Genomic DNA, 57,178 nt, shown 5'->3' on the forward strand with positions numbered 1-57,178 from the left:
CTTTGAAACCCATTTCACCGACACGATCCGAGGCTTGCCATGTCCAAAATTGAATTTCGCAACGTCAGCAAACGCTACAACGCCGCTGCCGCTTTGACCATCAACAATGCCAACCTCGTCATCGAAGACGGTGAGTTCTGCGTCTTCGTCGGCCCGTCAGGTTGCGGCAAATCGACTTTGCTGCGCATGGTGGCGGGCTTGGAAGACATCACCGCAGGTGATTTGCTCATCGGCGGTGAACGCGTCAACGACTTGCCGCCCGCCCGCCGTGGGGTGGCCATGGTGTTCCAAAGTTACGCGCTGTACCCGCACATGACGGTGCGCGAGAACATGGCTTTTGGCCTCAAAGTGCTGGGCTCGAATGCGGCAGAGATCGACAAAAAAGTGCGTGCAGCCGCCGAAATTTTGCAGCTCACGCCCTTGCTCGACCGTTTGCCCAAAGCCCTCTCGGGCGGTCAACGTCAGCGTGTGGCCATTGGCCGTGCCATCGTCAAAGAGCCTCGCGTGTTTTTGTTCGATGAGCCGCTGTCCAACTTGGACGCTGCGCTGCGCGTGCAGACCCGCTTGGAGATCGCCAAGCTGCACCACGACATCGGCACGGCGAGCATGATTTACGTCACGCACGACCAAGTGGAGGCCATGACGCTGGCCGACAAGATCGTCTTGCTCAACACCGGTGAGCGCATTGCCACCCACGGCAGCGTGGCGCAAGTGGGCTCGCCCATGGCGCTGTACTACCGACCCAACAGCTTGTTTGTGGCCGAATTCATTGGCTCACCCAAGATGAACATCCTGCCCGCGCAGTGGCTGTCCTCGGACGGCCAGCGCACCGAGGTGTCGGTGTCAGGCCGGGTGTTCAGCGCGGCAGTCGATGCCGCCACGGGCAATGCCGGGCAAGCGGTGCACTTGGGGCTGCGTCCCGAAGACATGCGCTTGGTGTCCAACTGCCAGCAAGCCAACACCTTCGCCGGCACCATCGCGCACATCGAAAAGCTGGGCGAGTCGTCCATGCTCTACATCCAACCCGAAGGGCACACCGAGCTGGTGACCTTGAAGGTGGAGGGCACCACCACAGAGCAAACTGGTGCTGCGGTGTGCGTGCACATTGCGCCCGAGTTGCTGCATCTGTTCAATGCGCAGGGCGATGCCTACGAGCGGACGGTGACGCTGCCAGTTTGAGTTTCTTGCCCCCTTCTCACTTTGGCCTATTCCCTAGCTGCCGAACCCATGCACTTCGCTGCTGAACGCGCCGACTGGCGCAACGCCGTTGTTTACCAAATTTATCCGCGCAGCTTTTGCGACAGCAATGGCGATGGTGTGGGGGATTTGCCTGGCATCACTTCGCGCCTGGATTATTTGCAGGCACTGGGCGTGCAAGTGGTTTGGCTGTCGCCGATTTACGCCTCGCCCAACGACGACAACGGCTACGACATCAGCGACTACCGCCAGATCATGGCCGAGTTCGGCACCATGGCCGACTTCGATGCCATGTTGGCGGGCATGCATGTCAGGGGCATTCGCTTGATGATGGATTTGGTGGTCAACCACACGTCTGACGAACACCCTTGGTTTGTGCAGGCCCGCAGCAGCCGAAGCAATCCCTTTCACGACCACTACATTTGGGCAGACCCTTTGCCCGATGGCTCTCCCCCCACCAATTGGGAAGCCGCTTTTCAAGGCTCGGTCTGGACATGGAATGAGCCCACGGGCGAGTACTACCTGCACATGTTCAGCGCCAAGCAACCCGATCTGAATTGGGAAAACCCCAAAGTGCGCCAAGAAGTTCATGCACTGATGCGTTTTTGGCTGGACAAAGGCGTAGATGGTTTCCGCATGGACGTGATCAACATGATCAGCAAGCCTTGGGATGCGCAAGGCCGTTTGCCGCAGGCCCCGGTGGTGCGTGAAGGGTTTTTGCAACCCTCATTTGCCATGACTTGCAATGGGCCGCGCCTGAATGAGTTTTTGCGTGAAATGCGCAACGAAGTGCTGGACCATTACGACACCATCACCGTGGGCGAGGCCCCGCTGGCCACGGTGCAGCAAGGGCGCGACATCACGCACCCGCAAACCGGTTCGCTCAACATGCTGTTTCAGTTTGAGCACATGGACTTGGACAGCGTGGGGGGCCATGTCAATGGCAAGTGGGCTCGCAAAGCGCTGGATTGGCGCGACATGAAAGCGTGCATGGCCCGTTGGCAAGAGGCTTTGCACGGCACGGGCTGGAACAGCCTTTATTTTTGCAACCACGATCAGCCGCGTTCGGTCTCGCGGTTTGGCACCATGGGGACGCTGCGCGAAAGGTCGGCCAAAGCCTTGGCCACTTGGTTGCATGGCATGCAGGGCACGCCCTACATTTACCAAGGCGAAGAGCTGGGCATGGGCAATGTCGCGTTTGACCGCATCGAAGACTACCGCGACATCGAGACCCTGAATTTCTACCGCGTGGCCACAGCACGCGGCCAAAGCCACGCCGATGTCATGGCCTCCATCCATGCGGTGGGTCGAGACAATGCCCGCACCCCCATGCCCTGGAACAGCGGCCCGCACGCGGGGTTCAGCACCGGCCAGCCCTGGATCGGCTTGAACCCCGACTGTCCGCAGGTGAACGCCGAAGCGGCGCAGGCCGACCCGAATTCTGTTTTTCACCACTACCGGCAATTGATCGCTTTGCGGCGGCAATGGCCGGTGTTGCGCGATGGGCGTTTCCAATTGCTTTGGGCCGAAGACCCGCAGGTGTGCGGCTATGCGCGGCTTGGCGCAGAGCAGACCTTGCTGGTGGTCAGCAATATGAGCGGCCAAAGCGCCACAGCCCCATGGCCCGAGGGCGTGCCTTTCACGCAGGTGCACTGTCTGCTGTCCAACCTAGACCCTGCCGATCACGCGTGGGGCAGGGCGCTGCACTTGCAGCCGTTTGAGGCCTTGATGCTGCTGTGCAGATGAGCCGCTTGGGCCTTTGAGCGGCACACCATGACCGACAACCCAAGCCTGTCTCGGCCCCGTTTGAACACGGTGGCCTTGCCCATCGTGGGCGAGTTTTTGTTGGGCATCAGCGTGGCGATGGCGGGCCTGTATTTGGCCTCGCACACCTCTGATGCGGCGGCGGGGGCCTTTGGCTTGGCGCAGCAGGTGCAAGAGAGTTTGGCGGTTTTGTTCCGCATTTTGGCCATCGGTTTGGGGGTGCTGCTGACCCAGTATCTGGGCGGTCAGCGGCACGACCAAGCCCGTGAAACCGCCTTTGCGGGTTTGGGGGCCAGCACCTGGGTCGGGGCGCTGGCGGCGCTGTGGTTGCTGGCGGGCGCGCAGATCACTCTCGACGGGCTCAATGCCCCCGAAGCGGTTCGGCCCATTGCCACGGTCTACATGATGTTGTTGGCCCCGGCGATGGTGCTGGAGGTCTACAACCTCAGCATGGCGGCCACACTGCGGGCGCACTTTTTGGCCCGCGAATCGCTGATGGTCATGCTCGTTATGCACGGCAGCCATTTGGCGGGGGCGTGGTTGCTGATGCGCGGCTTGGACGATTGGGCCGGTTGGGGCCTCAATGGTTATGCGGTGGCCTGGTTTTTCAGCCGCGCGGTGGGCGTGGCTTTGCATTTGCGGTTTTGGCGCTTGCGCCTGGGGCTCAGGCCGCAGTGGCGGCATTGGTGGCGTGTGCCGGTGCGGGTGATGACGCCGGTGCTGCGCATTGGGTTGCCGGGTGCGGCCTTGGAGTTTTGTTACCGCATGGGCTTCATGGTCTCATTGGCGGCCACAGCGCGTTTGGGGGTTGAGGCCTTGGCCACCCATTCCTATTTGTTGCAGATCCTCAAGTACGTGCTGCTCATCAGTTTGTCGGTGGGTTGGGCCTGCGAAATCATGGTTGGTCGCTTGGTGGGGGCTGGGCAATTGGCGCAGGCCGATGCGGTGGTTCGCAAAGGGGTGCGCGTGGGCTTGTTGGCCAGCGGTGGCTTGGCGGTCTTGGCTGCGGCGAGTGCGCCGTGGTTGATGCGGGTTTTCACACGCGACCCGGTCATCATCGCGATGGCCAGCACCTTGCTGTGGATGTCGGTGGCCCTGGAGTTGGGGCGGGTCTTCAATCTGGTGGTGATTGGCGCTTTGCGGGCCAGCGGCGATGTGCATTACCCGGTGTTGGCCAGCGCATTGTCTTTGCTCTTGATCTTGGGTGGGGGCGCGTATTGGCTGGGGCGGCACTGGGGCCTGAGCGGCATTTGGCTGGCCTACATCGTCGATGAATGTTTGCGCGGCGGTTTGATGTGGTGGCGCTGGCATCGCCGAGGCTGGCTGACACATGCCCGCCAAACCCTGCGCACGATGCGCCCCAAAAAGGCCGACTGAGCCGCCTGCCGTTGCAGCGGCGTCATCTTCAGTTGGCGAACCGTTCGCTGCCCACGATGCCCAGCTTGGTCAAGCCCGCGCGCTGCGCCCCGGCCAACACGGCAGCGGCCGCTTCGTACTTGGCTTTGGCGTGCGAGCGGATGTGCAGCTCGGGTTGGGTTTGCAAGGCGGCGGCCTCGGCGAGCTTGGCTTCCAGCGCTTGCCGATTGGCCAGCGCCTGTCCGTTCCAGAGCACACGGGCGTCGGCTTCGATGTCGATTTTGACGACCATGGGTTCGGTGTTTCTCGCCGCGTTCGTGGCCACCGGCATGTCCAGATTGACCGAGTGCAGTTGGGCCGGAATGGTGATGATCAGCATGATGATCAGCACCAGCATCACGTCGATCAGGGGCGTGGTGTTGATGTCCATCATCACTTCGGGTTCGTCGCTGCTGCCGGTGTTCAGGTGCATGGCCATGTTGGGCTCCTTGACGGTTTCAGCGGGCCGGGTCGGTGATGAACCCGACCTGGGTGATGCCTGCACGTTGCACTGCGTACATGACGCGCCCCACAGACTCGAAAGCGCTTTGCGCATCGCCCCGAATCTGCACATCTGGCTGCGGCTTCATGGCGGCAAACTTCTTCAGCCGTTCGACCAGTTCTGCCGGGGTTTTGACCGGGGTGTCATACAGGTAAATCTGCCCAGCTTGGTTGACCGAGATGACCACGGTCTCGGGCTTGGCTTGGCGCACCACATTCTGTTCTTTGGGCAAGTCCACTTTGATGGAGGTGGTGACCACGGGGATGGTGATCAAGAAAATGATGAGCAGCACCAGCATCACATCCACCAGCGGCGTGGTGTTGATGGTGCCCATCACCTCGTCATCGTCTTGGGTGCCCAGCGTGGGGCCGAGGTTCATGGCCATTATTTGGGGGCCGAAGCCAGCAGCACGGCGTGCAAGTCAGCGCCAAAGGCGTTGACCTCTTCCATCACCGCCTTGTTGCGGCGCACCAGCCAGTTGTAGCCCAACACCGCAGGCACGGCCACGGCCAAACCAATGGCGGTCATGATCAGCGCTTCGCCCACGGGACCTGCCACTTTGTCGATGCTGGCTTGGCCCGACATGCCGATCTTGACCAAGGCATGGTAGATGCCCCACACGGTGCCAAACAAGCCCACAAAAGGCGCGGTCGAACCCACCGTGGCCAGCACCGCCAAGCCGTCTTGCAGCCGACTTTGCACCGTGCCCATGGCCCGTTGAATGCTCATGGTGACCCAGGTGTTGAGGTCCACCGCGCCCAGCAAACCCCCGTGCTTGGACGCGCCCTCTAGGCCCTTCTCGGCAATGAAGCGGAACGGGCTTGCCGGGTCCAGTGCATCGGTGGCTTGGCGCACCGAGCCAGAGTTCCAGAAGTCCGCCTGTGCGGCTTTGGCAAATTGTTGCATCTTGGCTTGCGCTGTGAATTTGCTGAAGATCACGTACCAACTGCCCATGCTCATGAGCACCAAAATCAGCAGGGTGCCTTTGGCCACGGCATCGCCTTGTACCCACAAAGCGCCTAGGCCGTAAGGGTTGCCTTCGGCCGTGGCGGCCGTGGCGGCCGTTGCGGTGGCATCAGGTGCCAATGGTGCGACTTGTGCGACTGGATTGGCCGTTGCCTGGGCGGTCACTGGCGCAGGGGGCGCCTCGTTGGCGGGGGCTGCCAGGCTGTGGCTGCTGAGGGCCAGGCTGATCAGCAAAGCAGCGCCCATCAGGGACTTTTTGAGAACATGAGACATGGGTGAACTTTCTTTGTGTTGGGGCGGCGGGTCATTCCAGACGCCAGACGTATCGGATGGTGGTCCAGGCTTGTTCAGGCTTGCCGTCGACCGTGGCCGGTCTGAATTGGCACTTGGACAAACCGGCCCGTGCCGCTTCGTCAAGACGCTTGAACCCGGAGCTTTTTTCGACTTCGGACTGCAAGACTTTGCCATCGGGTCCGACCAAAAAGCGCAAGGCCACGGTGCCTTCTTCCTCCAGGCCCCGAGAGGCGCGGGGGTATTCGGGCTTGTCGCATTGTGCAATGTTGACACCTGCTGTTGTGCGCACCGGGGCCGATGAACGCGGCACCGTGGCAGGTGCCGCGGTTGCTGTGGGCGCAGGCGAAGTGGTGGCCGTTGAGGGCGGCGCTGTGGCACTGACCGCCGCGATGGCGTTGGGGGCAGAAACGACCGGTGTGTCGGCGGGTGGCACATAGGCCGCAGGCGGCATTTTGGGGGCCGCTGGCGTCGCCGGTGGCCGAGGTGCTGCGGGCGGCAAGGGTGGCAATTCAGGCCGCTTTTCTTCGAGCAACAGGGCTTGCACCACCGGGGGCATTTTTTGCAAGACCGTGCGGGTCAGTCCCGCTTGAATGGCCCAAAACAGCAGGGCATGCAAAACCACCACCCCAGCCAGACCGATGAGCTTTCGCTTCGGTGGTGCTTGAAGATAAGTGGACGCGTTCATCGGTCAAATGGCCTGAAAGTGGAGGTCTGTATTTTGCGTGAGAAAAGCGGTGTTCCCGGCTTGGGCCGGGCAATTCACCCGCGCCAGCGGGGTGCTCAAGGGGTGCGGCTGATCAGGAAGTCGCGGCTGCTCTGGCCCATCAAGGCCCTTTGCCCTTGAATTTGCCGTCCACAACTTGACGCTGTCACGCTGCCCAACCAGGTGGCGGCAATGCGTTGGCCATCGTGTGTTTCTTCCAGCGTGAATTCGCCATCGTCCAAGTCGGCCACCACCGCATGGCGCTGCTGGCCTTGCGTCAATTCACCACGCAGGCTGCCTGCATGTTCTGGGTGTGGCCCCAGGGTCAATGTCCAGGGCGCTTCGCCAGCGATCTGCGCGGTCCATTGGCCGTTCAGCATCTCGGGCGTGAGGTCTTGGCCCGTTGGGCAGGCGTTGCGCGTGGGCAGCTGCTGGCAGGCACTCAGGCCTAAGCTGAGGGCCAAACACAGGGCCACATACCGAGCCACATACATGGCCAGGCCCAAGCTTGGCTGGGCGACAGCGCGATGCGTCAGGGCAGCGATGCGCTGAGAGGGCGGTGAATGCGGTGTGGGTGTCATGGTTTGGCTTCTGCTGCCGCGTCGGCTGCGCGCTTGGCAAATTCGGCCCGCAGTGCTTTGAGTTTTTCGCGCGGGTCTTCCTTGATGGTGTTTTCGTCCAGGCGCATTTCGGCAATGAAGCGGCTGGGCAGGGCCGCCACGGTTTCGCGGCCCTTTTTGCGTCGCTTGGTCCAGCTCACGGCCAGGCTGCGTTGGGCGCGGGTGATGCCCACATACATGAGGCGGCGCTCTTCTTGCAGACGCAGCAAAATGCCCTCGCTCATCGGGCCATCGCTGCGGCCCGAATGGGTGTCATCGTCCCCCAGCTTGAAGGGCAGCAAACCTTCGTTCACTCCCACCAAGGTCACATGCGGCCACTCCAGCCCTTTGGAGGCGTGCAAGGTCGACAGCGTGACCACGTTCTGGTCTTTTTCGCGCTCGCTCAGGGTTGAGATCAGAGAAATGGTTTGTGCCACGTCGAGCAGGTTTTTGGTCTCGGTGCTTTGTGCCCCCGTGGTGTCATCGATTTCGCCACCGCAACGTCCGGCCATCCAGTCGCAGAACTCCAGCACATTGGTCCAGCGGGCCGAGGCCACTTTTTCGTTGTCTTCGCCGTCGTACAGGTGAGATTCGTAGCCAATCTCTTTGAGCCATTCCAGCAAGAAAGCCAGTGCATCCGTTTTGCCCAAGGTGTGGCGGGCACGGTGCTCCAGATCGTTGATGTAGCGGCCAAACTCGTGCAGGCCCGCCACCGCCCGTGCGTTCACCGCACTGGGCAGGCTGCCCGCAAAAAGCGCCTCAAACAGGCTCAGTTTGTACTGGGTGGCAAAGGTGCCCAGCTGGCCCAGTGTCTGGTGGCCGATGCCGCGTTTGGGGCTGGTCACTGAGCGCAAAAATGCCGGGTCGTCGTCGTTGTTGATCCACAGGCGAAACCAGGCGCACAGGTCTTTGATCTCGGCTTTGTCGAAAAAGCTCTGCCCGCCTGAGACTTTGTAGGGAATGTTGGCGCGGCGCAGCGCTTGCTCGAACGGCCGGGCCATGTGGTTGGCGCGGTAAAGGATGGCAAAGTCCTTGAATTCGCGGTGCTTGGACGGGTTAATTTGCCCACCGCGAATCGACTGGATGCGGGCAATGGCCCGGTCGGCCTCGTGCTCTTCGTTCACGGCATCGACCACGCGCACCGGCTCGCCCTCGCCCAACTCCGAAAACAGCGTTTTGGGAAACAGCTTAGGGTTGGGTTGGATCACGTTGTTGGCGGCCCGCAAGATCGCGCTGGTGGAGCGGTAGTTTTGCTCCAGCTTGATCACCTTCAAATTCGGAAAATCCACCGGCAGCCGCTTGAGGTTGTCCAGTGTCGCGCCGCGCCAGCCGTAAATCGACTGGTCGTCGTCGCCCACTGCCGTGAAGCGTGCCCGCTCGCCCACCAAGTGCTTGAGCACTTCGTATTGGGTGGCGTTGGTGTCCTGGTATTCGTCCACCAGCACATGGCCCATCTTGGCCTGCCAGCGCTCGCGCACCTCGGGAAACTCGGCCAGCAGCTTCAAAGGCATGCCGATCAGGTCGTCAAAGTCCACACTTTGGTAGGCCGTGAGCCGCTCTTGGTAAAGCGCCATGATGCGGGCAATTACCCGCGCGTTGTCGTCGGGCGCTTGGGCGGCGGCCTGTTCGGCATTGAGGCCCATGTTTTTCCACAGGCTGATGGTCCACTGCCACTGACGGGCTGTGGCCGCATCGGTGGTGCCGCCGCAGTCCTTCAAAATGCTGGTCACATCGTCCGCATCCATGATGCTGAACTGGGGTTTTAGGCCCAACACCGCGCCGTCTTCGCGCATGATGCGCACGCCCAAGGCGTGAAAGGTGCAAATCAGCACATCCTTGGCCGCCCGGCCAATCAGCTGTTTGGCCCGCTCGCGCATTTCGGCAGCGGCCTTGTTGGTGAAGGTGATGGCCGCGATGCGCTTGGGCTCCAGCCCGGCTTCGATCAGCCGCCCGATTTTGTGCGTGATCACCCGCGTCTTGCCCGAGCCCGCTCCGGCCAGTACCAAGCAGGGCCCCGAGACAAAGTTCACGGCTTCGAGTTGAGCGTTGTTGAGTCCGGCTGACATGGGGATGGAGGCCAATCGAGGAAGCGAAGCAAAGCGGGCCATCATAGCGGCCTGAGATGGTGTGACCGTCAAACCGGCCAGTTGGCGCGCTCCCCATGCACCGCTTGTCAGCCTTGTGACCCGAAGCCCGCCCCAAATGCCCCGACAATTGGCACATGTTTGAAGTTTTGCGCGTCACCTTTCCGTTTTTTGCCTTGGTTTTGTGCGGCTACGCAGCGGCCCGCAAAGGTCTGTTGCCTTTGCAGGCCATTCCGGGCCTGAATGGTTTTGTGCTGTTTTTTGCGCTGCCGTGCATGTTGTTCCGCTTTGGTGCCAGCACGCCGATTGCCCAGTTGCTCGATGCCGGGGTGTTTTTCACCTATTTGTTGTGTGCCTTGCTGATGGTGGCGTTCAGTGTGGCCATCAGCCTGAATGAACGCATCCGCTGGAACGATGCTTCCTTGGGTGCTTTGGTGGCCGCTTTTCCCAACACCGGCTTCATGGGCGTGCCCTTGCTGGTGGCCTTGTTGGGGCCGGAGGCCGCTGGCCCGGCCATCGTCACCATTTTGGTGGACATGGTGATCACGTCGTCGCTGTGTGTTGCCTTGTCACGCATGGACGCGGCGGGCGAGCACGGCGTGGCCGGTGCGGCCCGCAAAGCCTTGGCTGGTGTGGTGCGCAACCCCATGCCTTGGGCGATTTCTTTGGGCGGCGCTTTTTCTTTCTGGAACCTTGAGTTGGTCGGCCCCGTGGCCAAAACCGTGGGTTTGCTGGCCGATGCGGCCTCGCCCGTGGCTTTGTTCACCATTGGCGCGGTATTGGCCCGGTCACAAATGCTGGCCCATCAACGCCCGCATGGCCCGTTGAAGTGGGCGGATTATTTGCCGGTGTCCTTGACCAAGCTGCTGTTGCACCCGGTGTTGGTGTTGTTGGTGGCGGGCACGGCTGTGCAAATGGGGGTGCCGATTGCGCCGTTTGCCTTGATGGTGATGGTGTTGGTGGCGGCTTTGCCCAGCGCCAGCAACGTGTCACTGTTGGCCGAGCGCTTGGGGGCCGACAACGGCCGCATTGCCCGCATCATTTTGGTCACCACTTCGGCTGCATTTTTGACCTTTTCGGGTGCGGTGGCTTTGCTCAAGCCCTGAGCGCCACGGCGCACATTCGCGATCAAATCGCCTGCGGGTCCACGTCGACCAACCACCGAATCACCCCTTTGTGTTCTGGCTGGCTGCGCACTTGGTGCAGCACCCCGTGCAGGTGCCACAGCACTTTTTGCAGCCCCATGCGAGTGGGGCTTTCCAGCAGCATTTGGGCACGTTCCACATCAGCCACGCGCTGCATGCTCATGGGCACGGCCGGGTACAGGCTGACTTGCATGACCAGATCTGCGGTGGCGGGGTCGGCGCTCAGGTGCAGTTCAAGTGCTTCACGCGCCGCGTTCAGCAGCGCTTGGGCGGCCTCTTGGGTGCGGGCATCGGCGCGCAGCAGGGCCTGGTGGCTGATGGGGGGCAGGTCGGCGGCGGTGCGCTCGGCCAGTTCGCTGGCGGCAAAGGCCGGGTAGTCGTGTTGTTTGAGCGCTTCAAACAGCGCATGTTGGGGGTGAAAGGTTTGCACCCACATTTCGCTGGTGGCGCTTTGGGCGGCGTCGCGTCCGGCGCGGCCAGCCGCTTGCATGAGCAGGGCAAACAGGCGCTCAGGTGCTCTGAAGTCACTCGAAAACAGCGCGGTGTCGGGGTTGACGGCAGCCACCAGGGTGATGCGCCGAAAGTCGTGCCCTTTGGCAATCATCTGTGTGCCCACCAAGATGTCCACTTCGCCAGAATGCACCGAGGCCAATTGGCTTTCCAGCGTCCCTTTCAGGCGCGTGGTGTCGGCGTCGATGCGGGCGATGCGGATGGGGCCGCCATCGGGTCGCTTCACATGGGCCAGCAGTTCGCCCAAATGCTCTTCAAGCTGTTCGGTGCCTCGGCCTATCGGGGCGATGTCGGCGTTGCCGCACTCGGGGCAGGCTCGTGGCACACGCTCGGTCAAGCCGCAGTGGTGGCAGCGCAGGGTGCGGTCGATTTTGTGAAATACCCGAAACGCGCTGCAGTGTTTGCATTCGCTTTTCCAGCCGCAGTCGGCGCAATGCAGCACCGGGGCATAGCCGCGTCGGTTGAGCAGCAGCATGCACTGCTCGCCGCGCTCCACCCGCTCCTGCAAGGCTGCCACCAAGGGCGCTGACAGCACGGCGCGGCGTGCTTGTTTGTTCATGTCGACCCGGCGCACCTTGGGCAGTTGGCCGGTGCCAATGCGCGAGGGCATGTGCAGCCGCAGGTAGCGCCCGCCTTCTTCTGCGGGGCGGCTCAGGTGCCAGCTTTCGAGCGAGGGCGTGGCCGATGCCAGCAACACGGTGGTGTTTTGCAAACGGCCTCGGTACACCGCCAGGTCGCGGGCCGAGTAGCGCGCGCCTTCTTGTTGTTTGTAGCTGGGGTCATGTTCTTCATCGACCACGATGAGCTTCAGGTGTGGCATGGACGCAAAAATGGCCATGCGCGTGCCCAGCACGATGCGGGCGTGGCCGGCATGGGCGGCCAGCCAGCCTTTGAGGCGCTGAGCGGGCGTCATGCCGCTGTGCATGGAGACCACGGCGTCTGCGCCAAAACGCGCTTGTACACGTTCTTCGAGCTGGGGTGTGAGGTTGATCTCCGGGACCATGAGCAGCGCCTGGGCCTGCGGGTCGGCCGCCAACATGCGTTCGACGGCTTGCAAATACACCTCGGTCTTGCCGCTGCCGGTGCTGCCAAACAACAAGAACGGCCCTGTGCCTGCGGCCATTTGCGCCAGCACTTGGCTTTGCTCGTCGGACAAGGCGGGGCCGGGCGTGGTCTGCACGACGCGCTCGGTGTTTTGCTTTTTCAGGCGGCGGGCCAGTTGTTCGTGGGTCAGGTCGCGCAGCTGCGGTGGCAGGGCCGACAAAGCGACCTCGCCCAAAGAGCGCTGGTAATACTGGGCCGAAAACTGCACCAGCTGCCGCCAAGCGTGGTCCAGCGGGGCTACGCCGTCCAGCACCCCCAGCACGTCGCGCATGGCCGAGGCGGGCATGTCGCTGGGCGCTGCGTCTTGCACGGCCCAGACCACGCCCAACACGTCGCGCTTGCCCAAAGGCACGCGCACCAGTTGGCCCGCTTGCACCTCAAAGGGGCAGCGGTAGCTCAGCAGCCCCCCCACTTGGCTGTGGGCGGGGGTCTGGACAGCGACGTCAATCCAGCGGTGGGTGCTCACATTTTTCCCGGTGTTTTAAATGAAATACGCAATGTAAAAGTTAGCTGAATTCTTGGAAAAAGGTGTAAGTCATTGATTTATCAGCACTTTGGCCTTGATTCAGAAAATCTGTGGATAACTTTGTTGAAAACTCGGTCTGGATGCGCTGGAAGCCTTGAAAATCAAGCTTTCCGTCAAAGTGCCCATTCAATGTGCAAGATTAAAAGTTCAATGAAATCAACAACTTGCAATTTTGCCTGTGCGCCACGCTTGCTGCTTTGCAACAAATCAAGCGGCCTTGAGGGAGTGTTTACTTTTGTGCATAAGTCAAGCGTTTGAGCCCATTTATTTTGCAAAAAACCCGTGGAAATACGGGTTTTTTATGCTAACGGCCTGACTTTGTGCTTCGGTCGCTGACTTTATTTTTGGCGCAAAGCCCGTGAGTGGCTGTGCACCGTCTCGACCAGGGCCGACACATGCTCTGGCGGTGTGAATTGGCTGATACCGTGGCCCAGATTGAAGATGTGCGTTGGCCCGGTGGTGGTCGGGTCGGTGTGCGGTGCGCCAAAGCTGTCCAGCACACGGCGCACCTCGGTGGCGATTTGCTCGGGTGGGGNGGCCGACACATGCTCTGGCGGTGTGAATTGGCTGATACCGTGGCCCAGATTGAAGATGTGCGTTGGCCCGGTGGTGGTCGGGTCGGTGTGCGGTGCGCCAAAGCTGTCCAGCACACGGCGCACCTCGGTGGCGATTTGCTCGGGTGGGGCAAACAGCACATTGGGGTCGATGTTGCCTTGCAGCGCTTTGCCCGGCCCGCCCACCTGGCCGCCCACTTGGGCGCGGGCACGGCCCAGGTTCATGGTCCAGTCCAGGCCCAGCACGTCGCAGTTCAGRCCYGCCATTTCGGGCAGCCACAGGCCACCGCCTTTGGTGAAAACGATGCTGGGGATGCGTTGGCCTTCGTGCTCGGTCTTGAGTTGGGCCAGCACGCGGGCGGTGTAGGCCAGGCTGAACTGCTGGAACGCGCCRTCGGCCAGCACGCCGCCCCAGCTGTCAAAAATCATCACGGCTTGGGCACCGGCTTCGATCTGGGCRTTCAGGTATTGCGCCACCGAGTCGGCRTTGATTTCCAGAATGCGGTGCATCAGGTCGGGGCGGCTGTACATCAGGCTCTTGACCTGACGGTAGTCGTCCGAGCCCGCACCTTCGACCATGTAGCACGCCAGCGTCCAGGGGCTGCCCGAAAAGCCAATCAGCGGCACGCGGCCATTGAGCGCTTTGCGGATGCTGGTGACGGCATCGAACACGTAGCGCAGCTTGTCCATGTCGGGCACGGCCAGTTGGGCCACAGCGGCTTCGTCGCGTACGTTTTTGGCGAACTTGGGGCCTTCGCCCAAGGCAAAGCTCAAGCCCAGGCCCATGGCGTCGGGCACGGTGAGGATGTCGCTGAACAAAATGGCGGCATCGAGCGGGTAGCGCTCGAGTGGCTGCAGGGTGACTTCGGTGGCGTAGTCGACATTGGTGGCCAGGCCCATGAAGCTGCCGGCTTTGGCGCGGGTGTCACGGTATTCAGGCAGATAACGGCCCGCTTGGCGCATCAGCCACACGGGNGCATCGAGCGGGTAGCGCTCGAGTGGCTGCAGGGTGACTTCGGTGGCGTAGTCGACATTGGTGGCCAGGCCCATGAAGCTGCCGGCTTTGGCGCGGGTGTCACGGTATTCAGGCAGATAACGGCCCGCTTGGCGCATCAGCCACACGGGCGTGTGGTCGGTGGCCTGGCGCAGACAGGCACGCAAGAAGCTGTCGTTTGGGTGGGTCATGGAGAGGGCTTAATTTCAGCGTCCGCTGGGTTGGGATGAAATAGGGGATGGAGGGTGTCAATTTTTGTATTTTTCAAAGTGTCAATCCAACTTGACATTTTGTCAAATGCCTGTAGATTCAAGTTCAGTCAAGCAAATATGAAGGCCAGCCATGGATGCCTTGCGGGAATGGATTCAATCTCCAGCTCAACTCAGAGCGCTACCGCTCGAGCGCTTGCCTGGCCTGGCAAATGAATTGCGGCAGCGTCTGATCCAGTCGGTGTCACAAACCGGTGGTCATTTCAGCTCCAATTTGGGTGCCGTGGAATTGACCATCGCCCTGCACCGTGTTTACAACACGCCGCAAGACCGATTGGTTTGGGATGTGGGCCACCAAACGTACGCCCATAAAATGTTGACGGGTCGCATGGAGCGCATGGCTACATTGCGTCAAAGGGGCGGTCTGAGCGGATTTCCGCACCGCCAAGAGAGTGAATACGATGCTTTTGGCACGGCGCATTCCTCCACCAGCATCTCAGCTGCCTTGGGTATGGCCATGGCCGCCAAGCTCAACGGCAGTTCACAAAAATCGGTGGCCATCATCGGTGACGGCGCGTTGACAGCCGGCATGGCTTATGAGGCCATGAACAATGCCGGCGCCAGCGACTGCGATCTGTTGGTGGTGCTGAACGACAACGACATGTCCATTAGCCCGCCGGTCGGGGCCTTGAACCGCTACCTGGGCGAACTGATGTCTGGCCGCTTTTATGCGCAGGCCAAAAAATTGAGCCAGCAACTCTTGCGCAATGCGCCGCCCTTGTTTGCTTTGGCCCAACAGTTGGAGCAGCAAGCGCAGCAATTCATCCAGCCTGCAACCATTTTTGAAAAACTTGGCTTCGCTTACACCGGGCCGATCGATGGGCACGATGTTCTTGGTTTGGTGCAAGCCCTGCAGAAAATTTCACAAGCAAAAGGCCCCCAGTTTTTGCACGTGGTCACCCGCAAAGGGCAAGGCTACGCCAGAGCCGAAGCGGACCCTGTGAGTTACCACGGACCGGGCAAGTTCGATCCGGCATTTGGTTTGAAGCCGTCGACAGCAAGTCCGCTGACGTTTACCCAAGTGTTTGGTCAATGGCTGTGCGACATGGCCACGCACGATCGTCGCCTGGTCGGGATCACCCCGGCCATGCGTGAAGGCTCGGGAATGGTGGCTTTCAGTCAACGCTTTCCTGATCGGTACCACGATGTGGGCATCGCCGAGCAACACGCCGTGACCTTCGCCGCAGGATTGGCTTGTGAAGGGCTCAAACCGGTGGTGGCTATTTACTCGACTTTCTTGCAAAGAGCCTACGACCAACTGATCCATGACGTGGCCTTGCAAAAGTTACCCGTGGTCTTTGCGCTGGACCGTGCAGGACTTGTGGGTGCCGATGGTCCGACGCACGCAGGCATGTTTGACATCGCCTTCACACGTTGCATTCCGAACATGAGCGTGGCTTGTCCGGCCGATGAAAATGAATGCCGTCAATTGCTGAGTACGGCTTACGCTCAGGACCATCCGGTCACTGTGCGCTACCCCAGGGGAGCCGGGGTTGGTGCAAAGGTGTCAGCAGATTTGCAGGCCTTGCCTTTTGGGCAGGCTGAAATTCGCCGCCATGGACAGGGCGTGGCCATCCTCGCCTTTGGCCCCTTGCTGCATGAAGCACTTAAAGCGGCCGAATCCTTGGACGCTACGGTCGTGAACATGCGCTGGGCAAAACCACTCGATTTGGAATTATTGCGGCAGGTGGCACAGCAGCACGAGCGCTTCGTCACGCTGGAGGACGGCGCACGCATGGGCGGTGCCGGAGCCGCTGTGCTGGAGGCCTTGCAGGACATGGGTATTCACAAACCTGTGTTGGTCATGGGGTTTGAAGACGCGTTCACAGAGCATGGTGATCCCCAGGAGTTGATGCAGCACTACGGACTGACCGCTACAGGTATTCACCAACGCATGGCAAAGGCTTGGCCAGAGTTCTACGTCAAGCCTGTGCTCAGAAAGGTGGTCTGAATGGCAGTCTGGACTCTGGGCCTGAACCACCGCACTGCGCCCATCGACCTGCGTGAACGCTTCGCCTTTGCTTCCGATCACCTTGTGACGTCGCTGCAAGGCTTGCGTCGCAGTCTGGAGACACACAAAGAAGTGGCCATTTTGTCCACATGTAACCGCACAGAAATCTACTGTGCGGGAGAACAAGTGCAGTGGCGGCAAACGCTCAAATGGTTGGCTGACATCGGCGAGTCACAGGTCGACAGCTTGCAGTCTCACATTTATCGATTGGAAGGCGATGCCTCGGCAAGGCATGCGTTCAGGGTGGCCAGCGGGCTGGATTCCATGGTCTTGGGGGAGTCGCAAATACTCGGCCAATTCAAGGATGCAGTCCGCTTGGCGGCTGACTCTGGTGCCTTGGGCACCACCTTGAATCAGTTGTTCCAACGTTCCTTTGCGGTGGCCAAAGAGGTGCGCACAGCCACGGACATCGGCGCGCACTCTATCAGCATGGCTGCGGCGAGCGTTCGCCTGGCCAGTCAGATTTTTGAGAACATCAAAGATGCCCATGTCCTTTTCGTTGGGGCCGGTGAGATGATTGAATTGTGCGTCGCGCACTTTGCGGCCAAATCGCCACGCTCGATCACGATCGCCAACCGCTCGGCAGACAAGGCAGACTTATTGGCGGCCATGCATGGGGGACGCAGCATCGCTTTGGCCGATTTGCCGGCGCGGTTGCCGGAATTTGATGTGGTGATCAGTTGCACCGCCAGTACGTTGCCCTTGATCGGTCTGGGTGCTGTTCAGCGGGCATTGCGTGCACGCAAAAACCGGCCCATGTTCATGGTGGATCTGGCGGTGCCACGCGACATTGAGTCGGAAGTCAAAAACTTATCGGGCGTCTACTTGTACACGGTTGACGATCTGAAACAGGTCATTCAAAGCGGACAATCCTACCGTCAAGAGGCGGTGGCTGAAGCGGAAATCATCATTGACCAGGGCGTCCATAAATTCATGGCCTGGTTGGAGCAACGCAGCCATGTGCCCCTGATTCAGGAATTGAATCTCCAGGCGGATGCCTGGCGCCAAACCGAGCTTAGCCGCGCACGAAAACGCCTGGAAAAGGGCGATTCAGTGGACAGCGTGCTGGAGGCCTTGTCCATGGGCTTGGTGAAAAAAATGCTCAACGGACCCTTGCGCGAATTGAACCACCCCAGCAGTGACCAGCGCGAGAAATCTCTGGTGGCGGTCAAGCAATTCTTTTTAAACGACTGAACGGTGAGAAGCCTCAGTCCGAGATGAAGTTCCCTCCCTCTGTTCGTGTGCTCATGCTGCAGCTCAGTGTTATCGCCCTTGCCGCCGGGTTATATGGTCTGTGGACGCCAGATCTGTCTCCAGGTGAGTTGCAAAAGCGCTATGGCGTACCAGGACAACAGGTGTTGGAAGTCGATGGGCTTCGCATTCATTACCAAGACATTGGGCCGCACGAGGCGCCAGTGCTGATTTTGTTGCACGGCTTCGGTTCGAGTTTGCAAACTTGGAACGCCTGGATACCTGTGCTGGCGGACCACTATCGGGTGATTCGCCTGGATTTGCCTGGCTTCGGCTTGACCGGTGCGTCACCCGCCAGAGACTACTCCGAAGCCAGGGATGTGGCCACCTTGGTGCAATTTGCTGACCGATTGGGTTTAAGCCGCTTTTCTGTGATTGGTCATTCCTTGGGCGGAAAAATCGCATGGTCACTGGCAGCTGTCGAGCCTGAGCGCGTTGAGGCGCTGGTGCTGATCGCTCCTGACGGGTTTGCTACGCCAGCGCAATGGGGGACCAAGCCCTATGACGTGTCGGCTGTGATGCGCTTGATGACATACAGCCTGCCTAGAATTCTGGTCCGTGAGTTTCTCGGCACCGCATTCTCGCAACCACAAAGCGTGACCGAGCCCATGGTGGACCGTTACCACGACATGCTGCGGGCACCGGGGGTGCGCAAGGCTATTTTGGACAGGGCCGATCAAACCGTCTCTATCAACCCAATGCCGTATTTACAGCGGATTCGGGCTCCGACGCTGTTGCTCTGGGGCGGGAACGACCAAATGATTCCCAGTAGCCAAGCCGGTAACTATGCGCAGGTCTTGCCGCGTTCGCAGACCGTTGTGCTGCCGAACTTGGGGCATGTGTTGCAGGAGGAGCAACCCGAGACAGGCCTTGAGCAGGTCCAAACTTTTTTGGACGCCAATTTGCGGCCACCCCACGCACAGGGCCGGTAAAGCCCAGGGCCAACGCCTTCGCTGTGGGCTTGTCAGTCCGGGATACGCCCACCTTAGGGCCAATTCTCGAAGCCGGTTGCTGTTCCACCTGACCGCACATGATTTTGACGTCATCCTCGCGGTTTTGAGTCGCATCGAAGATGGAAAACCCACGGATCTGCTCCGCTTGCTGAACTAAGGGTTTGATTTTCTGCACATGATTGCACCTTCTCAAGGTGTGGAGCCTTCTCAAAACCGGGGTGATCTGTTAACCAATCGCCCTTGGTGATGCAATGGGGGCCTCCACTGCGGAGGCCCCTGAGGCGTTTTACATCGTGTCGATGAAGCTGCGCAGTTTGTCGCTGCGGCTGGGGTGCTTGAGCTTGCGCAGCGCCTTGGCTTCGATCTGGCGGATGCGTTCGCGGGTCACGTCGAACTGCTTGCCCACTTCTTCCAGGGTGTGGTCGGTGGACATCTCGATGCCGAAACGCATGCGCAGCACTTTGGCTTCGCGCGGTGTCAGGCTGTCCAAAATGTCCTTGACCACGTCACGCAGACCGGCTTGCAAGGCCGCGTCAATCGGCGCCGTGTGGGTACTGTCTTCGATGAAGTCGCCCAGATGGCTGTCGTCGTCGTCACCGATCGGCGTTTCCATCGAGATCGGCTCTTTGGCGATCTTCATGATCTTGCGGATCTTGTCTTCCGGGATTTCCATCTTCTCGGCCAGGATCGAGGCATCAGGCTCGAAGCCGAACTCCTGCAAGTGCTGACGCGAGATGCGGTTCATCTTGTTGATGGTCTCGATCATGTGCACCGGGATGCGGATGGTGCGGGCCTGGTCGGCAATCGAGCGGGTGATGGCCTGACGGATCCACCAGGTGGCGTAGGTTGAGAACTTGTAGCCACGGCGGTATTCGAACTTGTCCACCGCCTTCATCAAGCCGATGTTGCCTTCCTGGATCAAGTCGAGGAACTGCAAACCGCGGTTGGTGTATTTCTTGGCGATGGAGATCACCAAGCGCAGGTTGGCTTCGATCATCTCTTTCTTGGCATCGCGTGAAGAGCGCTCACCGGCATTCATGCGTTTGTTGATGTCTTTCAATTCGTCGAGCGGCACGACCACCTGCGATTGCAGGTCCATCAGCTTTTGTTGCAAGTCTTGCACGGGCGGGATGTTGCGACCCATGACCGCAGACCAGCTCTTGCCTGAGGCGGCTTGTTTCTCGATCCACTTGAGGTTGAGCAGCTGAGATTCCACGCGTTTGCCGTTTTTGTCGCGACCGCTGAAATCGGCAATGAAGTTGTCTTGAGGGTAGCCGCATTTGTCCACAATGATGCGGCGCAGTTCACGTTCTTTCTTGCGCACATCGTCGACTTGGCTGCGCACCAGGTCGCACAATTTTTCGATGGTCTTGGCTGTGAAGCGGATCGTCATCAGTTCTTCGGACAATGCCGATTGCACTTTGACGTAAGCGGGCGTGCCCCAGCCTTCCTTGTCGTACACCTTGTGCACTTTTTCGAAATATTCTGTGATCCGGTCGAAGCGTTCGAGTGCTTGGTTTTTCAGCTCTTCGAGCTTCTTGGTCAGGGCCTTTGAGCCGCCTTTGCCGTCGTCGTCGTCTGTTTCATCGAACTCGTCGAAGTCTTCTTCGGCCACGTAGTCGTCGGCTTCGTTCAGGTTGGCAAAACCGTCCACCACGGTGGAGATGACGACCTTGCCTTCGCGGATTTCGTTGGCCATGCGCAAGATTTCGGCGATGGTGGCAGGTGATGCGCTGATCGCAGCCATCATGTCCATCAGCCCGCCTTCGATGCGCTTGGCGATTTCGATCTCGCCTTCCCGGGTCAGCAGTTCCACGGTGCCCATTTCACGCATGTACATGCGCACGGGGTCGGTGGTGCGACCGAATTCACTGTCCACGGTGGACAGCGCGGCTTCAGCGGCTTCTTCGGCTTCTTCCTCGGTCGAGCCCGTGGGCGCGTTGTCCGTGATGATCATGCTCTCGGCGTCGGGCGTTTGCTCGTACACCGCGACACCCAGGTCGTTCAAAGTGGCGATCACCACTTCCAGCGTTTCGGCATCGACCAACTTGTCGGGCAGGTGGTCGCTGATCTCGCCGTTGGTCAGGTAGCCGCGTGTCTTGCCCAGCTTGATCAGGGCTTTCAGACGGTCGCGGCGCTGCTTCATCTCTGCTTCGGTGAGGACGGTTTCGTCCAGACCGAATTCCTTCATCAAGGCGCGCTCTTTCGCCTTGCTGATCTTCATGCGCAGGGGCTTGACCTTTTCGGCGGTCTCGGAGCCCGCTTCAACGACGGGTTCTCCCTCGAGGTCGGCTTCGATGTCCAGATCATCGTCAAGGCTGGGCTCGGCGATGCTGCCTTTTTTCTTGGGGCCGCGCTTGGCACCGGTCACGGCTTTTTTGGCGGCGGGTTTTTTGTCTTCAGCAGGGGCCGCGGTTTTGGCCACTTTGGTGGTTTTTTTCACTTCCACTTCGGCAACTGCCTCTTTGGCTTTAGCCGTGGGTTTTTTAACGATCACTTCAGATTTCTTGGCGGGCACGGAGGCGGCTTTCTTCACAGGCTGGGCGGGAGTCGCCCGGGCTGCCGTTGTCTTGACCGCGCTGGGGACTGCTTTGACTGCTGGTTTTGCTGCCGGTTTGGCAGCGACTTTGGCAGGCACCTTGGCCTTGCTCACCACGGGGGCGGGCTTCTTGGCAGGTGCTTTTACAGACACTGGGCTGGTTGCTTTGGGCTTGGGCGCGGGGGCTTTTTTGGCAACGGCGGTTTTGGCAACGGTTTTGGATTGGGCAGGGGCCTGGGCAGGCTTCTTCGACTTTTGAGCAGGCATGAACACCTCAGAACATCAAAACAGACAAGGAAACGGACACAGTCAGCGCCAAATACATCCCGGCGCGGGCTTGTAGGACACAAATCAACACCCTATATGGGCGTTAAATCTGCAATGGCAAGATGGTGGGCGAACATTTGGAATGCAGTCCTTGCGGAACGGTGACCGGCCCACATGGGGGCGTCGCGCTGATGGCGTTGGTCTAGCCGGAGGTGCTGCTGTCGCTCTTGCCGAAAAAACGGATTATACCCAAAGACAGATATCAGACGCGTGCAGACTGCCATCAGCGCGCGTTGTCAGTCTGCTTCAGCGAGCAGGCCGTATCGCTGTTTTAGGACGGAAGGCTTTGCAGACTTCGTCGCGTGTTTCCATATAGGGGCCACCGATCAGATCGACGCAGTAGGGCACGGCCGCAAAAATGCCATGCACCACGGATTTGCCATCGGCGTCTTTCAGGCCTTCGAGGGTTTCAGAAATTGATTTGGGCTGACCAGGCAAGTTGATGATCAGGCTCTGGCCCCGAATGACAGCCACCTGACGCGACAAGATGGCGGTGGGTACGAATTTCAGGCTAATTTGGCGCATTTGTTCGCCAAAGCCAGGCATTTCCTTGTCGGCCACGGCCAGCGTGGCTTCGGGCGTTACATCGCGCAAGGCAGGGCCTGTGCCGCCCGTGGTCAGCACCAGGCTGCAACCCGCCTCGACCAGCTCGATTAGGGTGGCGCTGATGCGCGCTTTTTCGTCTGGGATCAGGCGTGGCTCAAAAGTGATGGGGTTGTGTAGCGCTTTGGACAACCAGTCTTGCAGCGCGGGCAGGCCTTTGTCTTCGTACACGCCGGTGCTGGCCCGGTCGCTGATGGACACGATGCCAATCTTGATCGGATCAAACAAAGTTTCACTCATCGTCGGTCTCGTCGGGTGTTTCGTCGCTTTGGCCGTCTGTGAGCACACTGCGCACCAGTTTGAACATTTCACGGTAAGCGCGGCTTTGGCGTGGGGCCAGGCCTTGCGACACATCGGCGTTGGTCACTGGCACCGCGTCCTTGCGGGCTTGGCGCACTAAGGCGCGCAATTGCTGGATGTCGGTTTGCGGGTAGTGCGCAATCCACTCACCCACGGCGGCATCGTCTGCGATCAGGCGGTCGCGCCAGGCTTCGGCCAAGTGCAGGGCTTGCGTGTCTTTGGCACTGCCCAGTCGCTGGATGTCCAGCGCTTCGCGCACGGACTGCAATGCTTCGGGGCTGAGCAGGCGCATTTGCTTGCCGATGAACTGCATCTGACGGCGTTTGCCTTCGAAGTTGGTGATGCGCTTGGCCTCGGCCAGGCCGTCGACCAGTTTGTCAGGCAGGCTCAAACCCTCCATCAGGTCTTTGCGCAGGGTCAGCAGGTCTGTGCCCAGATCTTGCAGTTCGGTGCTTTCGCGTTTGAGTTCGGTGCGGCTGGGGCCGTCGAGCCCACCTTTGAGCTCGCGTTTGTATTCCAGGTCGAGTTCGCTGCCTTCGGCAACAAATTGACCACGGACGAAATAGCCTTTTTTGGGTTTACGGGACATGACTGGGGGAACTCGTTCTCTGATGCAGCGCAAGGGCTGGGTGGCAAGTATCATAGCGGCCACTGCGAGCTGCGCGTTCGCCCTCTGCTGCGAGAACCATTCCGTGAAAAAAACCGCCTCTGACAAAGCCCCTTCCTCACAACCGCACGACGGCTTCAGCTATTCGCGTGACCATTTTGAGGACCTGGTCGACATCGCCTTGAAGCATGCCAAAAAGCTGGGCGCCACCAACGCAGGTGCCGAAGCCTCCGAGGGCTGTGGCCTGTCGGTCAGCGTGCGCAAGGGTGAGCTGGAAAACGTGGAACGTAACCGCGATAAATCATTGGGTGTGACGGTCTATGTGGACCACCGCCGGGGCAACGCCAGTACGTCCGATTTTTCCAAAGCGGCGATTGAGCGCACCGTGCAAGCTGCCTACGACATTGCCCGTTTCACGGCCGAAGACCCCACGGCGGGTTTGCCCGACGAGGCCGACATTGAAACCCACCACCGCGATCTGGACTTGTTCCATCCCTGGTCCATCAACAGCGAAGAGGCGGCCCGCTTGGCGCTGCAGTGCGAAGCTGCAGCCCTTAAAACCAGCCGACGCATCACCAACAGCGACGGCGCTGCTGTGTCGGCCCAGCAGAGCCACTTTTTCAGCGCCCACACCCATGGCTTTCGGGGTGGTTATGCCAGCTCGCGGCACAGTGTGTCGGTGGCCCCAATTGCGAAGCTGCCGGGCCGCAACGCCGAAATGCAGCGCGATGCTTGGTATACCTCCATGCGTTCGGCGGACGAATTGGCTTCGCCTGAAGCCGTCGGTCGCTACGCCGCAGAACGTGCCTTGTCGCGCCTGGGTGCCCGCAAGATCGCTACCACCGAATGCCCGGTGTTGTTCGAGTCACCTGTGGCTGCTGGCTTGTTGGGCGGTTTTGTGCAAGCCGTCAGCGGCGGAGCGCTTTATCGCAAGAGCAGTTTTCTGTTGGATTGCCTTGGAAAAAAGGTGTTTCCCAAGCACCTCGACATTGAAGAAGACCCCTTTCTTTTGCGCGGCAAAGGCAGCTCGCCGTTTGACGATGAAGGTGTCCGCTCAGTGCGCCGCAAAGTGGTCAAGGGTGGGTGTGTTGAGGGGTATTTTTTGAGCAGTTATTCAGCGCGCAAGCTGGGCATGAAGACCACGGGCAATGCCGGTGGTTCGCACAACCTCACACTCACCTCGCGCCTGACGCAGCCAGGCGATGATCTGGACGCGATGTTGAAAAAGTTGGGCACGGGCTTGTTTGTGATCGAGTTGATGGGGCAGGGCGTGAACTACGTCACAGGTGACTATTCGCGCGGGGCCAGTGGCTTTTGGGTCGAGAACGGCCAGATTGCTTACCCGGTACATGAAATCACCATTGCGGGCAACCTCAAGGACATGTTCATGGGCATCGAAGCGATTGGCTCGGATGCCTACAACATGGGGGCCAAAACCACCGGTTCCATCTTGGTCAACCGCATGAAGGTGGCGGGCAGCTGAGGCCTGCTGCGCTGTGCAGGCAGAACTCCTTGCGGCACTGGCCGCATTGTCGTGGGCGGTGGGCAGTCTGTTTTCTGCCGCCGCATCCAGCCGCATGGGGGCGTTTGCTTTTACCCGCTGGCGCCTTTTTTTTGCGCTGACACTGCTCTGGACGCTGGCGGTGTTCACCGGGCAATGGCGCACTCTGGATGGCTCGAACATCGCTTTGCTGGCGCTGTCTGGTCTGATCGGGATATTCATTGGCGACACGGCGTTGTTTGCCTGCATGAACCGGCTCGGACCACGTCGCAGTGGCGTGTTGTTTGCCACGCATGCCATTTTTTCCACTTTTCTGGCATGGCTGGTTTTGGGCGAAACACTCTGGGGCTGGACTTTGTTGGGCGGCGGTTTGCTGGTTTCGGGCGTCATGGTGGCCATCGTATGGGGACGTCGCGAGAGCGAAACCCATGCTTGGGAAAGCACGCGTGGTGCCTTGATGACCGGCGTGTTGTTGGGTCTGCTGGCCGCCGTGTGTCAGTCGGTTGCCACCTTGATGATCAAGCCCTTGATGACTTCGGGTGTGGATGCGGTGGCAGCATCTGCGGTGCGCACATCGGCGAGTTTTTTGGCGCATCTGGCGCTGTTGTGGACCGGGGCGCAGGTTGCACGTGTGCAAAACCCTCTGAACGTCAAAACCTTGTTCAACACGTGGGCCAGTGCGGCAGTGGCCATGGCGTTGGGCATGACCTTGATCTTGCAGGCCCTGCAAACCGGGCAGGCCAATTTGGTCGGCATTTTTTCGTCACTCACGCCCATTTTGCTGCTGCCGCTGCTGTGGGGCGTGTACCGCCGCCGCCCGGCTTGGGGGGCTTGGGGCGGGGCCGTTCTGGCTGTAGCCGGGGCGGCGCTCATCTTGCAGACCTGAGCCCAAGCGGAGTACAGGCGTGCAGGTCACGCCCTTTCAGGGCATCAGCCCGCCAAAGCAGCCTTCACCGCAGCGGACACTTGGCCCATGTCGGCTTTGCCGGCCAGTTGCGCTTTGACAGCACCCATGACCTTGCCCATGTCACCGGGGCCCACTTTTTTGCCCATTTCTTCGCCCAACGCGGTCACGATGGCCTGCACGGCCGCGGCCACTTCTTCGGCCGACATGCGAGCGGGTAAATAACCCACCAAAACCGCCATTTCGGCCTTTTCCTTGTCGGCCAAATCTTGGCGGGCAGCTTGTTCAAAGGCGGTAATCGAGTCTTTACGCTGCTTGATCAGCTTGTCCACGATGGCCACCACGGCCACATCGTCGAGTTCGATGCGCTCGTCGACTTCTTTTTGCTTCATGGCCGACAGCAGCAAGCGAATGGTGCCCAGACGTTCGGCATCTTTGGCCCGCATGGCGGTCTTCATGTCTTCGGTGATTTGTTCTTTCAGGCTCATGAGCGGCTCCTGGCGTGGTTGAAAGTGGGGAGGCATAAACGACAAAGCCCGCCTGAGCGTCCTCCAGCGGGCTTGTTTGTAGACCCTTGCGGGTCATACAAAAAGAAGATCAATACATCTTCTTGGGCAATTGCATGCTGCGAACGCGCTTGTAGTGACGCTTGACTGCAGCCGACTTCTTGCGCTTGCGCTCAGTGGTTGGCTTTTCGTAGAACTCGCGGGCACGCAGGTCTGTCAGCAGGCCGAGTTTTTCGATGGTGCGCTTGAAGCGACGCAGGGCAACGTCAAACGGCTCGTTTTCTTTCACGCGGATGGTGGTCATTGAATCAATTTTCCAAAAAATGTGCCGGCTGCAGTCAAAAGGGAGATCGGGCCCTTGAAACCCAGTTTCGGCGGTTCCCCGTCACGAACTAGTATTTGGCAGACGGGGGTTTGCCAGCAAAGCCTGCGATTATAACGCCAGAGAAACCGGTGCTGACAGACTTTGCGTGGTCCAAAGCACATCTTTGCGCAAAATTGAAACGGCCCGCATGACCGTGATGTTTGCTGTCAGCCGTTACAAGGGGTGAATCCCTAAAATGCCATACAAATGCATTCTTTAAAGCCCTCCCATCATGCCCATGCGTTCTGGATTCCTGCCATTTTGGTACTTGCATTGAGCTTGTGGGTCGGCGGGGTCTGGGCACAGGGGCCTGTCAACGCCAGGCCTGCAACGCCTTCGGTTGTGGTGGTTTTGGCGGGTGGCGGTGCCAAAGGCTTTGCGCATTTGGCGGTGTTGAGGCAGTTGGAGCAAGACCGCATTCCCATCGCCCGCATCGTGGGCACAAGCATGGGGGCCGTGATTGGGGGCTTGTATGCCAGTGGCATGTCCACCGACGACATTGAACGCGTGGTCGGTGGCTTGGACCCATCCAAGGTGGCGCTGGACCAGCTCAATCGCTTGGAACTACCGTCTCGTACCCGTGCTTACCAGCAAAAATACCCGGTTGAACTGGAGTTCGGCATCAAAAATGGCGGTGTGAGCTTTGCCCGTGGGGTGAGTGACGGGCAGAGGTTTTTGGCTTTGCTTCAGGCTTTGACGGTGCATGTGCCGCCAAATGTGGATTTCGATGACCTGAAAATCCCGTTTCGTGCTGTGGCCACCCGTTATCGGGATGGGGAAATAAAAGTCTTTGACCAAGGCGCTTTGCACTTGGCGATTCGGGCCAGCATGGCGGCACCTGCGGTTTTTGCGCCGGTTGAGGTTGATGGTGAGACCTATGTGGATGGCGGGCTTGTGGCCAATTTGCCTGTTGAGGTGGCGCTGCGAGAAGGTGCCGATGTGATCGTGGCCTCCTTTTTGGGCGGTGGGGTTGAAGAAGCGCAGACCGAACAAGCCAGCCATGCGCTGGTGGTGGCCAACCGCATGCTGGACATCCTGATTCGTCAAAACGAAAAACGCAATCTGGCCTTGTTGCGCCCCCAAGATGTGTTGGTGCAGCCGGCGTTGCAGGACATCGGCTTTGCCGACTTCAGCCGAGCCCCTGAAATTGTGGCGCGTGGCGAGCAGGCCCTGATCCCCGTGCAGGCCCAACTGTCTGCCTTGCGCACGGCTTTTGCAGCACTGCCCGCAGTGCAAACGGCCACGCGCCTGGCGTTTGACCAACGTGAAAAACGAATCGTGGCCATAGAGGCGCAAGGCCACAAGGACGTGTCGGAGCGTTACATACAGACCATGTTGTCGCCCATGTTGGGGCAAGAGTTTTCGCCTGTGCAGGCCGAACGTTACATGGATGAGCTCTACACCAGTGGCTACTTTGATCTGGTCAGTTACACCCTGGAGCAACAGCGGGGCGATCGGTACACACTGATCGTCAAGGTGCGTGAGAAGCCTTACAGCCCCCATTTCTTCAAGACCACCCTGGGCTTTTCTGCCGAGGTGGACGGTGTCACGCAATTCACAGCGGGCGTGGGCTACCGGCGGCCCTGGCTGACCCCTTCGGGTCTGGAGTTTTCGCTCGATGCCCGAATGGGTACGCAGTCTGAATTGGCCGCCCGTTTGTACCAGCCCTTGACGGGTGGCTGGAGCCTGGAAGCGGGTGCGTCATGGGACCGCAACTATTTGCCCTTGTACAGAACCGCGATTTTCCGAAACGAAGTGGGCAACGAGAAGCTGGCGTACTTCAATCAGACGGTTCAAAGTGTGGACGCGCAATGGGTCTATGACTTTGAGCGCAAGGCGAACATCAAGCTGGGCGTCACCTCCAGTGCGATACGCAGAACCTTTGACACGACGGTCGATTTGACGGAGGTATCGAACACCGAATTGGTCAAATACAAGGGCCTGAAGGCACAGTTGCAGATTGACCAACTCGATTCCTTGAGCTTCCCAACGCGAGGGTATTTTCTGGGCGCCAGCCTGGAGCGAGGGGTTTCGGGGGCCATTTACAGCGGAGGGCGCTTGTCCGCCAAATGGGCCCATTCGCAGGGGCCGCACATTGTCAATCTGGGCCTTAACTTGGCACAGGACCGCGTCACGCTCGATTGCGCCAACTGCCGCTCCCCCAGCCAGTTGATTCTGGGTGGTTTTCAGAACATGGGCGCGTACCGAATGGGCCAATTGGCCGGGGACCAGTTGGCGCACCTGCAGTCCACGTACATGTACCGCTTGACCCGTGGCGGTTTGTTCAACCAAAAAACCTATGTAGGTGCGGTGCTGGAAGCAGGCGACGCTTGGTACAAGGGCGAGGGCATACGCTGGCGCTACAGCGGCACGCTCTTTGTGGCGGTCGACAGCAAGATCGGTGACATTTATCTGGGGGCCTCCAGAGGCACTGGCGACTCTTACAACCTGTTTTTGCAGCTGGGCAGGCGCTTTAGCTTTTGACCGTCGCTGGCAAAGCCTGCGCGCAGGCGTGGGCGCTGGCCCAGGCCCATTGGAAGTTGTAGCCGCCCAGCCAACCGGTCACATCCACCACTTCTCCAATGAAATACAAGCCGGGCTGTTTGGACTCCAGGGTCTGCGAAGACAGATCGCGCGTGTCGATTCCGCCCAAAGTAACTTCGGCTTTTTTGTACCCTTCGCTGCCGGTGGGTGTGAGGCTCCAGCTGGACAAGGTTTGCGCCAATTGGCTCAGCGCTTTGTCGGGCACCTCTGCCGATGTGCGTTGCAAGGCAGGGTCTTGGCTGACCCATGCCTCGGCCAAGCGGTTGGGCACCAGCATGGCCAATTCGTTGCCCAACAGCTTTTTTGACCGCAACTTCGCTTCTTGCAGTCTTGCAGGCAAGTTGATTTCGGGGGCCAGGTTGAGCCGTATGGGGGTGCCTTCTTTCCAGTAGCTTGAAATCTGCAGCACGCCTGGGCCTGACAAACCCCGGTGCGTGAACAGCAAATCTTCGTCAAAGTGCGTGCGGTTTTTTTTCTCGCCCGTCTCGATGCCGACAGGCAGCGCAAGTCCCGCCAGTTGGGCATAAGGCGCCCAAGCGGTACCGTCAAAAGTCAATGGCACCAGGCCCGGCTGGCGTTCGACCAAGCGCAGACCAAACTGAGCCGCCACTTCATAGCCCCAGCCTGTAGCCCCTATTTTGGGGATGGACAGGCCGCCTGTGGCCACCACCAGCGAGGTGGTTTGCACAGGGCCTTTGTCGGTTTCTAAAACGTAGTGCGTGGCTTGCGCGTCTTGTTTCTGGTGACTGACAGACTTCACGCTGCAACCGGTGCGAATTTCTACACCTCCAGTCGCACATTCAGCCAGCAGCATCTGGATGATGTCTTCGGCCGAATGGTCACAAAACAACTGACCTTTGTGCTTTTCATGGAAAGCGATGCCGTGTTTTTGCACCAGATCAATGAAGTCTTGCGGTGTGTAGCGCGACAGGGCCGAGCGGCAAAAGTGCGGATTCTGGCTGATGAAGTGCTTTTGCGGGGCCGATGCATCGAGCAATCGGTTGGTGAAGTTGCAGCGCCCGCCGCCCGAGATGCGGATTTTTTCGGCGATCTTGTCGCTGTGATCAATCACCAGCACCTTCAGACCGCGCTGGCCCGCCTCACCAGCACAAAACAAACCGGCAGCCCCGGCACCCACGATCACGACATCCCATGTATTCATAGCCGGAAGTGTAGGTTAGGGACAGGCACAAAAAACGCCCCGAAGGGCGTTTTCATGACAGGGCACTGAGGCTCAGGACTTCATGAAGCCTTGCAGCAGGCCGAGGCCTTGCGACATCAGGTCGGCACTGGGCAGTTGGCCGTTTGGCGTCAGTTGGTCCACCAGACCTGGCAGATGCTCGGACAAGGTGCTGGCCACATCCGCGGTGGACAGGTCCATTTTGGTCGCCATATCTTGTAAAGGGCCTTGGCCGATCACAGTCTGAATCTGTTCAGCAGAAATCGGCAAATTGGCGTTGTTGGAAATCCAGGACGCCACGGTATCGCCTAGGCCGTTTTTCTGAAAGGCGGTGACCAAACCGCTGATGCCGCCGAGCTCAGGGTTGTTCAGCAAGCCCGTCAACATCTTCGTCAAGCTGCCCCCATCTGTACCACCTTGGCCCGACAGTGCAGACGTGGCTTGTTGAACGACTTGGCCTGCGATTGAATCAAAAAGTCCCATGAATTCCTCCCTTGGTTGCGGCGGAAAGTCGCCGCAAATCAAGTCTAGTGTGCAGATTCGGCCATGCCGATCGCGCCAAGAAGGAACTTGTTCGAATTTGTAATCGCGTTTCAGGCCTGCAGAGACCTGGGCTCTGGCCTGGACAGGTGTGTGTTCCATGCCCGTGCGCCTTGCACCACATCACCCACCACGATGATGCTGGGGCTTTGCAACTGGTCGCGCTGCACGGTGTTCACCAGCTCGCCCAGCGTGGTCAAGGCTTCGCGCTGCTTTGGCAAACTGGCGTGCTGAACCACGGCCACGGGGGTGTGAGCAGGCAGGCCTTGCAGCAAACCTTGGCTGATGTGGTCTAGGCTGCTCACGCCCATGTAAATCACCAAGGTCAATTTGGCTTGGCGCGCTGTGGTGGCCAGTTGCGCCCAGTCGGTGCCGCTGTCGCCGGGTTTGGCGTGGCCGGTGACGAAGACCACGCCATGCGCGTGTTCGCGGTGCGTCAGCGGTGCGCCCAAGCTGCTCATGCCGGCCAGGCCCGAGGTGATGCCGTTGACCACCTCAACGTCAACACCGGCTTGGCGCAGGTGTTCGACTTCTTCTCCGCCCCGGCCAAAAATGAACGGGTCGCCGCCCTTGAGGCGCACCACCTGCTCGCCGTCTTGCACGGCCTGAATCATCATCTTGTCGATGAAGGCCTGTGGCGTACTTTTGCAGCCGCCGCGCTTGCCCACATGCACGATGCGCGCGGCAGGCGAGGCATGGGCCAGCACAGCCTCATTGACCAGGTCATCGACCAGCAGCAGGGTGGCGCTGGCAATGGCGCGCACGGCTTTGAGCGTGAGCAGTTCCGGGTCGCCGGGGCCTGCGCCGACCAGGGTGCAACGGCCTTGCTTGTGTGTGTTCATGGCTTCACCTCGTTCAGGATGTGTTGCACTTGCAGTGCGATGGCTTGCGGGACGGGCAGCAGGCCTTGCAAGACATGTTCGATGTACACAGCGGTGGTGGCTGCGTCTGTGGCGGGCAGTTCGGGCACTTGCACCAAAGAGCCCTCTTGTGGGGCCTGTACGCGCAGGGTTTGACCGTCTTTGAACACGTCCATCGCGGGGGTGCGCCTGGCATCGGCCACGGCCTCGCCTTCGGTGCCGCGCAGCAGCAGGGCGTGTTGGCCGATCAGGGCAAAAGTGGCCGACATGGACAACAAATATTCTGGGTGCGTGTAGCTGCTCACCACCAAAGCCGCGCCGTCGCACGGGTTCATCAGTTTGACCATGCTGTGGCCCGGGTTGCGCAGGCCCACCACGCGGCGCACGGCCAGCAAGCGATCCAGCCCGGCGTTCAGCACGCCCGTGGCAATAAATTGCACTTGCCCGGCCGCCGCCGGACCCATGTGTTCGGTTGCGTTCACGCCCAGGTGTGCAAAAACCGACTGGCTGCTGACGCGCTTGTCTTCGGTGGCTGCGCCGTGCACCACCACCGCCACACCTTCGCGGGCCAGCAACAAAGCCAGCAGCGGTGTGAGCACCGGCAGCTTGCGGGCGCCGTTGTAGCTGGGCAGCACCACAGTGGGCACTTGGCCAGTGTGGACCTTGTTCAGCCTAGCGTGTGTGGCGTCCAGAAAACCGGCCATCTCTTCGGGCGTCTCACCCTTGATGCGCATGGCGATGCAAAAAGCACCCAATTCGAGGTCGCTGATTTGCTGGTCGAGCACTTGGCCCATCAGGTCAGCCGCTTGCGCTCGGCTGAGCGCACGCGCGCCGTCTTTACCGCGTCCGATGTCCTTGATGTAGTGACTGATGGCCATGTATTTGATTGTGAAGGAAGTCAGATAACTGTTCGTTATATGGGTATGCGCATTCAGGCTTCAGGCGTTTTGGGGTACGAGCCGGATGATTTTGCGCAATTCGGGCACACAAGAGCCGCACTGTGTGCCACAGCGCAACTGACTTTGTAGCCCGGCCAAGCGCTGGTCTTCGCTGCCGGTTTGGCTTTGCAGGCAGGCAGCAATGGCGTCTTCGCGCACGTTCAGGCAGCTGCATACTTGCCGGCTGACGGGGGCCGCGCCTTCGGGCGGTGCGTCAGACGCCATCAGCCATTGGCGGGCGGGCCAGTTGAGCCGAGTGCCTTCTTGCAGCAAGGTTTTGAGCCAGCGGGCGGAGCGGCTGTCGCCTGCCGTCAAAAACCCTTGCAGTTGGCGCAGGCTTGGGCTGGTCGAGGCGTTTTCGTCAGGGGCGCTCAGTTGCACCGATCGGCGTTGCACACGCACCGCATCTTGGTAATGCAGGGTGTCTGCGCGGTTCAGCCCCAGGGCCTCGGCTACGCTGTTCAGCAAGCCCGCATCAGCGGCTTGGGTGCAGGCCGCACGCAGGAGCAAGCCGGTGCGTGGGTTGGGATCGGTCAGGGCGGCGCTCGGGTCGGTGAAAGGAACGAGGTAGGCAAAGTCGAATTGCGGCAGCAGTTTTTGCAATGTCTGGCGCACGGTCCAGACCGTGTCGCTGGGCAACCAGGCCATGGCCGACAGATGCCAAGCGCTAGGGGTTGACAGCGCGGCGCGTGTGATCTGCACGGCAGCGTGTTTGAGCTCGGGCTGCTTGGAGCTGGGGCAATAGCTGGACGTGGTGAGCCCGTTCACACCCAGACCGGCTTGGCCTTGCTGACCCTCCTGACCCACTTGACCCCGCCCGCCCAGCACCTCGGGGCCCCAGTGCATGGCGATGAAAGCTTGCGAGGCGGCGACTTGCGCGCTGGCCTGCACGGGCAGCACCAAACTGCCGCGCTTGCTGCGCACTTGCACCAGTTCGCCATCTTGGAGGCCCAGGCGCAGCGCGTCTTGGGGGTTGATTTGCACGCAAGGCTCGGGGCTGTGGGCAAACAGCCGGCCTGCGGTGCCGGTGCGCGTCATGCCGTGCCATTGGTCACGCAGGCGGCCTGTGGTCAGCGAAAACGGAAATTGCGACACGCGCTCTTCGGACACCGGTTGCCAGCTCACAGCGGCAAACCGGGCACGGCCATCGGCGGTGGCAAATTGCCCGTCGGTATACAAGCGATGCTGGCCGGTGCTGGCCCCTTCGGGCAGCGGCCATTGGGCAGGGCCAGCGGTCTCCAGCAGGTCGTAGCTCAGGCCGGTGATGTCCAGGTCGCGGCCCTTTGTGCTGGCGCGGTGTTCGTTCCAGATCGCTTCGGGTGTGGCGTAGTTCAGCAGGCGGGCGTCTTGCGGGCGTCCCAACGCCACAGCCATGCGCTGGCCCAGATCGGCGGCAATTGCCCAGTCGGCACGGGCCAGGCCAGGGGCTGCCACGGCGGCGCGCACTCGGCTGATGCGGCGCTCGCTGTTGGTGACCGTGCCTTCTTTTTCGCCCCAGGTGGTGGCGGGCAAAAGCAGGTCGGCCCAGTCGCAGGTCGCGGCCGTGGCAAAAGCCTCTTGCACCACCACGAACTCAGCGCGTTGCAGGGCGCGGCGCACGGTGGTTTGGTCGGGCATGGACTGCGCCGGGTTGGTGCAGGCGATCCACAGGGCTTTGATTTGCCCGTCGGCGGCGGCTTCGAACATTTCCACGGCGGTCAGGCCTGGCTTGGCAGGCACATCGGCCACACCCCACAGCGCGGCCACTTCAGCGCGGTGCTGTGGATTGGCCAGATCGCGGTGCGCCGACATCAGGTTGGCCATGCCGCCGACTTCGCGCCCGCCCATAGCGTTGGGCTGACCCGTCAGAGACAGCGGGCCCGCGCCGGGGCGGCCAATTTGATGGGTGGCCAGGTGCAGGTTGATCAGGGCTGCGTTTTTGGCCGTGCCACTGCTGGACTGGTTCAGGCCTTGGCAATACAAACTGAGGGTGGGCGCACGCTTAGAGCCGATCCTGTGGCTGACCTCGTGGCTGTCTTCTTGCACGCCCGCAAACCAGCGTGCTGCGGTGTAAAGGTCTGCCTCGGGCACGCCACAAATCTGCGCCACATGTTGTGGTGTGTACTCGGCCACCCGTGCTTGCAGGGCTTCAAAGCCCGAGGTGTGGGCGGCGATGTAGTCGGGCGCAGTCCAAGATTGGGCCAGCATGATGTGCAGCAAGCCATGGAACAGCATCACATCGGTGCCGGGCTGGATGGACAAGTGCAGGTCCGCCATGTCGGCGGTGTCGGTGCGGCGAGGATCAACGACCACCATTTTGAGCGTCGGGTTGGCACGCTTGGCGTCTTCGATGCGGCGAAACAAAATGGGGTGTGCCCAGGCTGCATTGCTGCCCGCGATGAACAGGCATTGCGCTTGCGCGATGTCGTCGTAGCAAGCGGGCGGCGCATCGGCACCCAGCGTCATCTTGTAGCCCGCTACCGCGCTGCTCATGCACAGGCGCGAGTTGCTGTCGATGTTGTTGGTGCCCAGCAGACCCTTGGCCAGTTTGTTAAAGGCGTAATAGTCTTCTGTGAGCAGCTGGCCCGAGATGTAAAACCCCAGAGCGTCGGGGCCGTGGTTTTGCACGATGGCGGCCAGGCGTTGGCTGGCCATGTCCATGGCCGCGTTCCAGTCCAAGGCCTGAGGGGGTTGGCCGCGCACGGGCCGCCACTGGGGCGTGAGCAAACGGGTTTGCTGGTTGACCTGTGGCGCGGCGGTCAGGTGCAGCGACTGGCCCTTGGTGCACAAGCGTCCGAAGTTGGCCGGGTGATCCGGGTCGCCGCGCACGCCTGTGATCTGGGTGCCACGAGACTCAATGACCACACCGCAGCCCACCCCGCAATAGGGGCAGGTGGATTTGGTTTCGTTGGTGACCGGAATCATGGCGTTCGGGCGTTGGGGTTGGGGTGTTTTGCAGGTCGCACCTTCAGGTCCGACCTACGGGTTTGTTGTCGTTTTGCGCGAAACGGGTCCGGCGATCGGCCGCGTCAACTCGGTGGCGTGTCCCACCAATTCGTCGGCGTTCAGGAACACCACACCGTGTTCGACTTTGACTTCAAAGTGTGGTGTGCAGCCCTCGTCGGGCGCTTGCGCCTGGCCATCGCACAGGCCAATCGTCCAGTTGTGCATGGGGCAGGCCACGCTGGTGCCAAACACGATGCCTTGCGACAACGGCCCGCCTTTGTGTGGGCAGCGGTCGAGCAAGGCGAACACCTCGTCAGCATCGTTGCGGAACACGGCGACATCGAGGCCTTGGTCCCGCGCGATGCGGCGCGAGCCCAACACCGGGATATCTTCGACCCGGCAGATTTCTTTCCATGCAGTCATCTTGTTTCCTTGTTTTTCGTCGGCGGCTTATGCGGTCGTGATCGGCACGAACTGGCGGGTGTCCACCTTGGCCTCCTGCAGCTCGAACCACGGATCGGGTTCGCCGTCGAGCGCGGCTTGCAGCTGGGCCCACAGGGACTGGCGCAAGGGCGCGTCTTCCAGGATTTTTTTCTTCACATAGTCCAGGCCCACACGGTTGATGTAGTGCACCGTGCGCTCCAGGTACCAGCCTTCTTCGCGGTACAGCTGCATGAAGGCGCCGGTGTATTCCAGCACTTCTTCGGCGGTCTTGAGCTTGGTAAAAAAGTGGGCTACTTCGGTCTTGATGCCGCCGTTGCCGCCCACATACATCTCCCAGCCCGAGTCCACACCGATGATGCCCACGTCCTTGATGCCGGCTTCGGCGCAGTTGCGCGGGCAGCCCGACACGGCGAACTTCACTTTGTGCGGCGCGTACATGCGCCACATGGCTTTTTCGAGGTCTTTGCCCATCTGCGTGCTGTCTTGCGTGCCCATGCGGCACCACTCGCTGCCCACACAAGTTTTGACCGTGCGCAGGGCTTTGGCATAAGCGTGGCCGCAGGGCATGCCGATGTCTTTCCAGACATCGACCAAGTCCTCTTTTTTGACGCCCAGCAAATCGATGCGCTGGCCACCGGTGACTTTGACTGTGGGGATCTGGTATTTGTCCACCACATCGGCGATGCGGCGCAGCTCGGCGGCGGTGGTCTCGCCCGCCCACATGCGCGGGATCACGCTGTAGGTGCCGTCTTTCTGGATGTTGGCGTGGCTGCGTTCGTTGATGAAGCGGCTTTGCGGGTCGTCTTGCGCCTCTTTGGGCCAGGTGCTGATCAGGTAATAGTTGACCGCCGGGCGGCAGCTGGCGCAGCCGTTGGGCGTGCGCCAGTTCATGAACTTGAAGACGCCACCCACGGTGAGCAGTTTTTGCGCGCGGATGGTGTCGCGCACCGCCTGGTGACCGTGCTCGGTGCAGCCGCACATGGGCTTGAGCTTGGGCGTGGCTGAGTAGTCGCCACCAGCGGTGAACATCAAAATCTGTTCGACCAGCCCAGTGCACGAGCCGCAGCTGGCGCTGGCCTTGGTCTGCTTGCGCACCTCGTCAAGCGTGAACAGGCCCTTGTCCTTGATGGCCTTGCAGATTGCGCCTTTGGTCACGCCGTTGCAACCACACACTTCGTCGGTGTCGGCCATGGCGGCGGCTTTGCTTTGGCCCTGGTGGCCCACGTCGCCGATGTTGGATTCGCCAAACATCAGTTTCTCGCGGATGTCGGCCACGCTGCGACCATCGCGCAGCAGCTTGAAATACCAGCTGCCGTCCACCGTGTCGCCATACAGGCACGCGCCCACCAGCTGGTCGCCCCTGAGCACCAGTTTTTTGTAGACGCCGCCAGCCGGATCGCTCATCACGATTTCTTCGCAGTCTTCGTCCTCTGGACGTCCCGAAGCCTTGCCCATGAAGTCGCCTGCGCTGAACAGGTCAATGCCGGTGACCTTGAGTTTGGTTGAGGTTTGCGAGCCCAGATAGCGGCCAATGCCGAATTCGGCCAAGTGGTTGGCCAGCACTTTGCCTTGTTCAAACAACGGGGCTACAAGACCGTAGGCAATGCCCCGGTGCGCCGCGCATTCGCCCACGGCCCAGATGCGTGGGTCGGTCACGGTTTGCAGGGTGTCGCTGACCACGATGCCACGGTTCACATGCAGGCCCATGCTTTCGGCCAGCGCGGTGTTGGGGCGGATGCCCACGGCCATCACGACCAAGTCGGCCGTCACATGGCTGCCATCCTTGAATTCGACTTGGCTCACGCGGCCACTGTCGTTGCCGACCAGTGCCGCCGTTTGGGCGCTCATGCGGAACTGCATGCCACGCGCTTCAAGCGACGCTTGAAGCATCTGCGCGGCCACCTTGTCGAGTTGGCGCTCCATCAGCCAGTCGCCCACATGCACCACCGTCACTTGCATGCCGCGCTTCATCAAGCCATTGGCTGCTTCGAGGCCCAGCAGGCCACCACCAATAACCACCGCGTGCTTGAACTGCGCAGCGGCGTCGATCATGGCCTGCGTGTCGGCGATGTCGCGATACGCCAGCACGCCTTGCAGGTCTTTGCCGGGCAAGGGCAAGATGAAAGGGTTGGAGCCGGTGGCGATCACCAGGCGGTCGTAAGGGGTTGAGACGGTTTCGCCTGCGTCGTTTTGCGCGATGACCACGCGCTTGACGCGGTCGACCTGCGTGACTTTGCAGCCTGCGTGCAAGGTGATGTTGTTGTCGGTGTACCAAGCCCAGTCATTGAGCACGATCTCTTCGAGCGTTTGTTCACCGGCCAGCACAGGCGACAGCAGGATGCGGTTGTAGTTGGGGTGCGGCTCGGCACCGAACACGGTGATGTCGTACAGCTCGGGCGCGAGCTTCAGCAGTTCTTCGATGGCTCGGACCCCGGCCATGCCGTTGCCGACCATGACCAGTTTCATTTTTTCTCTGGCACCGGATGTGAATGGGGTACGCATGTCCATGGTGTTCTTTCAGTCAGTTGAGGGCAAAGCAGGTCTTCGCCGGGTCTGTCTCACAAGGTTTCAAGCTGTCTTTTCCACATGCGCCTGGCGCGTGTAGAGGAAGTCGATGACCGCTTTGCGGTAACGCTGGTACTCGGCGCTTTCGGCCAGTTCCACGCGCTGGCGCGGACGTGGAAGATCCACACTCAGCACCTCGCCAATCGTCGCGGCGGGGCCGTTGGTCATCATCACAATCTTGTCGGACAGCAGCACGGCTTCGTCCACGTCGTGTGTGACCATGACCACCGTGCTTTGGGTGCGCGCCACGATCTCCAGCAGTTCGTCTTGCAGCTTGGCTCGGGTCAGCGCGTCGAGTGCGCCAAAGGGTTCGTCCATCAACAACACTTTCGGCTCCATGGCCAGAGCGCGGGCAATGCCCACGCGTTGCTTCATGCCGCCTGAGATTTCGCCGGGGCGCTTTTGCGCGGCGTGGGTGAGGCCCACCATGGCCAGCGCCGCGTCGGTGCGCGCGCGCAACTGGGCCTTGTTTTCGGTCGCACCAAACACGCGTTCGATGCCCAGGTGCACATTGTCAAAGCAGGTGAGCCAGGGCAGCAGTGAATGGTTCTGGAACACCACCGCTCGCTCGGGGCCGGGGCCCGCGATCTCGCGGTTGGCGCACAGCAGCACACCGGCTGTGGGGGTAGTCAAGCCGGCGATCAGGTTGAGCAGGGTGGACTTGCCGCAACCCGAATGACCGATCAGGGCCACGAACTCGCCCTTGGCGATGTCCAGGTGGATGTCACGCAGCGCCGGGAACAAACCTTTGTTGGTTTTGAAGGTCTGCTCGACGCTCTGGATCTGGATGTACTTGCTGTCGTTGTTCATGATTTGACATCCTCAAAGGTGAAGGCGGTGGCGATTCGGATCAGGGCGAATTCGAGAATCAGACCCACGCCGCCAATCACAAAAATCGCGATGATGATGTTCTTGACGTTCAGGTTGTTCCATTCGTCCCACACCCAAAAGCCGATGCCGACACCGCCTGTGAGCATTTCGGCGGCCACGATCACGAGCCATGCTGTGCCCACGGCCAGACGCACGCCGGTCAGCATGTAAGGCAGTACCGCAGGGAAGAGGATGGTGGTGGCGATCTTCCATTCCGACAGGTTGAGCACCCGCGCCACGTTCAGGTAGTCCTGCGGCACGCGCTGAACACCGACGGCGGTGTTGATGATCATGGGCCAGATGGAGCAGATGAAGATGGTCCAGATGGCGGCCGGGTTGGCGCCCTTGAACACCAACAACCCGATCGGCAACCAAGCCAACGGCGACACCGGGCGCAGCAGACTGATGAGCGGGTTGAACATGCGCGAGAGAAAGGTAAATCGCCCGATGACAAACCCAGCCGGAATGCCCACCAACGCCGCCAAGCCAAAACCCACGGCCACGCGCTCGAGCGACATCAGCACATTCCAGCCCACGCCTTGGTCGTTGGGGCCTTTGCGGTAGAACGGGTCGCTGAAGATGTCAATGGCCTGCACACCCGTTTCGTAAGGGCTGGGAATGCTGCCCTTGGTCGTGATGGACACCAGGGCCCACAACCCGATCAAGAGGCCGAAGCCCATGAGCGGCGGCAAGACCGCCATCCAGAAGTTGTGCCACTGGCGTGCACGTTGCATGTGCGCAGCTGCAGTGGCAGCGGCATTCGCTACTTGCGCGGCGGTGAGAGGCGCGACCGGTGCTGACACGGTTTTGCCTCCGGTGGGTGAATGGAAAACGGCGCTGACCATGGTGTTTTCCTTCACGCTTTGATTTTGAAACCGTCGGCGTATTTCATGGGGTCTTTGCCATCCCAGACCACACCGTCGATCAGCTTGTGGCTGCGCATGTCACTCTTGGGCACCGGGGCCTTGGCCGCCGTGGCGGCTTGTTTGTAGATGGCGATCTGGTTGATCTGTTTGGCCACACCCAGGTAGTCGGGGTGGTCCTTGAGCAAGCCCCAGCGTTTGTGCTGGGTCATGAACCACATGCCGTCAGACAGATAGGGGAAGGTCACCGCGCCATCGTTGTAGAACTTCATGTGGTTGGCGTCATCCCAGGTTTTTCCCATGCCGTTTTGGTAACGGCCCAAAATGCGCTGGTTGATCGCGTCCACCCCCGTGTTCACATACGATTTGTCAGCCACGGTCTCAGCCATCTTGAGTTTGTTTTGCAAACTGGCGTCGATCCACTGACCCGCTTCAATGATGGCGGCCGTCACGGCACGGGCGGTGTTGGGGTATTTCTTGACGAAGTCGGCAGTGGTGCCCAGCACTTTTTCAGGGTGGTCCTTCCAGATGTCCTGGGTGGTGGTGGCTGTCACCCCGATGCCGTCCATGATGGCGCGGTGGTTCCAGGGCTCGCCCACGCAAAAACCGTCCATGTTGCCCACGCGCATATTGGCCACCATCTGCGGCGGCGGTACGGTGATGACTTTGGCGTCTTTCATCGGGTTGATGCCATAAGACGCCAGCCAGTAGTAAAGCCACATGGCGTGTGTGCCCGTCGGGAAGGTCTGGGCAAAGGTGTATTCACGCTTGTCGCTTTGCATCAGCTTGGCCAGGCCTGCGCCGTCCACCGCGCCTTTGTCGGCCAGCTTTTTGGACAGCGTGATGGCCTGTCCGTTGTGGTTGAGCGTCATCAGCACAGCCATGTCCTTCTTGGGGCCAGACAGCCCCAAGTGCACCCCATAGACCAGTCCATAGAGCACATGGGCAAAGTCCAGTTCGCCGTTGACCAGCTTGTCGCGCACGCCGGCCCAACTGGCTTCTTTGCTCAGCACGAATTTCACGCCGTGCTTGACATCCAAGCCCAGCACCGAGGCCATGACGACGCTGGCGCAGTCGGTCAGGGGAATAAAGCCGATCTTGACTTCTTTTTTCTCGGGGGCATCCGAGCCTGCGGCGTAAACCACAGCACGCAGCGCGGGCGAAATGCCGGCTGCGCCCACGGCTGCGGCCTGCAACACGTTGCGGCGGGTCAAACTGTTTTTGAGAAGGTCGGTCATGGCGAAACTCCTGGTGCGGTTTTGAAAAACAAAAAAGGCGTCCTCATGTCGCTCACGCCTGCAGTGCAGGGCGTGAAAGCATGGGGACGCCTTTGTCCGGTGTGGGTTCACCCGCCATTGGGTGATCTCACGGTTGACCTTCTTTGGTCTTGCTTCAGGTATTGCAAGCCACGTGCCAGGGTTTTCCTGGATTGAATGCCCTGAAATCCCCTGGTTTGGGGGGTCGGGCACCTTTAGGGTGCGATGGCGCGCACCTGCCTGGTGCGCCAGGGCGTTCAGCCCAGCAATTCAGCCATTTCAACCATCTGCTGCGCCATGTCAACCAGTTTCATGCCTTTGTTCATGGCTGCTTTGCGCAGGCGGGCGTAGGCGTCTTGTTCGCTCAAGCCTTGACGCTGCATCAACAGACCCTTGGCGCGGTCGATCAGTTTGCGGTCTTGCAACTCGCCACGGGCGTTGTCCAGCTCGGCCAGCAGGGCCTGCTCGTGTTTGAAACGGGCCATCGCCACCGTCAGGATGGGGTGGATGCGCTCAGGGGCCAGACCCGCCACGATGTAGGCCGTCACACCTGCGGCCACGGCCTCGTTCATCGGCCGCGTGTCGCTGTCATTGGTGAACATCACGATGGGGCGGCGCTCGTCGCGTGTGGCCATGACCACATGCTCCAGCGCATCGCGGGCATCGCTCTCGGCGTCCACGATGACCATGTCGGCCTGCAGCTGGGCCAGGCGCTCGGTCAGAAACACATCGGCGGGCAGGGTGGCCACCAGGTTGTAGCCCGCTTCGAGCAGGCCAATGCGCAACAGGCGCGAGCGCTCCTCAATGGCTTGCGCCTGCGCATCGCCCTCGGCGACCAGGGCGGGGTCGGAAATGATGACGACGATTCTCAAGGCTTCTTGCATGCAGGGTGTCATGCAAGAAGCGCGCCGGAGCGCCCAATTTCAGGCCGGGGCCATGCCGTGCTGGCGTTTGAGCGCATCGCACGCCGTCGACTGCCAAAAGGCCAGCAGCGCACGCATGGTGTCTTGTTGGGCGCAGGTGTTGGCCACGCTGCCCGAAAACGTGGTGATGATCTCCACCGCTGGGGGCAGGCCGCCCACAATGCTGATGCCTGGCACGCCCAGCATTTCGCTCAGCTGTTGAAAGCCCAGCGCCACTTGGCCTTGGGCCACCAGCGAGCCCACCGGCACACCGGGTTTGGCTTGCACGGTGCGGGGTGCGATGATTTCGGCGATGCCCCAGACCTCAAATTGTTTGGCCAGTTGCACGCCGCTGGGGCCGGTTGAATAGCCCAGCGTGGGCGCGGCCAACACGGCGGCCTTGAGCGCGGCCTCGGTCGAGATGTCGGGCACGGGCTGACCGGCTGGCACGGCCACCGCCACGCCCGAGCGCACCAGGTTGGCACGGCTGCCGGCCAGCACATGGCCGCTGGCGATCAGCTTGTCGATGGCGTCGCTGGCCAACACCACCCCGTCAAAGGCTTCGCCCGCTTGCACGCGTTTGGCCGCGTCCACCCCGCCCACCGACTCAACGAGCACCTGCACATCAGGCATTTGTGCCTTGTACAGCGCCACCAGATCGGCCAGCAGCGGTTTTGTGGCCATGGAGGAAATCAGTCGGAGTGTGGTCATGGTGTGGGCTTTGCAATGCAGAGGGTTGTGGCCGCGACGCTCTTATTGCGATGGATTGCGGACTTACGCGACGCTGCCGTCGCTCTTGCCCAGATTATGGCCAAGGGCAGGGCCAGCGCCCGTGCCCCGCTTAAACTACCTGTTATGCGAATTTTGGGTATCGAATCATCTTGCGACGAGACCGGCGTGGCTCTGGTGCAGACCACGGGCGAGGCCTTGCCGCGCCTTTTGTCTCACGCGCTTTACAGCCAGATCGACATGCACCAGGCCTATGGCGGTGTGGTGCCCGAGCTGGCCAGCCGCGACCACATCCGCCGCGTGCTGCCGCTCACGCGCCAGGTCTTGGCCGAGGCGGGTGCCACATTGGCCGACATCGATGTGGTGGCCTATACACGCGGCCCAGGTTTGGCCGGGGCGCTGTTGGTGGGCTCGGGCGTGGCCTGCGCACTGGCCGCGTCTTTGGGCAAGCCGGTGCTGGGTGTGCACCATCTCGAAGGACATTTGCTCTCGCCGTTTTTGAGTGCCGACCCGCCCGAATTCCCCTTCATCGCCTTGCTGGTGTCGGGCGGTCACACGCAATTGATGCGGGTCGATGGCGTGGGCCGATACGCGCTCTTGGGTGAAACCATTGACGATGCCGCGGGCGAGGCCTTTGACAAATCGGCCAAGCTCATGGGTTTGCCGTACCCCGGCGGCCCGGGGCTGTCGCGCTTGGCCGAGCAGGGCAACCCGGCGGCCTACAAACTGCCGCGTCCGCTGCTGCACAGTGGCGATCTGGATTTTTCATTTGCGGGCCTCAAGACCGCTGTGCTCACGCAAAGCCAAAAAATTGGCCCAGCTGCCCACACCGAGGGCACCACCGAGCGGGCCGACTTGGCCGCATCCACGCAAGCGGCGATTGTGGAAGTGCTGGTCAAAAAATCCATGAACGCCCTCAAAACCAGCGGCATGAAACGCCTGGTGGTGGCCGGTGGCGTGGGGGCCAACCGCGAACTGCGGGCGCAACTGAACGCCGCCTGTGCCAAAGCCCAAGTGCGCGTGCACTACCCCGAGCTGCACCTGTGCACCGACAACGGCGCCATGATCGCCATGGCAGCGGCCATGCGCTTGCAAGCCGGAGCGCAGCAAGCCGAGGCCCGTTACAGCTTTGATGTCAAGCCGCGCTGGCCACTGCACGAACTCGCTTGAGTCCACGTCCGAGTTACACGCGCTTTGCAACACGGCCCAGTTGCACGCCAAGTGCAAGACCTTGGGCAAAACCTTGGGCAAAACCTTGGGCAACGCTGGGCAAGTTGGATGGGCCCAGTCTGACCCGTTACACTGCGCACTTTTTAAGTACCACTCGGCCTTGCGGCGGGTTCTGTTTTTWATATGCGTTTCACCCTCGTGTCTTCTCGCCGCGCCCTCGTGTCTTTGGCCGCTGTTCTTTGCTTGGCGCCCGCTTGGGCGCAGTCGCCCGCCCCCATCAAACTCGCCTTGATCGAAGGCCTGAGCGGGCCATTTGGCAACACGGGTGAGGCCGTGGTGCGCAACATCGCTTGGGCGGTGGAGCGGGTCAACGCACGCGGTGGCGTCAAAACCCCGCAAGGCCCACTGCCCATGGTGCTGGAGCGCTACGACAGCAAAGGTCAAAGCGAAGAAGCTTTGTCGGCACTAAAGTCGGCCATCGACGATGGGGCGCAGGTGGTGTTGCAAGGCAACTCCTCGGCCAATGCCGCGGCCTTGATCGATGCCATCAACAAACACAACGACCGCGAACCGGCCAAGCGCGTGCTGTTTTTGAACTACTCCGCAGTCGATCCGATCTTGACGAACGAAAAGTGCAGCTTTTGGCATTTCCGTTTTGACGCCCACGCCGATATGCGCATGACCGCGTTGATGCAAGTCTTGCGCGAAGACAAAAAAGTCCAGTCGGTTTATCTGATTGGCCAAGACTACAGCTTTGGCCAAGCCGTGCTGCGTGAAGCCAAGCGCCAACTGGCTGACAAACGCCCCGATGTGAAAGTGGTGGGTGACGAGCTGCACCCCATGGGCCGCGTGAAAGACTTTTTGCCTTACGCCGCCAAAATCAAGGCCAGCGGCGCCCAAGCGGTCATCACTGGTAACTGGGGCAATGACCTGACGCTCTTGGTCAAAGCTGCCCGTGAGGCAGGCTACGAAGGCAAGTTCTACACCTTTTATGGCAATGCCCTTGGCGCTCCTGCGGCCTTGGGCGATGCGGGTTTGGACCGCGTGATCGCTGTGGCTGACTGGCTGCCCAATGTGCCGGGCAAGGCCAGTGAGGCGTTTTACCAATCGTTCCGCCAGCGTTTCACCAAACCATCCGAAGATTACGTTCATGTGCGCATGCAACTCATGGTCGAGGCTTTGGCCCAAGCGGTCGAAAAAGCCGGCAGCACCGAGCCCGTGGCGGTGGCGCTGGCCCTTGAAAAAGCCCGCGTCAGCATGGCCGGGCAAACCGGCTTCATGCGCGCCGAAGATCACCAGTTCCAGCAGCCCTTGGCGGTGGGTGTGATGCAACGCCAGGGTGCGCCGGGCGTGCCTTTTGATGTGGAGGGCTCGGGCTACGGCTTCAAGGTGGTGCGCCAGCTCAAGGCCGAGCAGGCCCAGTTGCCCAGCAGCTGCAAGATGGTGCGCCCAGGCTGATGGACTCTGCGCGCCGCCGCCGTCGCGCCGACTTTGAAGACAGCCGCGTCTTCGAATACCCGCAGCACCTGCGCCAAGCCATCGAAGACGCCCCCACTGGTGCGGGCGTTTACACCTTTCATGGCCAAGAGGGCGATTTGCCGCTGTACATCGGCAAAAGCATCAACATCCGGGCCCGTTTGCTGTCGCACCTGCGCACGGCCGAAGAGGCCCGCATGCTGCGCCAAACCCAGCGCATCAGTCACATCCGCACGGCGGGCGAGATCGGGGCGCTGCTGCTCGAAGCGCAAATGATCAAGGCCCAACATCCGCTGTTCAACCAAAAACTGCGCCGCAACCAACAACTGTGCAGTCTGCAAATGGTGGGCGGCGTGCCGCAAGTGGTCTATGCCCGAGACATTGACTTCGCCACCCAGCCCGATTTGCACGGCTTGTTTGCCAGTCGCCACGCCGCACTCGATGCGCTGCGGGCCATGGCCGACCAGCACAAACTTTGCTACGGTCCCTTGGGCCTCGAAAAGCTGTCCCCCGGCAAAGCCTGTTTCAGGGCTGCGATCCGCCAATGCGCGGGCGTGTGCCGGGGTGACGAAAGCCCCGAAGCACACCGTGAGCGGCTGTTCAGCAGCTTGCTGGCACTGCGTGTGGCATGCTGGCCCTTTGCTGGCGCGGTGGGCCTGGTTGAGCGCGATGCCGACCTGGTGCAAATCCATGTGGTTAACCACTGGTGCTATTTGGGCAGCGCAGCCACGGTCGAAGAGGCCCGCCGCCTGAGCACCGTGGCCGCAGGATTTGACGCCGATGGCTACAAAATTTTGTGTCGCCCCTTGCTCACGCAGAGCGTGCAAGTGCAAGCCTTGTAACGACCTAAATTGGCTGGACGTTGTCCGCGCAAGGCGCACTTGTGCAGTGGCCCTTACATCAGGGCGGGTATTGGAAATGCTGACATCTCTGCGCTGCTAGACTCAGCGCCTACAAAAAATCCAACGCAGACATGCCCCACGATTCGCCCATCGACATCGTTTACTTGTGGGTTGACGGGAACGATTCGAACTGGCGCGCTAAACGCCAAGCGGCCCTGCAGCAACTCCCCAGCGATTCCAGCGCCGCCATGGCCCGCTACAGCAATGTGGAAGGGCGTTTTCGGGACAACCACGAGTTGCGTTACAGCCTGCGTGCGTTGGAAAAGTTCTTCCCCCATCATGGGCATGTGTACATCGTCACCGACGCCCAGGCCCCCGACTGGCTGCGCTCATCGGACCGACTGACCTTGGTCGACCACCGCGACCTGATGCCCGAGGCGTCTTTGCCCACTTTTGATTCTGGGCACATCGAGTCCTGGATTCACCACATCCCCGATTTGTCCGAGCGCTACTTCTACCTCAACGACGATGTGTTCTTTGGTGCCCCGGTGACGGTGGCCGACTGGTTCCGCCCCGGGGGCTTTCATGTGACGTGGTCCGACGACCCCGAAGTCACCGACGAAGCCATGCGCATGGACGCCACTTCGCTCGAAAATGCGTGTCGCCTGTCCATCCAGTGGCTCACCGACAAAGCCCGCTTGGGGGCAGCTGCGCTGCGCGAGCAAGACCCTTTGTACCAAAGCACCTTCCGCACCTTTGCGCATTCGCCTCGGCCCATGCTGAAGTCGATTTTGCTGGAGCTGGAGGACACCGCGCCCGAGTTGTTTGCCGCTGTGCGCTCGACCGTGTTTCGCAGCTGGGACAAGCCCACCATCGTGTCAGACTTTGTGTTGCGCTGGGCTTTGGCGCATGGCGTGGCCAGCATCCGGCCCTACCGCCACCGTTATGTTTCTACGGGCGAAGCCGATCAAAACGCGCAATTGCAAGCCTTGGTGGCCGAGTTCGGTGCCCTAGATTTCTTTTGCATCAACGACACCACCGACGATGCACACACCAATGACCCGCGTTTGCAGAATGTACTGACGGTGCTGCAGGGCATGTTGCCTGTGCCTTCGGGGTTTGAAAACGCGTCAGTCAGCGAGACTGCAACAGCGCCGCAAATGCATGTGCAAGGGCATTTGCAAAAGTGCCATCCGCTTGATGCGGCCAAGGCACTTGTGGTTCAAAAAAGGGCCTGAGCGCGAATGAACTTAAATGTGGGCGGATGCGCGTGCGTTCAGCCAAGTTTGCAGATGAGCGATCACGCCATCGGCAAAACGCTGGAAGACCGGTTCGGCCACAAAGCCCAGGTGGGGCGTCAGCAGCGCGTTGGGCAGGTCGCGCAGAGGTGAATTTGCGGGTAAAGGCTCAGTGTCAAACACGTCCAATGCGGCCAAGCCGGGACGGCCTTGCTTCAGTGCCTGCACCAAAGCTTCGCTGTCGATCAGTGCAGAACGTGATGTGTTGACCAGCAGGCAGTCGGGCCGCATTTGGGCCAGGCGCTCCGCGTTCAGCAGGTGCCGGGTCTTCTCAGACGGAACCAAGTGGAGGCTGACCACATGCGATGCTTGCAGCAAATGATCCAGACCCACCGACTGCACGCCGTGCACAGCGGCACGTTCAGGTGTCATGTTGGGGCTCCAGGTCAGCACATTCATGCCAAAGGCCAAACCAATTTTGGCCACCCGCGCGCCAATTTCGCCCAGTCCCACCAAGCCCAGTGTTTGGCCTTTCAGTACGTGTGCCAGTGGTTCGGGGCGAGTGCTGCGCCATTGGCCCGCACGCAAAACAGCTGCTTGCGCCAGCAGTTGCCGACGGGCCGCCAAAATCAAGGCCCATGTCATTTCGCAGGTGCTGTCTTTGGAGGGCCCCCACTCGGTGTGGCTGACAGGAATTTGGCGTGCTGACAGGGCTTCCAGATCGAGTGTGGTGTTGCGGGTGCCTGTGAAAATCAGGTATTTCAGGCGGGGCAGTTGGGCCAGCAGCTCCGCTGAAAAGGGCGTGCGATCGCGTACCAGGACCACCACGTCAGCGTCTTGAATGGCCTGCACCAGCGCAGGACCCTTCAAGGGGTAAGGGTGCACGGTCACGTCAGCTGCCGCATCGACGGTCTGCCAGTCACCCAAACGGCGAAGGGCCTGCTCGCTATCCCCCAGCAAAGCAATGCGTGGGCGCTGTGTTGAATGCGTGCAGGCCGTTGTGGTCATGGGGCTTTGGGCGTAGCCAATTGGACGATGGACTGCACATTCGCCGCGTTGCCAATCGCCCAGCAGGCGTTGATCAGCGCAGTGGTTTGTTCTTGTCCCAAAACCGGATCGCTCAGCCCGTGGAACTTGCCCTCGAGCAGTGCTTGTGTCATGGGGTTTTGCAGCGAGCCGATGGCGTGCTCCACAAACACGTGCACTTTGCTGCCATCGGTCAAGGTGGCCGTCACATCGGCGCTTGCTTCGTCGATGGAGTCGTCAACGGTTGCCACCACTTTGCGTCGCAAGGCCACCATGTCGTCGCGGGTCACGATGTGGTCAGAGAACTCTTCTTCGGCGGCGAAACCAAAGGTCAAGCCCGCAGCGCAACCGTGGTAGACGCTGAATTTGGCTTGCAGTCCATCGACAGGTTCTTTTTTGCCAGTGAGTTCCAGCACCAAGGAGTGCACGCGCAGGTCAATGCGTTGCACTTGTTCTGGGCGCACGCCCTTGGCACGCAATTGGGCGCAAGCGTCGATGCTGGGGTGAATCACGATGCCGCAGGCAAAGGGCTTGTAGCTGTTGAACGAAATTTCAAAACGCTCACCTAACTCGTGCGTGATTTCACGCCAGTCGTTCTTGATTGAAACGGTTTGCATCATGCCGCGCGGCGCTTCAAGCGCTTTGGGGCTGGCCGTGAAACCTTGCTGAGCCATGAGTGCCGACATCAGGCCTGCACGCGCCGCTGCACCAGGGTGGAAGGGTTTGGTCATGGTGCCGAACTGCTCGCGCATGCCGATGGGCTGCGAAGCCGCGATGCCCAAAGCCATGGCGGTTTGCTGTTCATTCAGTTTGAGCAGGCGTGCGCAGGCAGCGGCTGCACCCAAGGTGCCCGTGGAACCGGTGATGTGCCAGCCCCGGTCGTAGTGGTCGGGGTACATGGCGTTGCCCACACGGCAAGCCACGTCGATGCCGATGACCAGCGCGTCGATCACTTCGCGGCCACTGTAATTCTGGTGTTCGGCCAAAGCCAAAATGGCCGAGGCCACAGGTCCTGCTGGATGGATGATGGTTTTGAGGTGGGTGTCGTCAAAATCAAAAGTGTGCGATGTGATGCCGTTGAGCAATGCAGCGCTGGCCATGTCCACCTTGGTGGCGCGGCCCAGTACGCTGGCTTGCGCAGCGGGTTGCAGCACTTGCACGGCGGCCAGCGCGGCATCTGCCGCCTCGTGGCCGGTAGCGCCCACGGCACACCCGAGCCAGTTCATGAAGGTGCGGTGTGCTTCTAAATCGACCTCGTCGCTCCAGCCCTTGGAGGGGTGTGTGGCCACAAATTTGGCCAAAATTTGGGTGACTGCAGGGGCGTTGTGGTCAGCGGTGACTTGGGTATTGCGTGCCATGGTGTTCAGTTGTCGAGTTGGATGTTGCGGGCTTTGGCGATGGTGGACCAGCGACCAATTTCGGCCTTGATGAAGGTGCCGAATTCTTCGGGTGACATGGTAATGGGCTCGATGGCTTCAACCGAGAGTTTGTCGCGCAAGTCTGGGCTTTTGAGCACCGTGGCCAAGGTGTCGTTGAGTTGCTTGACGATGGGCGCGGGCATGCCGGCAGGTCCGACCACGCCGTACCACTGCTGAGCGTCAAAGCCCTTGAACCCAGATTCGTCGAGCGTGGGGATGTCTTTGTATTGGGGGTGGCGTTTGGGGCCTGTGACCGCCAGTGCACGCACACGACCCGATTTCATGTGGGGAACGGCTGCCGCCAAGCCGGGAAACATGGCCTGGGTCTGGCCACCCATCAGGTCGGTGAAGGCCAATGCCACGCCTCGGTAGGGAATGTGCACCATGAAGGAGTTGATTTGTTGCTTGAACAGTTCCATGGTCAAGTGGGTCAACGAGCCTTGACCCGCAGAGCCATAGCTCAGACGTCCGGGGTTGGCTTTGACATAAGCCACAAATTCTTGCAGATTGCGCACAGGCAGTGAGGCGTTGACCACCAACACATTGGGGGTGGCGCCGATCATGCCGATGGGGGTGTGATCCTTGATCGGGTCATACGGCACTTTGCGTGTCGCAGGGCTGGTGCCATGGGTGGCGACATAGCCTTGCAGCAGGGTGTAGCCATCGGGGGCCGCGCGGGCGGCCGCTTGGCAGGCGATGACGCCGCCACCCCCCGCTTGGTTGTCCACAATGAAAGATTGTTTGAGCAAAGCGCCCCAACGCTCGGTGACGGTGCGGCCCACCATGTCACTGCCACCACCGGCCACGACCGGCACAATGTAGCGGATCGGCTTGTTGGGATAAGCCGCTTGCCCGTGGGCCAAAGCAGGAAGCAGGCTCAAGGCCGAGGCAGCTTGAAGCAGGTTGCGGCGTTTCATGGGGTGGTCTCCAATTGGGATGTTTCTTCGAGTCGAACAAAAGCGTCGTTGACGTGGCGCGCCATCAGTAACTCGGTCTGCGCATAGTCGCCTTGCCGCAAAGACCGAACAATGGTTTGGTGCTCGGCAATTGATGCCTTTCTGCCGCTGTTGCCGGAAAGATTTTTCAGGCGCGAAATGTGGAGTTTTTGCACGATGCCTCGGTAGATTTCGGTCATTTGCAAATTGCCAGCGGCCTCCACGATGGCCCAGTGAAAACGCAAGTTTTCAGCGTAATAACGGTTGGCATCGCTGCATTTCAGAGCCTCTTTCATGCTGCTGGTGCTGTTGACCAAAAACTTGACCAAGCCGTCTCGCTCTTTTTTGGGCAACTGCGCGGCGGTGCGTCCGGCAAAACCATCCAGCAGGGCCCGCAGTTGGTACAGGTCTCGCACTTCGACCATGCCCAATTGGCGAACAAACACACCAGAGTGTTTGCGTGAAATCACCACGCCAGAGCTTTCGAGTTCTCTCAGTGCTTCTCGAACGGGGACGCGAGAAACATTCAGCCGTGCGGCCACATCGGGCTCGTTGATGCGTTGGCCCGGCGTCAAGCTGCCATTGAGAATGCCAGCCAACACGTCATCGCGTACCAGCTTTGCCAAAGAAGTGGTGTGCGCGTCATGCGGCTGAACAGCCGGGTTTTCTGAAAGCCAGGGGAGCATGCGATGGTTTGAAAAAAAGGTCTTGTCAGATGCGAATGGTTTTATCGTATACGAAACACCTGTTTGTGTGTCATCGGGAATTCCCTATCGCGACGGCCGATCTCAGATCGTGCCATGTGTATTTCGAGAGCGCGAAGGCAAGCTATTCGGGTTTTTAGCAATGTTGACAGGTCTGCATTTTCGTATACGATAAAAATGAGAGAAGAAGAAAGGGCATCAAAGAATGTCTTGAACGGATCAAATTCATTTTGGAGACACGACATGAAAATCAAACATTTTTTCACCGGCCTCAGTGTTTTCTTGGCGGTCAGCAGCTTGACTCACGCCCAACCAGCGCCTTACCCCGTTTCGCGTGTTTCATTGGTCACCCACTCCAGCCCTGGAGGCGGGACCGACGTTTTTTTGCGTGACTTTTCCAAGCAGTTGAGTGGGGTGATGAAGACCAGTTTCTCGGTGGAAAACATTCGCGGTGGCAGTGGCGCTACTGCTGTGGCGGCCGTTGCTAAAGGGGCTCCAGACGGTTCTATTTTTTACGGGACTACGCCCACCTACATACAAACCACTTTGCTGTCCAAGCCCCCCGTCGGCTATGACGGTTTGGACCCCATGCTGATCGTTTTTTTGGACCCCGAGTTGATTTACACCCGCGCAGATTCGCCGCACAAGACACTGGCTGATGTGATCGCTTTTGCCAAATCCAATCCAGGCAAATCCCGCTGGGGCGCGTCCAATCCGGCCTCTTTGGAGCGCATCGCCATGGAGCGTCTTTCGCGCGCAGCGGGCGTGAAAGTTCCTATCGTCAGCCATGAAGGCGGCGCAGACCAAATGATCGGTGTGCTCAATGGCACCTATGACTTGGGCATTGGCGAAATGCAGGAATTGCAAGGTCAGCTTGAAGCCGGGAAGATCCGCTTGTTGGCCACTTTGTCCGAAACCCGCTTGCAAGGTTTGCCCCAGTTGCCAACGGCCAAAGAACAAGGCTTCAACGTGGTGGTGCGTAAATTTCGTGGACTGGCTGGCCCCAAGGGCGTGCCAGACAGTGTGGCCAAGGCCTGGGAAGATGCTGCCCGCAAGGTCATGGAGTTACCCGCATACAAAGCCGAGTACACACGCGAGAACCTCACGCCCATGCTGCTAGGCCGTGAGGCTGCACGCAAATTCACGGCAGAAGTCGCTGCTGAAACTGTGGCTTCGTTCAAAGAGTTGGGGCTGCTGAAATGAGCATCAGTGAGCGCCATTCCAACCTGATCACTGGCACAGTGGGCTTGGTTTTTTCCTTGGCTTACATTCGATTTGCCAGTGGCATTGAGGACAGTTTGTTGGCTGACGAGGTCGGGGCCTCAGGCGTTCCGGTATCGATTGGTGCTTTGATGGCGCTGGCTTCGGCGTTGTTGCTGATCAAAGCGTTCAAGCAAAAGCAGTCACCCGCTTTGCTGTCGGATCCAGATGAAACTGCCGATGATGAGGTGCCCCAAAATCCGCACCGATTGGCCTTGGGTTTGCTCTTGATTTTGGCCACTTATTTGATCCTGCTGCCTTGGCTTGGTTACGTGGTGTCCATTGGTCTGCTTTCGGCTGCAGTGGCTTGGTTCGCGGGTGGACGTGAATCCAAAGTGCTGTTGGGTTTTGTTTTGCTCACAGGCCCATTGCTTTGGTTTTTGTTTGACTACGCGCTCAAAGTCAAAATGCCAACGGGCATCTGGGCCGCATTTCTTGCAGGTTAATTTATGGACGCTTTATTGCATTCTCTCAGTGGTTTTGCCTGGGTTTGGGTTATCGCAGCGGCATTTGCGGGTGTCTTGTGGGGCATTTTGGGGGGCGCATTGCCTGGCATCTCTCCTTCGATTGCCATGGCTTTGTTGCTGCCGTTCACCGTCGGTATGTCGCCTACCATTGCGATTGTTTTGTTGGCCAGCGTTTATGTTGGTGCTGAATACGGCGGTTCTATCCCCGCTATTTTGATTCGCACGCCAGGCACCAATTCCGCATCGGCCACGGTCATTGATGGTTATGAAATGGCCAAGCAAGGCAGAGCGGGCGAGGCGCTTGGCATTTCACTGATGTCTGGCTTGGTGGGCGGGCTCTTTGGACTGGTGGTCTTGGTGCTTGCTACCGAAAGTCTGGCCAAAGTGGCACTGGCTTTCACACCCGCTGCTTATTTTTCTTTGGGTATTTTGGGGCTTTCTGTCATTGCCAGCTTGTCTGGCGGCACCTTGCTCAAGGGCTTGATTGCCGCTTGCTTGGGTCTGATGATCGCCTTCATCGGCAGTGATCCCGTCTCTGGGGTATCTCGTTTCACTTTTGGTTCTTCTGATCTGCTGGACGGTGTGAAACCCATCATCATCATGGTCGGCTTGTTTGCTGTCACTGAAATGTTGGTGCAAATTGGTGAGCCTGCATGGGCCAAGGCCGACAAAATTACGTCTCGTTTGAAATTGCCCGATTGGGCCATGACCAAGCGCTTGTTCAGGCCTCAGGCCATTGGCGCTGCTGTGGGTACGTTTGAGGGGGTGACCCCAGGCGCGGGTGGAACGGTGGCTGCCTTTATGGCTTATTCAGAAAGCAAGCGCTGGTCCAATCATCCCGAAGAGTATGGTCATGGCTCGCCTGAGGGGGTGGCGGCACCCGAGGCCGCCAACAACGTGGTGACTGCCACGGCGCTGGTGCCTTTGCTCAGTTTGGGCATTCCGGGCTCCAATTCGGCCGCCATTTTGATGGGAGGCTTTCTCATCCATGGTTTGCAGCCAGGCCCCATGTTGTTCACCAAAGCCCCAGATGTGGTTTATGGCCTGTATGGGGGTTTGTTCGTCGCCAACATCGCGATGCTCTTGATTGGTTTGGTCATTCTCAATCCTTGTATTTGGCTGGTGAACCGTCCCAAGCCTTACCTGATTGCTGGCATTTTGGCCTTGGTCATGACCGGTGTTTACGCGCTGCACCAAAGTGTTTTTGACATCGCCATGACCCTGTTTGTCGGCGTCTTGGGTTATGGCATGCGTTTGTTGCGCATCCCTGTGTTGCCCATGGTTTTGGGATTGGTGCTGGGCTATATGGTCGAGTCCAATTACCGCAGAAGTTTGCTGATTTCGGGGGGAGATCACAGTATCTTTATGACGGACTGGGTTTCTGCTGGTTTGTTGGCCTTGTCTTTGGTCTTGGCGCTTTACACCGGCATCAAAGAATTCACTGAGAGAAAGTCGAAGAAATGAGTCAAGCAAGCCTTTCTGGTCCATCAGTTGCCACAAGACTGGCCAATGCCATGGCCTTGTCCAAGCCCGAATCAGATCCCTTGGCGTTGCCCGTGGCCCGGCGTTTGTTGATGGATGTGGCCGGCATTTGCATGGCGGCACGCCATGAAAACTATGTACGGGCTGCATTGGCTGCAGTCGAGCAGCCCGGACCTTGCTCTGTGTTTGGTTTTACGCAGGGTTACGGGGTCGAAGCCGCTGCTTTTGTCAATGGCATCGCCGCCCACGGTGAAGACTTTGACGACACCTACGAAGGGGGCCCGGTTCATGCTGGTGCGGTCATCGTGCCAGCTTTGTTGGCGGTCGCGCAGCGTCACGCACTTCATGGCGATGCGCTTTTGCGCGGTATCGCCATGGGTGTAGAGGTCACCTGTCGCCTGTGTGCTGTGGCGCCTACCCGTGTGCACAAAGCGGGGTTCCATCCGACGGCTATTTTTGGGGTCATCGGCGCCGTGGCGGGCATGGGGACTGCCATGAAACTGACCGAAGCTCAAATGGTCAACGCGTTTGGTTTGGCCGGCAGCATGGCTGCAGGCATCATCGAATATTTGGCCGACGGCTCCTGGACAAAGCGCATGCATCCGGGGTGGGCAGCCCAGTCAGCTTACCGGGCGGTGCGCTTGGCGCAAGCCGGATTTGTGGGGCCTGCCACTGTATTTGAGGGCACGCATGGTTTGTTCCATGGTTTTGCCAACACCTTGGACGGTGACTTTGAAGCCATGCTAGATGGTTTCGGCGAGCGTTGGGTCTGGACCACAATTGCCTTCAAGCCCTACGCTTGCGGCACCATGGCGCATCCTTACATCGACTGCGCGCGCGCATTGCGCAGGCAGAGCGTGACGGCTGATCAGATTCAAAGTATCGAGTGTGAAACCGCAGAGGGCATCGTGCATCGCTTGTGGGAGCCTCTAGCGCTCAAGGCGTCGCCGCCCAACGCTTATGCGGCCAAGTTCAGCATTCCTTATGCCATTGCGGCAGGGTTATTGCTGGACGATGCGGGCTTGTCGGCCTACACCGAGGCCACGGTTCAGCGCGATGATTTGCGCTCGCTCGCGTCCAAAGTTCGCTACGTCGTGGACCCGACCAATCCTTATCCCCATCAATTCACAGGGCATGTGCGCGTGCATCTTAAAGACGGCCGAGTGCTGGAAGAGCGTCAAGCCTTCTTCAAAGGCGGTGCAGCCCACCCTTTGAGTGATGCCGATCTGGAACAAAAATTCCGAGCCAACTGCAGTCACGGTGGTTTGGACGCTGCGCAAACGCAGGCACTTTTGGACACGGTCAATGCGGCCTTGTTGGGCGGTTCCTTGTCTTTCTCAGCCTTGGCTGCCTCGGGGGCGCAATGAGCGCCCACACGCAAACTGAAACCCGCCGCGTTGCCTTGGTCACGGGTGCAGGTCGCAACATTGGTCGCGCCATTGCTTTGGCCTTGGCTCGGGATGGGTTGGCTGTTGCCGTCAACGTGCGCAGCTCCGTAGCCGAAGGGCAAGCGGTGGTCGATGAGCTGTCCGCATTGGGCGTTCCGGCACTGTTGTGTGTGGCCGATGTCACCGATGCCCGTGCGGTGCAGCTCATGGTGGCCCAAATAGTGGCGCGCTTCGGGCGTATCGATGTGTTGGTGAACAACGCAGCCATTCGCAAAGAAGCCAGCTTGGCCGACATGAGCAGTGCAGATTGGCGCAGCACCTTGGCCGTGGTTTTGGACGGCGCCTTTCACTGCACCCAAGCGGCCTTGCCACACTTACAAAATGCACCAGACGGTGCCGTCGTGAACATCGGTGGGCTGACTGCGCACACGGGGGCCGAAAACCGTGTGCATGTGGTCACAGCCAAAGCTGGGCTGGTGGGCTTGACCCGTGCTTTGGCCCATGACCTTGCTGCTCATCAAGTGACGGTTAATTGCGTGTCACCCGGCATGATCGACACCGTGCGACACGGCAGCAGTGTTTCAGCCCAGCCTCAGCACCACAAAAAGCACACGCCCTTGCTGGGCAGACGCGGGACGGCCGAAGAGGTGGCGGACTCGGTGGCCTGGCTGGCCAGCCCACAAG

49 protein-coding genes (2 of these 49 running past the window's edge) are annotated in these 57,178 nt (G+C 60.1%); 20 read left to right on the forward strand and 29 right to left on the reverse strand.

The genetic code is table 11. From position 1 onward, the window contains the following. The 4 genes in view from BN3544_RS02025 to BN3544_RS02040 are tightly spaced (at most 48 nt apart) and all read left to right on the forward strand, a layout consistent with a single transcriptional unit that may run on beyond the window. Positions 1 to 6 carry the final stretch of an alpha-glucosidase family protein gene (locus BN3544_RS02025; protein WP_019429620.1) on the forward strand. Its footprint begins 1,659 nt before the window's first position, so only the last 6 of its 1,665 coding nucleotides appear in the window; its start codon lies beyond the left edge, outside the window; it ends in the stop codon at positions 4 to 6. A 33-nt stretch (positions 7 to 39) separates the two neighbouring features. Then, entirely contained in the window at positions 40 to 1,179 is a 1,140-nt protein-coding gene (locus BN3544_RS02030) for an ABC transporter ATP-binding protein (protein WP_019429619.1), read from the forward strand. Between the two features lie 48 nt (positions 1,180 to 1,227). Beyond that, the gene (locus tag BN3544_RS02035; RefSeq protein WP_019429618.1) at positions 1,228 to 2,943 is read left to right on the forward strand and encodes an alpha-glucosidase; all 1,716 of its coding nucleotides are present in this window, start codon (positions 1,228 to 1,230) and stop codon (positions 2,941 to 2,943) included. Between the two features lie 27 nt (positions 2,944 to 2,970). Beyond that, positions 2,971 to 4,338, forward strand: a complete 1,368-nt coding sequence (locus BN3544_RS02040; RefSeq protein ID WP_019429617.1) for an MATE family efflux transporter — start codon at positions 2,971 to 2,973, stop codon at positions 4,336 to 4,338. Positions 4,339 to 4,366: 28 nt separating this feature from the next. Here BN3544_RS02040 and BN3544_RS02045 read toward each other — a convergent pair whose 3' ends face one another. From BN3544_RS02045 to BN3544_RS02070, 6 genes are all read right to left on the reverse strand, one after another. After that, positions 4,367 to 4,795 carry an ExbD/TolR family protein gene (locus BN3544_RS02045; protein WP_019429616.1) on the reverse strand — a complete coding sequence of 143 codons (429 nt, stop codon included), beginning with the start codon at positions 4,793 to 4,795 and terminating at the stop codon, positions 4,367 to 4,369. A gap of 19 nt (positions 4,796 to 4,814) precedes the next feature. Continuing rightward, the gene (locus tag BN3544_RS02050; protein ID WP_019429615.1) at positions 4,815 to 5,243 is read right to left on the reverse strand and encodes an ExbD/TolR family protein; all 429 of its coding nucleotides are present in this window, start codon (positions 5,241 to 5,243) and stop codon (positions 4,815 to 4,817) included. Beyond that, positions 5,243 to 6,097 (reverse strand): MotA/TolQ/ExbB proton channel family protein, encoded by an 855-nt coding sequence (locus BN3544_RS02055; RefSeq protein WP_019429614.1) that lies wholly within the window; start codon positions 6,095 to 6,097, stop codon positions 5,243 to 5,245. Before BN3544_RS02055 ends, BN3544_RS02050 begins: the two co-directional genes overlap by 1 nt. Before the next feature lie 31 nt (positions 6,098 to 6,128). Then, positions 6,129 to 6,803: an energy transducer TonB gene (locus BN3544_RS02060; RefSeq protein ID WP_019429613.1), complete on the reverse strand. Its 675-nt coding sequence runs from the start codon at positions 6,801 to 6,803 to the stop codon at positions 6,129 to 6,131. Between the two features lie 95 nt (positions 6,804 to 6,898). Next, entirely contained in the window at positions 6,899 to 7,402 is a 504-nt protein-coding gene (locus tag BN3544_RS02065) for a hypothetical protein (protein ID WP_155820434.1), read from the reverse strand. Then, on the reverse strand, positions 7,399 to 9,486 hold the full coding sequence (locus tag BN3544_RS02070; RefSeq protein WP_026036587.1) for an ATP-dependent helicase: 2,088 nt from the start codon (positions 9,484 to 9,486) through the stop codon (positions 7,399 to 7,401). The genes BN3544_RS02065 and BN3544_RS02070 overlap by 4 nt, the downstream gene beginning before the upstream one ends. Before the next feature lie 155 nt (positions 9,487 to 9,641). On the opposite strand from BN3544_RS02070, the gene BN3544_RS02075 reads away from it, so the two are divergent. Continuing rightward, positions 9,642 to 10,610 carry an AEC family transporter gene (locus BN3544_RS02075; protein ID WP_019429610.1) on the forward strand — a complete coding sequence of 323 codons (969 nt, stop codon included), beginning with the start codon at positions 9,642 to 9,644 and terminating at the stop codon, positions 10,608 to 10,610. 22 nt (positions 10,611 to 10,632) lie between these two features. On the opposite strand, the gene priA is transcribed toward BN3544_RS02075, so the two are convergent. Next, positions 10,633 to 12,729 (reverse strand): replication restart helicase PriA, encoded by a 2,097-nt coding sequence (gene priA, locus BN3544_RS02080; protein ID WP_019429609.1) that lies wholly within the window; start codon positions 12,727 to 12,729, stop codon positions 10,633 to 10,635. 398 nt (positions 12,730 to 13,127) lie between these two features. Continuing rightward, entirely contained in the window at positions 13,128 to 14,528 is a 1,401-nt protein-coding gene (gene hemE, locus BN3544_RS02085) for a uroporphyrinogen decarboxylase (RefSeq protein WP_082688195.1), read from the reverse strand. A gap of 151 nt (positions 14,529 to 14,679) precedes the next feature. Between hemE and dxs the strand changes: the two genes are divergently transcribed. The 3 genes from dxs to BN3544_RS02100 are packed head-to-tail and all read left to right on the forward strand — an operon-like array spanning position 14,680 to position 18,800. Beyond that, positions 14,680 to 16,557, forward strand: coding sequence for a 1-deoxy-D-xylulose-5-phosphate synthase (gene dxs, locus BN3544_RS02090; RefSeq protein WP_019428511.1), 1,878 nt, complete (start codon positions 14,680 to 14,682; stop codon positions 16,555 to 16,557). After that, positions 16,558 to 17,811 (forward strand): glutamyl-tRNA reductase, encoded by a 1,254-nt coding sequence (hemA, locus tag BN3544_RS02095; RefSeq protein WP_019428512.1) that lies wholly within the window; start codon positions 16,558 to 16,560, stop codon positions 17,809 to 17,811. A gap of 23 nt (positions 17,812 to 17,834) precedes the next feature. Continuing rightward, a complete protein-coding gene (locus BN3544_RS02100) occupies positions 17,835 to 18,800 on the forward strand; it encodes an alpha/beta fold hydrolase (RefSeq protein ID WP_019428513.1) in 966 nt (321 codons plus the stop codon). 307 nt (positions 18,801 to 19,107) lie between these two features. Here the strand turns inward: BN3544_RS02100 and rpoD are convergent, their stop codons facing one another. The 3 genes from rpoD to yjgA form a co-directional block, all read right to left on the reverse strand. Continuing rightward, positions 19,108 to 21,627: an RNA polymerase sigma factor RpoD gene (gene rpoD, locus BN3544_RS02105; protein WP_019428514.1), complete on the reverse strand. Its 2,520-nt coding sequence runs from the start codon at positions 21,625 to 21,627 to the stop codon at positions 19,108 to 19,110. Between the two features lie 306 nt (positions 21,628 to 21,933). Next, a complete protein-coding gene (mog, locus tag BN3544_RS02110) occupies positions 21,934 to 22,530 on the reverse strand; it encodes a molybdopterin adenylyltransferase (protein WP_026036394.1) in 597 nt (198 codons plus the stop codon). Further along, on the reverse strand, positions 22,523 to 23,179 hold the full coding sequence (gene yjgA / locus BN3544_RS02115) for a ribosome biogenesis factor YjgA (RefSeq protein ID WP_019428516.1): 657 nt from the start codon (positions 23,177 to 23,179) through the stop codon (positions 22,523 to 22,525). The genes mog and yjgA overlap by 8 nt, the downstream gene beginning before the upstream one ends. A 22-nt stretch (positions 23,180 to 23,201) precedes the next feature. On the opposite strand from yjgA, the gene pmbA reads away from it, so the two are divergent. Continuing rightward, positions 23,202 to 24,680, forward strand: a complete 1,479-nt coding sequence (pmbA, locus tag BN3544_RS02120) for a metalloprotease PmbA (protein WP_019428517.1) — start codon at positions 23,202 to 23,204, stop codon at positions 24,678 to 24,680. Positions 24,681 to 24,693: 13 nt separating this feature from the next. Beyond that, the gene (locus BN3544_RS02125; RefSeq protein WP_019428518.1) at positions 24,694 to 25,584 is read left to right on the forward strand and encodes a DMT family transporter; all 891 of its coding nucleotides are present in this window, start codon (positions 24,694 to 24,696) and stop codon (positions 25,582 to 25,584) included. Positions 25,585 to 25,628: 44 nt separating this feature from the next. On the opposite strand, the gene BN3544_RS02130 is transcribed toward BN3544_RS02125, so the two are convergent. After that, positions 25,629 to 26,090: a GatB/YqeY domain-containing protein gene (locus tag BN3544_RS02130; protein ID WP_019428519.1), complete on the reverse strand. Its 462-nt coding sequence runs from the start codon at positions 26,088 to 26,090 to the stop codon at positions 25,629 to 25,631. A gap of 109 nt (positions 26,091 to 26,199) precedes the next feature. Continuing rightward, a complete protein-coding gene (rpsU, locus tag BN3544_RS02135) occupies positions 26,200 to 26,412 on the reverse strand; it encodes a 30S ribosomal protein S21 (protein ID WP_019428257.1) in 213 nt (70 codons plus the stop codon). A 333-nt stretch (positions 26,413 to 26,745) separates the two neighbouring features. On the opposite strand from rpsU, the gene BN3544_RS02140 reads away from it, so the two are divergent. Beyond that, positions 26,746 to 28,956, forward strand: a complete 2,211-nt coding sequence (locus tag BN3544_RS02140) for a patatin-like phospholipase family protein (protein ID WP_019428520.1) — start codon at positions 26,746 to 26,748, stop codon at positions 28,954 to 28,956. Here the strand turns inward: BN3544_RS02140 and BN3544_RS02145 are convergent. From BN3544_RS02145 to BN3544_RS02200, 12 genes are all read right to left on the reverse strand, one after another. Continuing rightward, a complete protein-coding gene (locus BN3544_RS02145; RefSeq protein ID WP_019428521.1) occupies positions 28,946 to 30,178 on the reverse strand; it encodes a BaiN/RdsA family NAD(P)/FAD-dependent oxidoreductase in 1,233 nt (410 codons plus the stop codon). The two genes, BN3544_RS02140 and BN3544_RS02145, sit on opposite strands and share 11 nt — an antisense overlap. Before the next feature lie 72 nt (positions 30,179 to 30,250). Continuing rightward, positions 30,251 to 30,679, reverse strand: a complete 429-nt coding sequence (locus BN3544_RS02150) for a YidB family protein (protein ID WP_019428522.1) — start codon at positions 30,677 to 30,679, stop codon at positions 30,251 to 30,253. A gap of 110 nt (positions 30,680 to 30,789) precedes the next feature. Then, entirely contained in the window at positions 30,790 to 31,578 is a 789-nt protein-coding gene (gene cobA / locus BN3544_RS02155) for a uroporphyrinogen-III C-methyltransferase (RefSeq protein WP_019428523.1), read from the reverse strand. Continuing rightward, positions 31,575 to 32,474, reverse strand: a complete 900-nt coding sequence (ybiB, locus tag BN3544_RS02160; protein WP_019428524.1) for a DNA-binding protein YbiB — start codon at positions 32,472 to 32,474, stop codon at positions 31,575 to 31,577. Before ybiB ends, cobA begins: the two co-directional genes overlap by 4 nt. Positions 32,475 to 32,534: 60 nt before the next feature. Further along, a complete protein-coding gene (locus BN3544_RS02165) occupies positions 32,535 to 35,438 on the reverse strand; it encodes a nitrate reductase (protein ID WP_019428525.1) in 2,904 nt (967 codons plus the stop codon). Between the two features lie 54 nt (positions 35,439 to 35,492). Continuing rightward, positions 35,493 to 35,882, reverse strand: coding sequence for a nitrite reductase small subunit NirD (gene nirD / locus BN3544_RS02170; protein WP_026036395.1), 390 nt, complete (start codon positions 35,880 to 35,882; stop codon positions 35,493 to 35,495). A gap of 27 nt (positions 35,883 to 35,909) precedes the next feature. Next, complete coding sequence (gene nirB, locus BN3544_RS02175; RefSeq protein ID WP_050999058.1) at positions 35,910 to 38,411, reverse strand: nitrite reductase large subunit NirB; 2,502 nt, start codon at positions 38,409 to 38,411, stop codon at positions 35,910 to 35,912. Between the two features lie 60 nt (positions 38,412 to 38,471). Continuing rightward, complete coding sequence (locus BN3544_RS02180) at positions 38,472 to 39,278, reverse strand: ABC transporter ATP-binding protein (RefSeq protein WP_019428528.1); 807 nt, start codon at positions 39,276 to 39,278, stop codon at positions 38,472 to 38,474. Continuing rightward, entirely contained in the window at positions 39,275 to 40,183 is a 909-nt protein-coding gene (gene ntrB / locus BN3544_RS02185) for a nitrate ABC transporter permease (protein ID WP_026036397.1), read from the reverse strand. Before ntrB ends, BN3544_RS02180 begins: the two co-directional genes overlap by 4 nt. Before the next feature lie 11 nt (positions 40,184 to 40,194). Beyond that, the gene (locus tag BN3544_RS02190) at positions 40,195 to 41,439 is read right to left on the reverse strand and encodes a CmpA/NrtA family ABC transporter substrate-binding protein (RefSeq protein WP_019428530.1); all 1,245 of its coding nucleotides are present in this window, start codon (positions 41,437 to 41,439) and stop codon (positions 40,195 to 40,197) included. 275 nt (positions 41,440 to 41,714) lie between these two features. Beyond that, positions 41,715 to 42,341: an ANTAR domain-containing response regulator gene (locus tag BN3544_RS02195; protein WP_026036398.1), complete on the reverse strand. Its 627-nt coding sequence runs from the start codon at positions 42,339 to 42,341 to the stop codon at positions 41,715 to 41,717. A 39-nt stretch (positions 42,342 to 42,380) separates the two neighbouring features. Beyond that, positions 42,381 to 43,070 (reverse strand): substrate-binding domain-containing protein, encoded by a 690-nt coding sequence (locus tag BN3544_RS02200; protein ID WP_036074672.1) that lies wholly within the window; start codon positions 43,068 to 43,070, stop codon positions 42,381 to 42,383. Between the two features lie 144 nt (positions 43,071 to 43,214). On the opposite strand from BN3544_RS02200, the gene tsaD reads away from it, so the two are divergent. The 4 genes from tsaD to BN3544_RS02220 all read left to right on the forward strand — a co-directional run bounded on the left by tsaD (position 43,215) and on the right by BN3544_RS02220 (position 47,814). Beyond that, entirely contained in the window at positions 43,215 to 44,258 is a 1,044-nt protein-coding gene (tsaD, locus tag BN3544_RS02205; RefSeq protein WP_019428533.1) for a tRNA (adenosine(37)-N6)-threonylcarbamoyltransferase complex transferase subunit TsaD, read from the forward strand. A 183-nt stretch (positions 44,259 to 44,441) separates the two neighbouring features. Continuing rightward, positions 44,442 to 45,716, forward strand: coding sequence for a branched-chain amino acid ABC transporter substrate-binding protein (locus BN3544_RS02210; RefSeq protein WP_019428534.1), 1,275 nt, complete (start codon positions 44,442 to 44,444; stop codon positions 45,714 to 45,716). Beyond that, a complete protein-coding gene (gene cho / locus BN3544_RS02215; protein ID WP_019428535.1) occupies positions 45,716 to 46,576 on the forward strand; it encodes an excinuclease Cho in 861 nt (286 codons plus the stop codon). Before BN3544_RS02210 ends, cho begins: the two co-directional genes overlap by 1 nt. Before the next feature lie 131 nt (positions 46,577 to 46,707). Further along, a complete protein-coding gene (locus BN3544_RS02220) occupies positions 46,708 to 47,814 on the forward strand; it encodes a stealth family protein (protein ID WP_019428536.1) in 1,107 nt (368 codons plus the stop codon). A gap of 12 nt (positions 47,815 to 47,826) precedes the next feature. Here BN3544_RS02220 and BN3544_RS02225 read toward each other — a convergent pair whose 3' ends face one another. From BN3544_RS02225 to BN3544_RS02240, 4 genes are read right to left on the reverse strand one after another with little or no spacing between them, the layout of a single operon-like run. Continuing rightward, the gene (locus BN3544_RS02225) at positions 47,827 to 48,822 is read right to left on the reverse strand and encodes a D-2-hydroxyacid dehydrogenase family protein (protein ID WP_019428537.1); all 996 of its coding nucleotides are present in this window, start codon (positions 48,820 to 48,822) and stop codon (positions 47,827 to 47,829) included. After that, complete coding sequence (locus tag BN3544_RS02230) at positions 48,819 to 50,198, reverse strand: MmgE/PrpD family protein (protein ID WP_019428538.1); 1,380 nt, start codon at positions 50,196 to 50,198, stop codon at positions 48,819 to 48,821. Before BN3544_RS02230 ends, BN3544_RS02225 begins: the two co-directional genes overlap by 4 nt. Before the next feature lie 5 nt (positions 50,199 to 50,203). Then, positions 50,204 to 51,175, reverse strand: coding sequence for a Bug family tripartite tricarboxylate transporter substrate binding protein (locus tag BN3544_RS02235; RefSeq protein ID WP_019428539.1), 972 nt, complete (start codon positions 51,173 to 51,175; stop codon positions 50,204 to 50,206). Beyond that, positions 51,172 to 51,879 carry a GntR family transcriptional regulator gene (locus BN3544_RS02240; protein WP_019428540.1) on the reverse strand — a complete coding sequence of 236 codons (708 nt, stop codon included), beginning with the start codon at positions 51,877 to 51,879 and terminating at the stop codon, positions 51,172 to 51,174. The genes BN3544_RS02235 and BN3544_RS02240 overlap by 4 nt, the downstream gene beginning before the upstream one ends. A 261-nt stretch (positions 51,880 to 52,140) precedes the next feature. On the opposite strand from BN3544_RS02240, the gene BN3544_RS02245 reads away from it, so the two are divergent. The 5 genes in view from BN3544_RS02245 to BN3544_RS02265 are tightly spaced (at most 3 nt apart) and all read left to right on the forward strand, a layout consistent with a single transcriptional unit that may run on beyond the window. After that, positions 52,141 to 53,100, forward strand: a complete 960-nt coding sequence (locus BN3544_RS02245) for a tripartite tricarboxylate transporter substrate binding protein (protein ID WP_019428541.1) — start codon at positions 52,141 to 52,143, stop codon at positions 53,098 to 53,100. Next, complete coding sequence (locus tag BN3544_RS02250) at positions 53,097 to 53,603, forward strand: tripartite tricarboxylate transporter TctB family protein (protein ID WP_019428542.1); 507 nt, start codon at positions 53,097 to 53,099, stop codon at positions 53,601 to 53,603. Before BN3544_RS02245 ends, BN3544_RS02250 begins: the two co-directional genes overlap by 4 nt. Positions 53,604 to 53,606: 3 nt before the next feature. Beyond that, positions 53,607 to 55,088: a tripartite tricarboxylate transporter permease gene (locus BN3544_RS02255; RefSeq protein ID WP_019428543.1), complete on the forward strand. Its 1,482-nt coding sequence runs from the start codon at positions 53,607 to 53,609 to the stop codon at positions 55,086 to 55,088. After that, complete coding sequence (locus BN3544_RS02260; RefSeq protein ID WP_026036399.1) at positions 55,085 to 56,473, forward strand: MmgE/PrpD family protein; 1,389 nt, start codon at positions 55,085 to 55,087, stop codon at positions 56,471 to 56,473. The genes BN3544_RS02255 and BN3544_RS02260 overlap by 4 nt, the downstream gene beginning before the upstream one ends. Beyond that, positions 56,470 to 57,178: the 5' portion of an SDR family NAD(P)-dependent oxidoreductase gene (locus tag BN3544_RS02265; RefSeq protein ID WP_019428545.1), read on the forward strand. The gene runs 59 nt beyond the window's last position; 709 of the gene's 768 nt are visible here — the first part of the coding sequence; it begins with the start codon at positions 56,470 to 56,472; the stop codon falls past the right edge of the window. Before BN3544_RS02260 ends, BN3544_RS02265 begins: the two co-directional genes overlap by 4 nt.

Source organism: Limnohabitans sp. Rim47 (assembly GCF_001517545.1).
Taxonomy (GTDB): Bacteria; Pseudomonadota; Gammaproteobacteria; order Burkholderiales; family Burkholderiaceae_C; genus Limnohabitans_A.

Excerpts from the sequence above, each read along its gene's own strand:
- BN3544_RS02030 (WP_019429619.1), top strand. The coding sequence starts at position 40 with ATGTCCAAAATTGAATTTCGCAACGTCAGCAAACGCTACAACGCCGCT.
- BN3544_RS02035 (WP_019429618.1), top strand. The coding sequence starts at position 1,228 with ATGCACTTCGCTGCTGAACGCGCCGACTGGCGCAACGCCGTTGTTTAC.
- BN3544_RS02040 (WP_019429617.1), top strand. The coding sequence starts at position 2,971 with ATGACCGACAACCCAAGCCTGTCTCGGCCCCGTTTGAACACGGTGGCC.
- BN3544_RS02045 (WP_019429616.1), bottom strand. The coding sequence starts at position 4,795 with ATGGCCATGCACCTGAACACCGGCAGCAGCGACGAACCCGAAGTGATG.
- BN3544_RS02050 (WP_019429615.1), bottom strand. The coding sequence starts at position 5,243 with ATGGCCATGAACCTCGGCCCCACGCTGGGCACCCAAGACGATGACGAG.
- BN3544_RS02055 (WP_019429614.1), bottom strand. The coding sequence starts at position 6,097 with ATGTCTCATGTTCTCAAAAAGTCCCTGATGGGCGCTGCTTTGCTGATC.
- BN3544_RS02060 (WP_019429613.1), bottom strand. The coding sequence starts at position 6,803 with ATGAACGCGTCCACTTATCTTCAAGCACCACCGAAGCGAAAGCTCATC.
- BN3544_RS02065 (WP_155820434.1), bottom strand. The coding sequence starts at position 7,402 with ATGACACCCACACCGCATTCACCGCCCTCTCAGCGCATCGCTGCCCTG.
- BN3544_RS02070 (WP_026036587.1), bottom strand. The coding sequence starts at position 9,486 with ATGTCAGCCGGACTCAACAACGCTCAACTCGAAGCCGTGAACTTTGTC.
- BN3544_RS02075 (WP_019429610.1), top strand. The coding sequence starts at position 9,642 with ATGTTTGAAGTTTTGCGCGTCACCTTTCCGTTTTTTGCCTTGGTTTTG.
- dxs (WP_019428511.1), top strand. The coding sequence starts at position 14,680 with ATGGATGCCTTGCGGGAATGGATTCAATCTCCAGCTCAACTCAGAGCG.
- hemA (WP_019428512.1), top strand. The coding sequence starts at position 16,558 with ATGGCAGTCTGGACTCTGGGCCTGAACCACCGCACTGCGCCCATCGAC.
- BN3544_RS02100 (WP_019428513.1), top strand. The coding sequence starts at position 17,835 with ATGAAGTTCCCTCCCTCTGTTCGTGTGCTCATGCTGCAGCTCAGTGTT.
- rpoD (WP_019428514.1), bottom strand. The coding sequence starts at position 21,627 with ATGCCTGCTCAAAAGTCGAAGAAGCCTGCCCAGGCCCCTGCCCAATCC.
- mog (WP_026036394.1), bottom strand. The coding sequence starts at position 22,530 with ATGAGTGAAACTTTGTTTGATCCGATCAAGATTGGCATCGTGTCCATC.
- yjgA (WP_019428516.1), bottom strand. The coding sequence starts at position 23,179 with ATGTCCCGTAAACCCAAAAAAGGCTATTTCGTCCGTGGTCAATTTGTT.
- pmbA (WP_019428517.1), top strand. The coding sequence starts at position 23,202 with ATGCAGCGCAAGGGCTGGGTGGCAAGTATCATAGCGGCCACTGCGAGC.
- BN3544_RS02130 (WP_019428519.1), bottom strand. The coding sequence starts at position 26,090 with ATGAGCCTGAAAGAACAAATCACCGAAGACATGAAGACCGCCATGCGG.
- rpsU (WP_019428257.1), bottom strand. The coding sequence starts at position 26,412 with ATGACCACCATCCGCGTGAAAGAAAACGAGCCGTTTGACGTTGCCCTG.
- BN3544_RS02145 (WP_019428521.1), bottom strand. The coding sequence starts at position 30,178 with ATGAATACATGGGATGTCGTGATCGTGGGTGCCGGGGCTGCCGGTTTG.
- BN3544_RS02150 (WP_019428522.1), bottom strand. The coding sequence starts at position 30,679 with ATGGGACTTTTTGATTCAATCGCAGGCCAAGTCGTTCAACAAGCCACG.
- cobA (WP_019428523.1), bottom strand. The coding sequence starts at position 31,578 with ATGAACACACACAAGCAAGGCCGTTGCACCCTGGTCGGCGCAGGCCCC.
- ybiB (WP_019428524.1), bottom strand. The coding sequence starts at position 32,474 with ATGGCCATCAGTCACTACATCAAGGACATCGGACGCGGTAAAGACGGC.
- BN3544_RS02165 (WP_019428525.1), bottom strand. The coding sequence starts at position 35,438 with ATGATTCCGGTCACCAACGAAACCAAATCCACCTGCCCCTATTGCGGG.
- nirD (WP_026036395.1), bottom strand. The coding sequence starts at position 35,882 with ATGACTGCATGGAAAGAAATCTGCCGGGTCGAAGATATCCCGGTGTTG.
- nirB (WP_050999058.1), bottom strand. The coding sequence starts at position 38,411 with ATGGACATGCGTACCCCATTCACATCCGGTGCCAGAGAAAAAATGAAA.
- BN3544_RS02180 (WP_019428528.1), bottom strand. The coding sequence starts at position 39,278 with ATGAACAACGACAGCAAGTACATCCAGATCCAGAGCGTCGAGCAGACC.
- ntrB (WP_026036397.1), bottom strand. The coding sequence starts at position 40,183 with ATGGTCAGCGCCGTTTTCCATTCACCCACCGGAGGCAAAACCGTGTCA.
- BN3544_RS02190 (WP_019428530.1), bottom strand. The coding sequence starts at position 41,439 with ATGACCGACCTTCTCAAAAACAGTTTGACCCGCCGCAACGTGTTGCAG.
- BN3544_RS02195 (WP_026036398.1), bottom strand. The coding sequence starts at position 42,341 with ATGCAAGAAGCCTTGAGAATCGTCGTCATCATTTCCGACCCCGCCCTG.
- BN3544_RS02200 (WP_036074672.1), bottom strand. The coding sequence starts at position 43,070 with ATGACCACACTCCGACTGATTTCCTCCATGGCCACAAAACCGCTGCTG.
- tsaD (WP_019428533.1), top strand. The coding sequence starts at position 43,215 with ATGCGAATTTTGGGTATCGAATCATCTTGCGACGAGACCGGCGTGGCT.
- BN3544_RS02210 (WP_019428534.1), top strand. The coding sequence starts at position 44,442 with ATGCGTTTCACCCTCGTGTCTTCTCGCCGCGCCCTCGTGTCTTTGGCC.
- cho (WP_019428535.1), top strand. The coding sequence starts at position 45,716 with ATGGACTCTGCGCGCCGCCGCCGTCGCGCCGACTTTGAAGACAGCCGC.
- BN3544_RS02220 (WP_019428536.1), top strand. The coding sequence starts at position 46,708 with ATGCCCCACGATTCGCCCATCGACATCGTTTACTTGTGGGTTGACGGG.
- BN3544_RS02225 (WP_019428537.1), bottom strand. The coding sequence starts at position 48,822 with ATGACCACAACGGCCTGCACGCATTCAACACAGCGCCCACGCATTGCT.
- BN3544_RS02230 (WP_019428538.1), bottom strand. The coding sequence starts at position 50,198 with ATGGCACGCAATACCCAAGTCACCGCTGACCACAACGCCCCTGCAGTC.
- BN3544_RS02235 (WP_019428539.1), bottom strand. The coding sequence starts at position 51,175 with ATGAAACGCCGCAACCTGCTTCAAGCTGCCTCGGCCTTGAGCCTGCTT.
- BN3544_RS02240 (WP_019428540.1), bottom strand. The coding sequence starts at position 51,879 with ATGCTCCCCTGGCTTTCAGAAAACCCGGCTGTTCAGCCGCATGACGCG.
- BN3544_RS02245 (WP_019428541.1), top strand. The coding sequence starts at position 52,141 with ATGAAAATCAAACATTTTTTCACCGGCCTCAGTGTTTTCTTGGCGGTC.
- BN3544_RS02250 (WP_019428542.1), top strand. The coding sequence starts at position 53,097 with ATGAGCATCAGTGAGCGCCATTCCAACCTGATCACTGGCACAGTGGGC.
- BN3544_RS02255 (WP_019428543.1), top strand. The coding sequence starts at position 53,607 with ATGGACGCTTTATTGCATTCTCTCAGTGGTTTTGCCTGGGTTTGGGTT.
- BN3544_RS02260 (WP_026036399.1), top strand. The coding sequence starts at position 55,085 with ATGAGTCAAGCAAGCCTTTCTGGTCCATCAGTTGCCACAAGACTGGCC.